The sequence below is a fragment of the Vibrio sp. R11-SG3-ISO9 genome, assembly GCF_059834255.1.
This window is the reverse complement of the sequence record NZ_JCBDGU010000039.1, coordinates 1-57,671: the sequence shown is the minus strand read 5'-3', so window position 1 is coordinate 57,671 and position 57,671 is coordinate 1. Positions and strand designations below refer to the sequence as shown.

The window sequence follows — 57,671 nt, the reverse complement described above, 5'->3', positions numbered from 1 at the left end:
AGATGCTATAACCGCGATTGTCATGGTGGTGATCAAAACACCCAATGACCAGTAAGTCGGAATCGCATATTCGCTTTCCACCAGCAGCATCTTGATACCAATAAATACCATGATGAACGCCAGTGCTGGTTTGAGGTAGATGAACTTATCCATCATGCCTTGTAGTACAAAGTACAGCGAGCGAAGACCTAACAACGCAAATACGTTAGCCGCCAAAACCAAAAACGGTTCTTGTGTCACAGCGAAGATTGCAGGGATTGAATCCAGTGCGAACATCACATCCATGACAGCAATCGCACCAATAACTAGCATCATCGGAGTGATCATCCACTTAACGCCTTGTTTCACAATCAATGATGCGCCATGAAACTCTTCGGTCACAGGCATCACTTTACGTAACAGCTTTTCAGGTAGCGTATTCACGCTCTCCTCTTCGCCTTTATCAAGCGCCAATTTCACACCAGTTGCGATAAGGAATGCTGCAAACACATACAGTACCCAATGGTATTGTGCTAGTAACTGAGCGCCCAATGCGATCATAACCGCGCGTAACACAAGTGCACCAATCACACCCCATAGCAACGCTCTAGGACGTAAATGCTCAGGTACTTGGTACTGACCAAAGATCATCGCGAAAACAAACAGATTATCTACGCTGAGCGATTTCTCTAACAGATAGCCGGTAATAAACGAGACCGTTGCTTTCTCCGCCGTGTAGTCGCTATGAGGCGCATAGAATTCCCAAAACAGATAGATTGAGCCTGCAAACAGGAATGCGAGCAAAAACCAAAAGATGCTCCACACAGTCGCTTTCTTAATGGTGACATTACCACCACGAGTCTGATAAATATCGACAGAAACTAATACTAACGTCAGTATGAAGAAGCCCACGTAAGTCATCACATCTGGTGACGTTGACAACGCGTCTTGCTGAGTTGATAAAAGAGATTGAGTTGAGTTCATTATTCCTCCGGGCGGAAGAACTGTTCAAAGACCTTCCGCAAACAAAACAGATCAAGGTCCAAAATGGCACTTGATTGTGATTGCGTTGGTCTCGTTGAAGTGAAATATGGGATTTCACCTTTACGCACCGGATAGACACTTGGCCTAACGAGATGACGATACGTAAACTTGCGCTAACTACTCCCCAAACGCGTGGATAATATTCCCGAATTTGTGTTTCGTCTATATAAATTTGCACTAAAAAAACAAAAAGAGGCAAAAAGCCCCTTTTGTTTGTTGTCGTTGTTAACTGCAGGTGTCAGCCATAGATCGTACTAATCTCTAACGTTCTTTCCTACAGTCCTGCAATAGGTACGAAGTAAACCAGCGCCGACCAAACCGACACCCAACCTACTACGGCTACCGCATCCAACCAATCTTTCTTCCACATGTTTCGTCTCCTGCCAAATAGAGCAACTGCGAAACATCTAGCAAAAAAGATACCAAAAAAGTATTAATGCACTTTTTTATAACAAACCAAACAGTTCTGAGCGTTACGAGTGTTTAACGCCTCTGGGTTTGCTTTTAAAAACTCAATAAAACAGTCCGCCATGGATAGCGTAGTCACCGTCCCTTCTCCCTGCATATTAAGCACTGCGTCATAGCCTTCTTTGCCTTTCATGGTATAGGCAGATGACGAGCCACGATACATCTGTTGACGCTCAACAGGTTGCCAATCACCATTACGAAAGATATCTAGATGATGAATTCGATGCCCTATCGGTGCTTCTGCGTGGTAACAAAATCTTAGATTATGGGTATAAGGAAAACTGCCTGAACCTGTGCCAACGACGCCATTATCAAGCGCATTATTAATTGCACCTTCCAACATAGCGGCAATGGTTTCACCATTAATTTGATAAGTGCCTATCGGTACGGCAAACGGTAGTAACTTTCCGGCAATATCTGCGACTGATACATCACCAGCGTTTAGAGAATTACGCACACCACCAGCATTGTGAATTGCAAAGTCTACATCCAAACCACGTTGATTCATTGCATAGTGGAAGGATTGAGCGACAAGCGGCGCTAGCTCACTTGGCCCTTTTGCATCAGGCACCCGGACATGACGTAGCTTATCCGTTGCTGTCGCGATAATTTGCTGTTGTAGCTGGCGTACTCGCGGAAGGTACTTGTCGGTTAAGATAAACTGAATATCTTGGTCTTTTTTACATACAGAGATATGAGGATGATTGTTCAAGTACTCACAAGCGAGGTCGTGAGCCCCCCCCTGACCTACTTCACTGAGTTTTGCATCGATAAACAGACGGCGGCCAAGAAGCAGTTCATTTCGACCATTGAAGCACACTACTTTTCCAGACTCATCAAATTCAATCTCACAATGGCCTAAAGACATAGAGTGGAAGCCAGCTTGAACGACGTAGGTATCATTGATTTTTACGCCATACTCGTCATCTTTAATCAATCCAATATCAGAAAAGTCACCCTGTAACCTGTGGCTATGCCCTCCAACAATAAGTCCAATACCATCTACCTGACTCGCCATTTCCAAATCACCCTCATAACCTAAGTGACTGAGTAAAATGATCTTATTGATACCTTCTTGCTGAATTTGCTCGATGGTGGCTCTAGCCGTAGCTATGGCGTTCTCAAACGGTGTGTCGATATCTGGGTTCGCAATCAACCCCATTTGGTCGATGCTAAGGCCGAAGATAGCGACTGGCTCGCCATCAAACTCTTTTACGATGTAGCTCGCGCTACGCGTATCAGGAAGGAATGCTTTGACTTGGCTATTGTCAGCTAACGTATGAGTTTTCTTGATATCCTCATTCGATAAATTCCAGTTACCCGCCAACAAAGGAAATTGAATGCGTTTAGCAAACTCGGCAACAGGTTCATTGCCCATATCGAGTTCGTGATTTCCTAGTGTCATTGCATCGATGTTGAGTGCATTCAACAAGTCCGCATTAGCTTTTCCCTTAAACAAAGAAAAGTACAACGTCCCTTGGAAGCAGTCCCCAGCGTGGAGAAACAGCGTATCTTTGCCCTGTCGAGTGGCATCTTCTTTTAGCTGCTTGAATCGAGTTGCGATGCGAGCAAAACCACCAGCGCTTACATAAGGCTCTATGATTTGCTCATTCACTTTTAGTGATAGTTGTAATGACGTTGGTTCAAAGTATGAGTGGGTGTCATTAATATGCGCCAATACCAGTTTCGCTGGCTTATTCTTTTTTGTCATATGTTCTCTCTCTTCTTCCCTTCATACTAGGTCGGGAATCATGACAGAATCGTGAATTTTATGAAACAGCACTGCAAAAAAATACGCGTGATAGATCAATAATCACATTCGGTTCGTTTAAACTTTAGACTCTGTTTTGTGACAACAGAATACACCTAGCACAAAAAGATCGATTATGATTATAGATATCTGTTTGCTTTCAAAGCATTAGCAGATCTTTTGTTAGGAGCAAGCCTATGCAATTAGAACGAATCGAGATTTCTGGATTCAGAGGTATCAAACGGATGTCACTGGCATTCGATGAGCTCACAACGTTAATCGGTGAAAATACATGGGGTAAATCTTCACTGCTTGATGCTTTGTCTGTTGTACTCCCCGCCGATGGCGTGCCTTATCAATTCGAAATGACAGACTTTCATGTAGACTATTCCGTCTCGCACCCGCAATCGCAACACCTGCAGATTGTGCTATCCCTAAAAGCAAATGATAAATCAGAGTTGAATGCTGGGCGTTATCGCAAACTCAAGCCAATATGGGTTCAAGATGAACATGGTACTTATCGAATCTATTATCGAATCAGCGCAACGCTAGAGCAGTATGAAACCACGACTCACTATGCGTTTCTCGATTTAGACGGTAATCCACTTAAACTGCACCATTCAGAGAAGCTGGCTCAAGAACTCATGACACTCCACCCTGTTATTCGCCTTCGAGATGCTCGTCATTTTGATCGTCCGTTTAATGGCAATGGAAATGGTAACGGCCATCAGACTCGGATTGAAAAGCGTATCGATAATACCTGTCGTCGACTCATGGCGATACCAGGCCATGTTAATAAGGGCGAAATGCGCAGCAGTTTAGATTCGATGCAGAGCCTAATTGAGCACTATTTCTCTTTTAAAAGCGTTTCACGTAAAAACCCTCGCAAACAACGCGATGGACTCATGTATTCAACGGGAATCAACGACAAGAGCATTCATGAACTCGTTGAAGAGACCAACAATAAACAGACACGTTTGCTGTTTATGGGCTTACTTAATGCTTATCTTCATGCCAAGGGGCCAAATGACTTAAGACGCTGTGCGCGGCCACTTTTGATCTTAGAGGATCCTGAGGGTCGTTTGCATCCAACGCACCTCGCTAGAGCATGGAGCTTGTTGCAAAAACTACCGATGCAGAAAATCCTGACGACTAACAGTGGTGAGTTATTAGCAGCGGTGCCTTTGCACTCAATTCGTCGTCTAGTGCGTCAGTCAGACAAAACCATCGCTAATCAATTAAACATCTCTCACTTTAGTAAAGACGAACTGCGCCGCATTGGTTTCCATATTCGTTTTCATCGCTCGGGTGCCTTGTTCGCTCGCTGTTGGTTGTTAGTGGAAGGAGAGACGGAAGTCTGGTTGTTTAATGAGTTAGCGAATCAATGCGGCTATAACTTAGCGGCAGAAGGTGTGCAGATTATTGAATTCGCCCAATCTGGGTTAAAAGCGCTGATTAAGGTAGCTAAAGAGTTTGGTATAGATTGGCATGTCGTGACGGATGGCGATGCGGCTGGTAAGAAATACGCTGCGACTGTACTCGCGAAACTTGATAATGACCAACCTCGGCACCGACTCACAGAGTTACCAGAGAAGGACATCGAACACTACCTTTATATGAATGGCTTTGAGAGCTTCTTTAGAGATATGGTTAAGATCCCTTACGATCACCCTATTCCGCCAAAGAAAGTCGTGGCTCGAGTGTTGAAGAAACACGCTAAGCCTGATCTGGCGCTTGCTATTGTCTCACACTGTGAAAATCGAGGTCTTGAGTGCATTCCTCTACTGCTTCGCTGGACACTTAAACGAGTCATTACCATGGCCAACGGCAACACATAGCTCTTACAATTTAACTCTTCTTCCGTCTCAAAAAGAAAAAAGGCACACCAAGTGGTGTGCCTGTATAAAAAGTCTATACAAATTAATTGGGGGTTATCTTTCACAGGGACATATCCAATCCGACAACACCACTGAAACCTACAATTACTTTTTCAATAACTTACGCTTCAACGCGGTTGGCGTGCTGTTCTGCCTTTGGAGAAGATTGAGATGATTTTTCGTGAAGCCATACGCCACTCGTCTTCATCAAGTAACCAAACACACCACCTAGCAGTAGTGAAGGCACGACTAGTTGCCAATCACCGGCAGCGGCAAACGTTGCACAAGAACCGATAAAGGTCCCTGGAATGTAAGCTAACCAGGTCTGTTTTGCTTGAATACACATGAAGAAAGCGACAATAGCAGTGATTACGTAGCCTAGGATCTCTAAACCAGCAAAAGTAGAGCCATGAATGATAACCATTGCCCAGAATACGCCTGTCATGTTAGTGAGTAAGCTGCTCAGCAGCCCTTTCACACCATCGGTAGGTGATGCGAAATAACTGGTGCACCCTAAAAAGCCAGCCCATGAGAGCAAACCAAAAGAGATAGCAATCCAGCCCCAAAGACCTGACAAAATACCTGTTGTTAACGAAATCGCGACTAATGTACTCATACTATTTCTGAACTCACAGCGCCCGTTTAGCACTAAAATGTTCAGCCTCACTAGAAATCAAGTAAGCATAGTATGGTAACTAACAAAGAAAACGGACGATCTAGGTCACAATTACAATGTATGAAAGTGACGCTTTATCAGTAGATAGAGACCGATATCGCTTATTCAACAGATATCGGTATTAAGAAAAGAGCAGAAAAGTGGTTATAGAACGGAAGGACGACTCTTCATCATGCGTTTTCCTTCACGCTTAATGCACTCAGCTAACGGGTTTTCGGCCATATCTGCACGCCAGATAAATGAGAGCGTTCTCTCCATTTCTAATTCAGGCACATTCAAAGTAACTAACTGACCCGATTCGATAAAGCGCTCAACATCAAGATATGGTAAACAAGTTAGGTAAGGTCCATTTGCCACCAAACTTCTCAACACAGGTACGTGCTCGTACTCTCGCCAAACGTCTAAATCGGCAATTAAATGATGAATAGAGCTATCAAAAACTTTGCGAGTACCTGATCCATGTTCTCGAAGTACCCATTTCGCTTGCTCAAGTTGAGCCAAACTCACTCTTTCACGCTTGGCAAATGGGTGATGTGCCGAGGCAACAACGGTGAGGTGGTCTGTACACCACACTTCTTGGTGAATTCGGTTGTCATCACAGCGCCCTTCAATGACACCTAAGTCATATTGATAATCAAGAACGCCTTCAATAACCGACTGAGTACTTTGCACGCCAAGTGATATGCGCATCTCTGGAAAGTCGTTATCAATAATACTGATGAGGTCTGGAACCAAGTGTTCCGCAGGGGTTTGGCTAGCGCCAAGACGTAGTTCACCACTAAGAAGATGCTGTTCGTAGAAACCCATTTCTATCTGTTGTGCATCTTGAAGAAGGCGTTTTGCTTTAGGTCTCAACCACATACCCCAATGGGTTAACGCCATCTGCTTCCCCTGCCGTTCAAACAAGGGCCTGCCTAACATCTTTTCAAGTTGAGCGAGTGACATACTGGTAGCCGACTGAGTCAGTGCAAGCTTATCCGCCGCTTGGCTTACACTTCCGGAATCTGCAACGGCGTCAAAGACGGCAAGCTGCTTCAATGAATAACGCAAATTTCTTCCTTAATTTCTTGTAATTATCTGTATTCCGACGCTCTTTTTTTATAAAGCCTTTGAGCAATCGGTTTCATTGTACCCTGTCATTTTTCTATATCAATATTTCTGATGTGGTTTTTAAATATTATCAATTTTACCTGTACCCCCAGCACTCGTAATCTGAATGGGCAGCAACGATTTAGTGGCTGCGATATTCAACATTCACTTAGGTATTAACACTAGGAATCACTTATGACGGATTGTTCAAGGAGGGGGTATGGCGACCAGCACTTCTGATAATCACCAACTGTTTTCGCCAACAGAAATGATGGCTGAAGCGGAGAAATTTGCACTCAGTAAAGCGAATAAAACCAGCAGCATGACGATGAGTCTTGCGATTATGGCTGGCGCATTCATCGGACTCGCTTTCCTATTCTATATCACAGTTACCACCGGCAGTGCCGACGCCGGTTGGGGTTTGAGCCGCTTAGCTGGCGGTCTTGCCTTCAGTATGGGACTTATCTTAATCGTCATCTGTGGCGGTGAACTGTTTACCAGCTCGGTGTTATCTAGCATCTCCTGGGCAAACAAGCAGATCACCTTTGGCAAGATGCTGTCGATTTGGGGAAAAGTGTATGTAGGTAACTTTATTGGTGCGATGTTCCTACTTGCTCTGGTAAGTGCCGCAGGGCTTTATCAACTCGACGGCGGCCAATGGGGACTGAACGCGCTCAATATCGCGCAACACAAACTCCACCACAGTCCGATTCAAGCATTTGCATTAGGTGTGCTTTGTAACCTACTGGTTTGTTTAGCGATTTGGCTAACCTTTAGCTCTGCCAATGCCATGACAAAAGCAATGATGACGGTACTACCTGTTGCCATGTTCGTTAGCACAGGCTTTGAGCACTGCGTGGCAAACATGTTTATGGTGCCACTGGGTATTGTGATTCAAAACTTCGCACCAGAAAGCTTTTGGACACAAATAGGCATGACATCTACTCAGTATGCCGACCTCAATGTCATGCAATTCGTCACTGCAAACTTACTACCAGTGACACTCGGCAACATCGTTGGTGGCTCTGTTCTCGTAGGCTTAGCGAATTGGAGCATCTACCGCAGACCGCAGCTTAAAGCGGCAAAAATAACAGCAATAACACAAGCAACTCAAATTACGTCAGTTAAGGAAACTACTATGAACACGAACACAATCATCAAAACAATCATGAACACGAACCCGACGACTCTATCTGTTGAAATGCCAACTGCTGTTGCTATCGACACTCTGCTAGACGCACAACAAGTAAGCGCGCCAGTGTGTGATTTAGAAGGTCGCTTAGTGGGTGTATTCTCAATTCATGACGTAATGGTCGACCTTTGGTGCCAAGACTACATCCCAACCGCTGGTCAGAAGGTTGTCGATTTAATGAGCCGCGATGTAGTAGCGATTGACGCCAATGACAAGCTTGTGGACGTCGCGGAATTCCTTTGCATCGACAAAGAGCAGCTATACCCAACATCTAGCATGGGCATTGCAACTCGCTTTACCACACTTTCTTTAGAAGAACGTGCGAAGGCGATGAAAGTGAGCCAACCACACATGCTTCCAGTTCTTGAAAACGGCACGATGGTGGGTGTTCTAACTCGCGCTGAAGTGATGCAAGCGCTTCGCCCTATATACGGTGACCGCCTAAACGTAGTAAAAGAGACAGAACTAGAAACGGCATAACCTCTGATAAACAAAACACGTGATAACAGCGTGTGGCTAGAAAAGATGTCTCGATTGAAGTGATACAGTTTGGATAACTCTATTCAATACGCAAGATAACACCAATCAAAAAGACTCATGGCTTAATAACGAAAAAGGCGCTAAGCATCTGCTTTGCGCCTTTCTGTATGTATGAGACAGAGGTTAGTCTATTCGACTTACTTCTTGATGCCTTCTACGTGAAGTTCCATGTCAACGTAGCTAGAAGCGCCCATGACTTTAATATCGAAGTCAGCAAGCTCTAGACGAGTTGTACCGATGAAACCTGCACGCTCACCACCCCATGGGTCTTGACCAGCACCGATGAACTCAGCATCGATCGTGATTGGTTTAGTCACACCGTGCAGAGTTAGCTCACCCATTACAGCCAGTTTACCATCACCGTTATCAACCACTTTTGTGCTGTTGAATGTCGCTTCAGAGAATTTACCTGCATCGATAAAGTCACCGCTACGGATGTGCTTGTCACGCTCAGCGTGGTTTGAGTCAAGGCTTGTAGTATCAACCACAACGTTCACTTTAGACGCTTCTACGTTGCTTTCATCAAATGAGAAGTCACCAGAAAATGTGTTGAAACGTCCTTTAATAAAGCTGTAACCAAGGTGGCTCACTTTGAAGTTAACAGACGCGTGTGCGCCTTTTGTATCAATCACGTAATCAGCAGCGTTCGCAGCGAAAGGCATTGCCATAGCAAAGGCTAGTCCTGTAGCGATAATTGATTTTTTCATTTTGATGCTCCTATCATTTTTCGTAGCGTATCGTCTTTGTCGATAATGTGGTGTTTAATCGCAGCCAGTGCGTGAACTGATGCCAATACAATCAGTACCCAAGCTGCATAGTAGTGTACGGTTCCTGCCAAGTCGGATTGGTTAGCAAATAACTCTCCCATACTTGGAACAGTGAACCAGTTGAAAACATCTATGCCACGACCATCTGATGTTGAGATCAAGTAGCCAGACACAAATAGAGCCAACAGATTTAGATACATGAAGCCGTGTGCAGCCTTCGCCGCCACCACTTCATAACTTTTACCTTCAACACTTGGTGACACTGTCACTGTTTTCCAGATCAATCTGAATAGGGTCACAGCAGCCAAAATAATACCGATTGAACGATGCCAATCAGGCGCCGTTTTATACCACTCGCTGTAGTAAGAGAGGTCAACCATCCACAGGCCAACACCGAATAATCCAAAAATTGTCAGTGCTGAAACCCAGTGCAACAGTCTAGCTATTGGATTGTAGTTCTTTACATTATTACTCATGTTTCATTCCAAAAGGTTGCAGTTGGTATAGTATGAAGAGCGTACATTACTCTGTGTTGTTGAAACATATTATTTACCTAGCTTTACATAAATGACATAACTAAAACTCAAACAACATGTTCGAATAATTTGAACAAGATGATTTTACTTATAACTCAACGACCTGCTCTATCTCGTAAAGTTCATCGCTAATGTCGAGCATCTTACGCTCCATCACCTTTTGCGCGTCCTCGATTCCCTTGTTGTAATAGACAGCACCAAATTTTTTGCTGATAAAATCAACAAGAAAGTCCGCGTCAAATTGGCCTATCTCGACATCGAGCTCATCTTGCAAGTAGCGTTGCAGTACTTCGGTCATTTCAGTCTTTTGTTTTCTGTCTAACTCTATGGTCATCACTTCCTCGTAAGTCTTTCTAAATATTGTTATTTATAAATGTTAAACGCCATTAGCACGCTTACAACATAAAAATCGACACACAGCTTAATTTTGATAAAGCGATCAAGAACTGAGCCATTGTTGTTGGCAAATTACACAGTCATTACCTTACTATTCAGTTATCAACATTGTAGCCATGTATAAGGACATTCATTGTTATTAGATCTCGTGATACAGAGCATCAACCTCTTCCAAGAGGATTGCCTGAAGTTGTGCGAACATCACTACCCTACCGTTCACAATCAAGGAATCAGTGAGCACCATATTGGTAAGGCATTTGCACGACGAATGCAGCACACACTACTTAGTTTTGATCACGAGAGTATGATTCACCCACTCGATATGCTGCCACTTAATGAAACGGCACGACATTTTCGTATATCGTCTGAAATTGGTACGGTATGGGTCATCAGTCACCATATGGTGAGTGCTGGTAAAACTTGTCGTAAGAAACTTCTGGTCGATGTTCATCATTGGCTCGGCGAATACGGTTACGCAATCCAACCCAATGACCTACTCATCATTGTTTCTGACCATTGGATAAGTCGCAGCAAGCACAGTCGCGAACTGTTGCATTGGTGGATGGGTGAATTGCCGGACGAAATTACTGAGTACAGCCAACAAGGCATAACCTTACAAGAAAGTGATTCACAGTTCGCTTCAGATTTGAATATCAACTTTGGCATAACCCCTTGCTTCATCAAATTTGGGCATCCATTAAAACGTTCAAACAATCAACAATTAGTACGCAAGTACATTCAGCTGTACGCGGTTATGCAATGGGTTTAGTTGTAACTTCAGAATTAAATACTCATCTAAGCTCATAAAGCAAAGAAATACACCAGTCACTATAAAAACTATTAGTTTGTTCGTTTATATCTAGTAAATATATCGTTGATTTATTTCAATTTTATTTTCTCGGAATAACTAACACTTTAGTATGGGCTATTTCATTCTATTTCTAAAAGTTTGATATTGAGTCAGAGATCAACAGGGAAATGGTATTTTGATTGGTATCACGATATGCGATCGAAATATATTAAACCTAACTCAAGCATTGCGATGCATAACACATTAACTGACTAACATTTACTCAGCAAATCACACAGATGCAATTCATAATTCAACCGAATAAATATAATTCTCCGCAATTTATAATGTTAAATTGTTTTTATTTATATATGGATCGCGTTAATGCTTCTTTTATTAATTGACAATTTATCCACGCATGTCAATATTGTGACACAAGGAATTATTTATCCCTTTAATGGATTATCTTTAATTAAGTATGATTTTATCTGACCGTAGTGAATTCGTTAAATGCATCTCTGTTGATGATCGGATGCAGTTTATTGCTAATTACCAAAACCTTACTTTAAGAAGTGTTTATCAGCCCATTTTCAACGCAAAAATGGAGCAAATCGGTGTTGAAGCATTAGTTCGAATTACTGATCAAGACGAGCAAACTATCAGACCAGATCACTACTTACACTCTGATGAAACATCCATTGACGACAAAATCAATGTAGAGCGCTTGAGCCGCGTCATTCACGTTCGTAACTTTGCGCAGTCCACGTCTCGTCACCTTCAGCTTTTCCTTAATGTACTACCCAATGTTGGTGAGTTGTTTGCTAACTCCAATGTCAGTGATAGTCTGCTGGCCAAACGCTTAGTTGAACTTAACCTGTCGCCCGAACAGATTGTAATGGAGCTAGTTGAACTGACCGCAGACAGCGAGGAGAGGCTCAAAGAAGCAGCAGGTTCTCTTGCAGAGAATGGTTTCAAGGTTGCCGTTGACGACTACGGCACTCAAGCCTCAAATGAAGGAAGAGTCCGTCACATTACCCCGCATATTATTAAGGTTGACCGTTCATTGATGCTGGAGTTTGAACAAGGTAATGCAAAGCCTATTCATGATGTTCTAGCGCTAGCTAAATCAATCAATGCGCAGACCGTAATCGAAGGTATTGAGACTCAACAACAGCTAGAGCTAATGCAAACAGTAGGATTTGATATGTATCAGGGCTACTTTTTAGCTATGCCGACACCAATTGAGTTGGATGTTCAAATCGCAATCTAAGTTCAACCCCATACCTTCTTTATCTCACTACCCACTTATCTAATCTAACAAGATCAAAAAAGCCCAACCTATTTCAGGCTGGGCTAGGCTAAAACGAATCGTTTATATCAATCCTTAATATCCCGCAGTGGACGGTTTGATTCTGAATAAGATGGCAAACATCACAGGTACGACAATCAAAGTCAGTACCGTGGCAAAGCCTAAGCCCGCCATGATGGTGATCGCCATCGAGCCAAAGAATGCATCAAAGACTAGTGGAATCATGCCTAAAATAGTGGTCAATGCCGCCATAGATACTGGACGTACACGGCTGATGGCACTGTCTACTACCGCTAGGTATGGGTCTTTTCCTGTCTCTAATTCACTGTTGATTTGGTCTAGTAGAACAATCCCGTTCTTCAAGATCATGCCGCTCAAGCTGAGTAAGCCCAAGAATGCTGTGAAGCTAAATGGCATGTTGGTACTCAACAGACCAATTGATACACCGATGATCGACAGTGGCACTGTAAACCAGATAACCAAAGGCTTACGTACCGAGTTAAACAGCAGCATAGTGATAATGAACATCAATAGGTAACCCATTGGCAGTGAACCAAAGAGCGACTCTTGCGCATCCTTAGAGGATTCGTATTCACCGCCCCACTCGATGCTGTAACCTGAAGGAAGTGGTAGTGCTTCAATTTTCGGTTGTACTCGTGCAAATAAGCTTGCCGGTGTTTCATCGCCTAATACGTCATGGTCAGCCAACACTGTTAACGTACGCTTACGGTTCTTACGTTGAATCAGAGGCTCCGACCATTGCAGTTCTACACCATCAATCACTTGTTCAACTGGGATGTAAGTCTGTAGTGACGGGCTCCAGATCTTCACGTTGTTTAGTGACTCAAAATCAAAACGCTCTTCTTCAGGTAAACGTGCAACGATAGGCAGCATGTGTGTACCATCACGCAGCAATCCGATGTTGTATCCACCAAATGCCATTTGCAATGTATGAGACAAGTCTGCCTTTGAGATGCCTAAGCGACGCGCCTTAGATTCATTAAATAGAGGCACCAACTCTTTGGTACGCTCGCGCCAGTCGTGGCGTACGTTGCGAGCACCTGGATCTGCAAGCAGGATGTTTTCTACGTCAGTCGCAATAGTGCGCAGTACATCAGGGTCTGGGCCAATAATACGCGCCTCGATTTTAGACGCAGGTGATGGACCAAACTCAATCAACTTGAACTGGAACGTTGGCTGTTCAAACTCAATCGCCAGCTTTTCGTCAAGCTTTTCAAGCGTCGCGAACATGGTGTCACGATCAGTCGTTCTTACTTGCAGTTGAGCGTAGGCTTCATAGCTCTTTTCTGGTTGGTAAGTCAGAGCAAAACGCTGCATGCCTTGACCCGCCGTTGTAGTCACGAACTCAACATTGTCCAACTTACGAATGTAGCTCTCTACTTTCTCTGTTTGCTTAATGGTTTCGCGGATATCTGTGCCTTCTGGCATCCACATATCAACGTAGAACATTGGTGTATTCGACGCAGGGAAGAACTGCTGCTTCACCATGCCGAAGCCAACAATCGATACAGCCAATAGGCCGACCATGCTCGCAACGGTTAACCAACGGAATCTCAGTGCAAACTTTAGCATCGCGCCAAATACGACAAACAAGATACCTTTGTATGGGTCTTCGTCTGTACCTGTTTTGTCTTCTTCCTTGAGCATTAAATCGGCTAGGAACGGTGTCAGTGTTAGAGCGGTGATCCAGCTTAGGAAAAGTGAGAAACACAATACCCAGAACAACGAACCCATGAATTCACCGGTTGCATCTTTCGATAGACCGATAGGAGCAAACGCTGTAATTGCAATAATGGTGGCGCCTAACAGAGGCCATTGCGTTTGAGTCACAATGTCTTTCGCGGCTTGTAGCTTACTTTTACCCTTCTTAAGTCCAACCAAGATACCTTCAACCACAACAATGGCATTATCCACCAGCATACCTAGCGCGATAATCAAAGCACCCAATGAGATTCGGTGCAGCTCTACCTCGTTGTAGTCCATCAAAATAAAGGTACCAAACACCGTCAGCAGAAGTACTAGGCCGATAATTAAGCCGCTACGTAAGCCCATCGCAAAAAGTAGAACAACGATTACAATAGCTACCGCTTCTACCAAACTGATGATGAAATCTGAAACGGACTTATCAACTTCTTGCGCTTGGTTGTAGAAATAGTTCAGCTCAATGCCCGCTGGTTTGATCGACTCAAGACGTTCAAGTTCTGCATCTAGCGCTTGACCAATCTCAACCACGTTTACGCCAGAAGAGAACGCAATACCGATGTTGATGGCAGGCTTGCCGTTATACGTCAGCACATTACCTGGTTTTTCCGCGATACCTCGTGTTACCGTCGATACATCTTTCAGACGAATCAGGTTACCCGTGTCACGACCATGGATGATCAGATTTTCTAGCTCTTCAACTGTGCTTAGCGTTCCGTTTGGTTTAATTGCAAGGCTTTGGCCATTGAGCATTACCTCGCCAGAAGAAACCACACTGTTCTGTTGAGCAAGCAGAGAAGTCACTGTCGTCATGTCCAAGTTAAGTGCAGCTAAACGCTCCAAAGACATCTCAACAAAAAGTTGCTCCTGCTGATCACCAGCAATGCTGACTTTACCAACACCGTCGACAAGCTCTAACTCACGAGTTAGGTAATCTGCGTACTGTTTTAGCTCAACATAGTCGTAGCCATCACCAGTCAGCATTAGCATTACGCCAAATACATCACCGAAGTCATCAATAATCTGAACAGACTGTACGCCACTTGGAAGTGTTGGCTGTAGATCGTTGATCTTACGACGCATTTCATCCCAAATCTGAGGTAGTTCATCAGGACCGTAGTCCATCTTCATGCTAACCATGATCTGCGACATACCGTCTGACGAGGTAGACGTAATCTTATCGATATAAGGGAGTTGTCGAATCTCTTTCTCTAGCGGATAGGTCAATTCCTCCTCTACTTCCATAGAGCTTGCGCCCGGATAGGTAGAGATGATCATTGCATCTTTAATCGTAAATGCTGGGTCTTCTAAACGTGAAAGGTTGCTAAAAGAGCTCACACCACCGATAGCTAAAATAACCAGAAACAGCCAGCTAATAACTTTGTTTTTTATTGAATATTCTGCGATGTTCATTCTGCTTTTCCTGACAATTTCATTCCATCACGTAACTTGCGTAAGTTAGAGTTGATCAATTGGTCACCCTGCTCTACACCATGTGCGATAAGCGCACCTTGACCGCTGATCTTTTCTACCTCAACTAGGTTTTTATAGGCTTGGCCATCTTCGAGTTTCCATACATAAAACTCATTGGCTTCCGAGCCTGCTTGTAGGGTGGTCATAGGCAGTTGATAACCTTGCACATCGCTCAAACCCGCTTTAGCCATATCAACGTTCACCGTAACGCTAGTACCTGGCATGACTGGAGTTTCAAGCTGTGGCATCGACATCCAAAACTCGTAAGTTCTCGATTGCGGGTGTAATTCACTCGTGTGCTCTAAATAAGTCAGAGGGTAAGAGCCTTCAATGCCACCAAAAGTCGCGTTCGGACGGTAACTGCTAGAGCGCATGTCTGGGCTAATCGCAGCCAAAATTGAGTCTGAAACTTGAATGCGCACATACACCTTATCGTTTTGATATAGGTTCAGCAGTGTTTCACCCGGAGTGGTATTTTCAAATTGCTTTTTATCGACTGTAGAGACAGTACCGGTGAACGGTGCGTGCAGTTCGGTGTACCCCAGCGCTTGTTTAGCCGATGCCAAATTGGCAGACGCAAGCTTAAAGTTCGCTGTCAGCTGATCAAATTCAGACTTTGAAAGCATTTTGCTGGCAAACATCTCTTTACCACGCTCTAGCTGCTTGTTAGCAAGATCATATTGAGACTGTGCATCTACTACATCTTGACGGTAAGTGTCGCCATCAATTGTCGCTAATAGCTGACCTTTTTTAACCACGTCGCCCGCTTCTACGAGCACTTGGTCAATCTCACCGGCAATGCGAAATGCCAATGGTGTCAATTCTGCAGCCATCACTTGGCCGTTGAAATTACGGAATTGCTCTTTAAGAGGTGCTTTCACTTCAAAAGTCGATACCGTTAGTGTTGGCTGCTCTCTGTGTGCGGTTTCGTTATTACATGCAGCAAGTACCAGCGTTGAAGCAACAACGACCGCTAATTTATTGAATTTCATTAAATGCCGCCCTCACGCGTCCACGCTTTTACTTGCTGTCCATCAACCAATGCATCTACGCCCGCTTCGACAATTAAGTCGCCGCCCATGAGGCCACCGATAACGCGACCATTTTCATTCAGCGCAACGGTCACTTTTGAGATCATTTGGGATACAGGGTCGTAACGCCACAGTTCGCCTTGGGTTTCTTCTTTACTTACCCATGCTGAATCGACGATACCGATACCTTTTTCATCGGTGGATTTTTGAACTTCAACTTGTGCCGTCATACCAGAGAGTAAATTCAACTCAGCTGGCTTTTGAATTGATACAACCGCTTGGTAGCTGTTTGTATCTTCGTCTGGTTGCGTCGAAATCTCTTTGAAGCGTGTTGGAATGCGAATCCCGCGATGGCTGTCCATCACAACCCACATGTTGGATTGAACAAAATCGTTAATGCTACGATCTTCCAGTTTGGCAACTGGAACCGAGAAAGTAACGTCCATAGCACCGTGGTTCAAAATATTGAGAACTGGCTGTTTCTCGCCGATGACTTGGTGTTGTTTGCCAAAAACCATAGACACAACACCATCAAAAGGCGCCACTAGCTTTGTATAACCTAGGTTGGTTTTCGCTTGCTCAAGTTCCACGCCAGCAGCTGTGTAGTTATTCACTGCTTGGTCGTAGTAATCGGCACTCACCAACTTCTTAGCATAAAGCTCTGAAGCTTGTTGGTACTGACTATTTGCAAGATCGTACTTTGCCTGCGCTGCATCGAGTGCGATTCGGAAATCTGTCGAGTCTAAAACAACCAGTGTCTCGCCCTTTTTGACATCTTGCCCCATGCGAACTGCGAAGTTGTCGATCTGACCACCCACTTGAAAAGAAAGTGCTGCGCGGTCGGTTGCATCTACTTTAGCGATGTAGCTATCAAGCTCGATATTGGTCTGTTTCGGGATCTCCAATAACTTCACTGGCTTGATAACCAGTTCATTTTCTTCTGATTGTACTTTGTTACATCCGGTCAAGGAGCTCGCTAGGAGGATGACTGCTACAACAGCTCCTAGCGTCTTTACCGGTTTGGCTCTGAAAGATGATTTGGAATGCATTAAGCGGCTCCATTTAATTATTATGATTTACTACACAGGTGTGCAGTATATTTAAATTAACGGAATTAACAAGCTTTACTTTCCACCTGTGCAGTATTTTTTATTTCGACAAAAACAGTGTAGAATTAGAACATCATCCTAATTTGCGAAATGACAATGACAGAAAAAATGACGATGACTGAAAAGAAGCAAGGCCGTAGAAGTGCCAAAGATGCTGAAGAAACACGTTTTCAGATCATGACCATTGCGGCGGAGTTGTTCTGCGACCAAGGCTACGAACGCGTTTCGTTGCGTAATATCAGTGATAAGGCGGGCGTTTCTCACAGCTTGATCCGCCATCACTTTGGGAGCAAAGAGAAGATTTGGCACGCGATCAGCGATTGCTTGCATGCGTATTTTCAAGCTTACATCGCTAAGATCATGCAAGAGCTGCCAAAAGACGTAACGCCAAAGGTCACCCTATATCTGTTTTCGATGCGACTGTTCACCAATATGATCCACTCTCGAAGACCGATGCAGTTGATTTCAGACTCAGTACGACAAGAAGACAACCTGGTTGACTATTTCATTGATAACGTCGGTGACATCGAGCAAGAGATCAACATGCTTGCAGATGAATACAATGCTGCTTACCCAGAGCACCCTATCAACATTTATGAAATTAAATGGCAGATGATCATCTATGCCAACGCCGCCGTGTGTCTAACTCCATTTATGGAAAGTACATGGAATGAAGGTGATATGGTTGCTACCCCTGACGAAGCATTGATGAACCATTGGCAGATGTTTAACAAACAGATGATCAACACCTACAAGGTTGACGAAGAATGGGTTCTAAATCCGAACACGCTTGAAGAGCTGATTTACGACGTACCGTGTGTGTGGAAATGCAACCCTGAGCACCACGAGTAGCAATAAATCAAGTAGTTAGGTTTATAGATACTCACGTTTTATAGATACATAGCAACGTAAGTCGACCTTCAATCGAAAGATACAGAAAAGGCGCTATGGATAGTATCCACAGCGCCTTTTGTATTTCTAAGCCATGACGCGAGCCTTAACGGCGCGCTTTACCGCGGTTTTGGTGAATCTTGAGCTTCGCTTTCATCTTGCGTTTTTCAGATGAACGGCTCTTACCACGACGACCTGTACGCTCTGCCTCAACCTCTTCAATCAAGCTAGGTTCAAAGCCCTGTAGCCACTCTTGTGGTAGGCGCTTATCAAGCAAACGCTCAATCGCTTCAAGCAAGTACTCTTCGTCTCTGCTCATTAAAGAAATAGCCAGGCCTGTATTGCCAGCTCGACCTGTACGCCCTATGCGGTGAACATAATCTTCGGCCTTGTAAGGCATATCGTAGTTTACAACTTGTTCCAGTTGTTGGATGTCAATACCACGTGCCGCAACATCGGTTGCAATCAAAGCTCGGACCTTACCTGACTTAAAGTCATCCAGTGCCTTTTGGCGAGCACCTTGGCTTTTATCACCATTGATTGAAGCTGCTTTGATTCCGTCTAACTTCAACTCTTTAACTAACGCATCAGTACCTTGCTTAGTCTTAGTGAAGACTAAGACCTGTTGCCAGTTTTTAGAGCCGATCAAGTAAGCCAATAGTTCACTTTTGCGCTTCTTATCTACTGGGTAAACCATCTGTTTTACGGTTTCAGCCGTGCTATTGGTTGGTGTTACTTGAATCTCACTTGGAGACTCCATCATACGATGCGCAATAGATTTGATTTTGTTGTCAAAAGTCGCAGAGAAGAACAGTGTTTGACGAACATCATTCATGCGTTTCAATATGCGCTTGATGTCTGGCATAAAGCCCATATCAAGCATGCGGTCTGCTTCATCAAGCACAAGTACTTCGGTTTGGCTTAACATGATGTTCTTAGTGAACATGTGGTCAATCAAACGCCCCGGCGTTGCGATCAGAATATCCGCGCCCGCTTTTAGATTGTCGGTTTGAACTTTCATACTAGTGCCGCCATAAGCAACCACAATTTTAAGTCCAGTGCCTTCAGCATAACTAGTAATGTTGTCGAAGACTTGCTGTGCGAGTTCGCGCGTCGGCACTAATACCAAAGCTCTCACCAGTTTAGGGTTTGGAATCACATTGTCTTGGCTAGCCAACAAACGTTGAATGATTGGTAAACCAAACGCCGCGGTTTTACCCGTACCTGTTTGAGCACCAGCCAGTACGTCTTTACCTTCTAATACGAGTGGGATCGCCTGCTCTTGCACGCTTGTCGGGGTTGTGAAATTTAGCGTCTGTAATGTAGACAGCAACTGCTCCGAAAGCCCCAATTGTTCAAAAGTTTGGTTTGTATCAGACATAAAATGATGCTCAAAGTGGAAATAGGCGCGGATTGTAGCAAACCCCAATGGAACTGTTTACCTTTGTCATTGATTTTTCTTTGCTGACATTTCAATTTGCTGTTGCCGATGCTGCCAAGAGCGCTCAAGTACGTCTGGGTAGAGCTCACAAAAGTGACACTGCAACTTATCATAGTTAGCGGCTAGGTCATCAAAGCACTCTTTTAGTACTCCAAGTCTTGGCCTTCGTAAAGACATTCTCTCTAATACCATAGCAATTGAATCCATCGATTCGTAGCTTTCTAACCAGCGTTGCTGGGACATTTTCTGATGGACCAAAAGAAAATTCTCGGGCCAATGCTCCTCTGAATCTTGGCTTATCTTACTATGTGAATTCTTACAGAATTGTTTAAGTGAAGAGTTAGAATATGTTGACCAGTTTGTGGCTAAACAGTGATCCCAAAAAACATCAAGCGCAATTGGAGCAAAGCGTTGAGTCTCTTTTCTGAACAGTGTTTTTGCTTGCTTGGAGATCACATGAGAATCGGTATAGCTATCGACAAACCGATGCAGTCGAATACCATCAGCTAAGGGTTGAGAATAGTGTTTTGAGGGATCCCCTTTCACAAAGTCACCGAGCAGGTTACCTGCTAAGTCACTACGACAGTGATTTGCGATATGAAGATGGGCAAGAAAGTTCATTGAACCTCATTAAAGTAGAGCCAATTGGAGACATAGTAAACGCACTCCATAATCTTAGCTAACTTTAATGAGGACGTAGGTTAGTTTGACGAGCTAAACATCTCTTCGGCTAATTGCTGAACTGCCTGTTCGTAATCAGAAAGGTCGATGCCAATTTCCATCGCATCTAACAGCTCGAGACTTTCGTCATTAAAATATTGGTCACTCATATTGTGCCCTTCTATTCCTTATCATAGGCTTTCGCCCTTACAACTAAGTGTCTCCATATTGTGCGTTAAATATGACAGATTTATGAAGACACTCCGTGTTTCCCAACAATTTTTAATGCGCTCTTTTTGAGCAGCACACCTCTGTTCTAAATCGGCATTCGCGCTATAGGATCCATATCTCCGAAGTTGGGTCGCGCGCCCACACTATTACTGGTCACGTCCCACCGACTCAATCTTTTCTTCACCAAACTATGAATCAGATCATAGATAAACGATTGCTTTGTACTTTAAGTCGATTAGAAAAACCCAAGTGTATATATTATTTTACAGTGGATATAAAAAATTACATTTAACCTTGCATTCATTATAAAACTCCCACAAAATGCAGCCAATCCAATATTATTACTGGCTATGGGCGACTAACTCAGTACATAAGCCAAGTAAAAATCACATAACGTAAAGAATTATATACAATGACTAAATCAAAGGTTTTCGGTAGTACTTTGATCATCGCAGGCACCACTATTGGTGCAGGCATGCTCGCCCTTCCTCTAGCTTCTGCTGGTATCGGATTTTCAACCTCACTTGTTTTAATGCTCGGCCTGTGGGCACTAATGGCATTCACGGCTCTTCTTATGGTTGAACTACACCAGTTTGCGGACTCAGATGCGACGCTTCACACCTTGGCGCATAACATTCTTGGTAATAAAGGGAAATGGATTGCAAGCTTTGCAGTGATGTTCCTGTTCTATGCATTGTGCGCCGCGTACATTGCTGGCGGTGGCGCTCAGTTTAACCAACGTGTGATGCAGTTAACTGGACTAGAGATCAGTAGTCAATTGACTACACTGCTGTTCACTATCATCGTTGCGACGGTTGTAACGATTGGTACTCACAGTGTAGATAAGGTTAATCGCGTCCTATTTGGCTTGAAGTTAGTTGCTATGGTGTTAGTACTTAGCTTTCTTGCGCCAAACGTAACCTCTCAATACTTACTGAGCATGCCGCTACAGCAAGGTCTGATTGTTGCAGCAATTCCTGTTGTATTCACATCATTCGGCTTTCACGGCAGCATCCCTTCTATCGTTCGCTACCTAGATGGTGACGTACGCTCACTGCGTAAGGTCATGATTGTGGGTTCGGCACTGCCTCTTATTATTTACGTGTTTTGGCAGAGTGTAACGCTAGGTGTTGTTAGCCAAGAGCAACTTCTGAATGATTCAAGCTTGGGTGCGCTGTTGGTATCACTTTCTCAAAAAGTACAGCAATCCAATTTAAGCATGATCGTTGGTGTCTTTGCTGACTTAGCACTTTTAACATCTTTCATTGGCGTAAGCTTAGGTCTGTTTGAGTTTATGGGAGACTCTCTAAACGACAAACTGGGCCAAGGTAAACGTATCAAAACGGCGTTAGTAACTTTTGTTCCACCACTGGGTTTTGCGCTTTTCTACCCTCAAGGCTTCATTATGGCGCTAGGATACGCAGCAATTGCCCTAGCAGTGCTTGCAATCCTTTTACCTACAGTAATGGTCTACAAAGTGCGCTTTAATCAACAACCATCAACTCAAGACTCAAGCGCCACGGCTTACCAAGTAGCAGGCGGCAAGTTGGCACTAATCACTGCAGGTACAGTGGGTATGATCATCATCGCGATTCAAATTATGATTTCAGGTGGTTTGTTGCCTTCACTCGGCTAAATTGATTAATTTATCAAAAGTGATTGATCTGGGTCGCAATTATAGAAATTGATTATCATTTAATTTCATAAACAGTCGACCCAGATCACATATTTATTGCGTGCGGTTATTTAAAGTCCTCGTTAAAGGAATTATCGTGGAGTTATCATGAAAGAAGTACAGTTTCGAACGATAGACAAACTGTTTATTAAAATGTCGATCAACGACAAGATGTGGGTTATTTTCCTCATCTTCTTAGTTGCCCTTGGCAGTCTATCAACGAACACCTACCTCAATCAGCTCAGTCAAATTGAACAAAATGCAAAGACTTCAGCTGAACAACAACTCAAGGGTATGTTGTCTGTTTCTGACTCCCCAGAGTCAACACTGTTAAGCCGTTCTTCAAGAGCGACTTCAACAGACACATCAATCAACAGTAACGGCTCTGTAACGGCTACCCAACAGGGTAAAGACGGCCAATACTACTCTCTTACTCTACCTGCAACCGATGTTGCCGATCAGAAGCAAAGCGCACTGAATACCTTCTTACTCAGTTTTTTATGGTGTGTTCCTTTTGGCATTTTCTGCTACTGGGTGGCAACCTTTATTGGTGGCGCACTTTGGGTACTTTACTCAACGACAGAAAAGATTGGTGATGGCGACTTGAGCTCTCGTCTTGGTTTCCACCCAGGTCGTGATGAATTCGGTACAATCGGTTGTGCACTAGACCGCTCTATGGACACCTTGAGCGAGCTTGTGAATAACGTCAATGAAAGTGCAGCGACGCTAAGTGAAACCTCTTCTTCGTTCGAAGCAGAAGCAAAGCGCAGTGAAACTCAAATTAGCAGCCAACACGCTTCTCTTGATTCTGTTGCAACGGCAATGGATGAGATGACTGCTTCCGCAAACGAAGTGTCAAACATCGCAGCACGTTCAACCGAGCAAACAGAAAATGACGCTCAAGCAATTAACCAAAGCCACGGTAAAGTTCAGCAAGCTATCGCAGAGATCACTACCCTGTCATCATTGATTGAGCAGGCTTCATCTTCTGTAACGAGCCTTAACGTTAATACAAGCCAAATCAATGAGGTGATCACCACTATCAATGCCATTTCAGAGCAAACTAACCTACTCGCTCTGAACGCAGCTATTGAAGCCGCACGTGCAGGTGAACAAGGCCGTGGTTTTGCAGTTGTTGCCGATGAAGTTCGTACACTTGCGAGCCGCACTCAGTCAGCAACGGTAGAAATCCAAGCGATGATTGAGCGTCTACAACAAGAGAGCCAGAATATTGCGAAGATCACTGAGCAAACTGTTGACCAAGCACAAACAAGTAGCCAGTTGATTTCTAATATCGGTGACGATGTAAACTCAATCTCAGATTCGGCTCGTGCCCTAATGGATATGAGCGCACAAATCGCCTCTTCTGCCGATGAGCAAAGCAACGTAGCAAACAGCATTGCGGCTGAATTGAATGACATCCGTAGCCAATCAGATGTCATCAAGGAAGTTGCTCAAAACACCTCTAATGGCGTTTCGAATCTAACTCGTGCTTCTATTTCACTATCTAAAACTTTAGCGAAATACCGCACTTAGGGCTTGGCTTTGATTCGCAGCTAAAAAACCAAAGAAGGACTCCTCGGAGTCCTTCTTTTTGTTTACCATCTCGTTAAGCTGAAGCAAGCTTCTCTTCTTGTTCTGCCGGTTCTCTAAAGAACAAACTGTACAGCACTGGCACAACTCCAAGTGTTAATACCGTCCCGACGATCATACCGAAGATCATCACAATCGACATTGAGTACCAGAATTCACCGCCCGAGAGTGCTAGAGGCACTAGCCCAAGAATCGTGGTTAGTGTTGTCATCACAATTGGTCTCAGACGCGTCATACATGCTGATATGATTGCACTTCGTACTCCCTCACCCAATTTACGGTTCTGTTCAATACAGTCGATGAGTACGATGCCATTATTGATGATAATACCTGCCAAGCTGAAGATACCGAGCATCGCTGGGAACGTGAAATACGCCCCTGTAATTAACAAACCAGAGACTGCTCCAATCAAAGAGAGTGGGATCGTGAGCAAGATGATCAATGGTCTACGAATCGAATTAAACTGAAGTAGCAGCAGTAGAATCATCACAGCGAAGCATTGAGGAAGATAACCAAACAACGCGCCATTTGCTTTGCTCGCACCTTTAAGCTCGCCTCCCAATGCGATTCTATAGCCCGGAGGTAACTCAATTCTGTCGAGCGTCGGTTTCATCAGCTTGTTGAGTTCGCTGGCTTGTAGGCTCTCATGCTTAACACTGATAGTGACCGTGCGTTCTAGATCAAAGCGACGAATCACCGCTGGCTCGCTGATAGCAACAATTGAAGCAAACTGTACCAAAGGCAGTGCTTGGCCATTAGTTGATGACACTATTTGCGTCGTGAACAACTTTTCAAGCGTCTTTTCAGCTTCCGCCGCACCAACAATTACTGGGATCACATCTTCGTCATTTCTAAAACTGGTCACCTCTTTTCCACGAAGATAACTGTCAAGACTGGTTGCTATATCTCGGCTGCTCACGCCAGCGCGAATAGCTTGAGCCTGGTCTATGTCTAAGATTAGCTTTGGAACATTGTTCTCCCAATCGTTAGCAACACCGACGGCACCTGGTATTTGGCGCAGCGCTAGTTCAATCTTCTTAGCAACGCTCTGTATCACATCGATATCTTTACCAACGACTTGATACTCAACCAATCCGAGTTCACTGCCACCCAGCCACATACGCTTAGCCTGTCCACTCGCTTCAGGAAGCTGCTCCATGATGAATTGATTCGTTTTCTGCACCATATCCAGCGCTGCAGTGTAGTCTGTAGTATTCACCACCATAAATATGCGGTTTGGTGCCCGATCAACCGGAGATAAGGCAAGGAAGAAACGTGGACCACCATCGCCAACATAACGCACCATATTCACAACATCTGGGTTCTGCTTCTTATCAAGCAGCCACTCTTCTAAACGTTTCGATACTCTATCTGACTCTTCCACCTTGGTACCTGCAGGTAAGTCAACAAACACCAGATACTGATTCCGCTCAGAGCCCGGCATGAATTGGACTGTGACGTAACGAAAGCTATAAATCGAGACCGCAAATATCGCGATCACCACGGCCAGAGTACTCAGGCGAAAGTTGAGAATAGCATTAACAAATCGACGATAAGCCAATTGAAACTTGGATAGCTCTGGCTCTTTATCCTCTTCTTCACAATCTTGATTCTTTGGCTTGATAAACCAAACACACAAAGCTGGAGTTGCAAACAAACACAAGAACCATGAAGACAATAATGCGATGGTGATTACTTGCGACAGGGAACGCAGGTACTCTCCAGTCACATCTTGCGCCAGTAGCAACGGCATAAACGCCAAAATCGTCGTTAATGAAGAAGTTAGAAGTGGTACCGCCATCGCTTTTGAAGCTGAAATGGCTGCGTCTACACGCGCTACACCATAAGATACTTTACTCTGGATGAACTCAGCCATCACAATGCCGTTATCCACCAGCAAACCAAGAGAGATAATGATGGCGGCAATCGACATTCTTTGTAGTTCAACACCCCATATCGACATACCGATAACCGTAAGCAGGATGGTTAATGGGACAATGCTGCCGATAATCAGACCCATTCTTAGGCCTAAAAACGCCATCACCACAGCCAATACTACTGCGACAGTTTGCATTAAGTTCGTGGTCGCAGAACTGACTGCCGCGTTAACTTTGTCGGGCTGGAAAGTCGCTAAATCTAAAGTCATACCAACAGGTAAATCTTTCTCTACCTGAGCGATAAACTCTTTTACTTTTATGCCAAATGCATCACTTTGACTGCCTGAAGCCATTGCAGCTGCGATGATAACCGCTTTTTTCCCGTTGAAATATACTGGCGTATTAAATGGGTCTTCATAACCAACTTCAACGTCTGCTAAGTCTCGTAAATAGACGGTATTTCCAGATTCTCGTTCATTGAGATCCAGCTCTAAGATCTCTTCTACCGAATTAAAATTACCTGTTGGCTCTATCTCAACCTGCATGGTGTCGGTTTCGATCACACCACCAGGAAGTACCACATTACGCGCTTGTAGTGCCGATACGATCTGCCTGAACTGGAACTTTTCATTAGTTAACGCACCGTGTTTGGCATTAACCCAAATTCGCTCTTCATTGACCCCATAAAGCTCTACTTGAGAAACAGTTTGAACACTGCTTAATCTATCTTGGATCGCCTCTGCTGTTTTTCGCAGCTCGTGATGATCGAAGCCATCACCAGACAACGCGATGGTCGCAGAGTAAACCTGCCCGAACTCATCATTGACCATGGGGCCAATTGTGCCGTCTGGTAAGCTTCCCTTCATATTGTCCATGCGATTTCGGAGCGTGTCCCATATCGGTTGGAGGTTGAAGTATTTGTCATGCACCGTCACTGTGATCTGAGCAACGCCTGTTCGCGACCAAGACTTTATCTCGCTCACTTCTGGAATCTGCTTAATTTCACGCTCTAAAGGCTTTGTTATGAACTTCTCGATGCGGTCTGGCGACATACCTGGAAACTGCGCCACTACCACAGCGCTGCGAATCAAAATTTCAGGGTCTTCTTTACTTGGCGCATTTTTAAATGTGCTGATACCGAGCACAAATAACATCACTAAAAAGACTTGAGTAAACCGATTATGCTTAAGCGCGAGTTCAGTAATTTTGTACATACTGCTCTCTCCTTACAGGCCTTGCCAAAGGGTCACTTGCTGCCCTTCATATAGATAGGGGATCCCTGCTGTAACAATCTTTTCACCCTCTGATAAGTTATTGAGCACAACTACCTGAGCATTGATATTACGTTTGGTTTTGACGTATCGCTTCTCAAGAGTGTTTGTTACCGGATCAACAACGTAGATAGCGGCATCGTCGCCGTTTAGGTCTGGACTGCGATCGTTAAAATCAAACGCTTCTAAAGGCAGTAACACCACGTTTTGGCTCTCGCTCCCAATTGATAACTCCACATCCGCCGACATCCCATTTCTTAATGCCGCGTTAGTATCATTAAGTTGAAGCGTTACCGAATATGCATTTCCACGCTCAACGACAGCACCAATTTCAGAGACGATTCCAACAAGCTGTGCGTCATTTAGTGCCGAAATATTTACGTGCGCCGTATCACCGTAAGTGACTTCTTTGATCAAAGATTCTGGAACCAAGAAATCCACTTCATAAGCAAAGTCATTCACTAACTCCATGAGCTGCTGACCTGCGCTGATCTTGGTAAACTCATCCACCTTGACTTGGCTAATTTGGCCAGAAAATGGGGCGTAAAGCTTTGCTCGTTTAAGGTTAAGTTCCGCATTCGATAAATCGGTCTGTGCAAGGTTCTCTTGCTGCTGTTTGGCATCGAGGTCAGCACGAATAGCGATCAGCTCAGATTCAGAGACAAAGCCTTTAAGGTTAAGTTTTGCAGATCGCTCGTACTTATCTTCCGCTTGCAGTTTAGCTACACGAGTTGCACCTAACGAAGCTTGAGCTTTACGCACAGCCAAGAGCAGGTCGCTTGTCTCTAACTGGGCCAGAACTTGTCCTTTTTCAACACGCTGCCCTTTCGAAACTAAAAGCTGACTAACCGTTCCATTGACTTTGAAACTCAATGGTGAAGTTTGAGCACTGCGTACAATACCGCTCAGTTGACGAGTTTGAGTATGAGATTGAAATACAGCGGTAGTGAATTTCACGCTGCGAATAGACGGACTTTGTTTTTCAGTCGTGTCAGAATTTTGAGGGCCACATCCTGTCAACAGAAGGGCAATAAAGAAAATGATAACTTTCACATTAGAATCCAGTTTATGGTACTGCATTCCAGTATAGCAAACTGTATAGTGGTTATCTAATGTAATATCAGTAGCATGAGCTCAGTCGCAATTGAACAAAACTTAAATAAGAAACCTGTTTAAAAATTGGGCTTGGAGGTACTCTAATAGAGCGAAGTTATCGCTTTTGACTTGCTGCAGGTGACCATAATGAATAAAACAGACGCACCAACCGACGACATCACATGCCCGCTTTGCCAACATGATGAATATCTGCTTTCAAACTGTGGAGAGAAATTTACTTGTGCTGCTTGTGGGTTCCATACTAAACAATTTACAAAAATAGTCCGGCTCCAACCCAATACTACCCCACCAAGGCACCAGAGTACGGTGTATCAATTGAGTAATGCTTGCCACTAAGCCAAGCAGATATCTCTTCAAGACTATAGATATCAATAGCGCCTGACTCTTCGGAGTCAGCTTTTGGTGTTCTGACTAGGGTACTAGGTAGATTAGGCCTTAAACGGAAAGATTGAATACCAGCACGTACCCCAGCTTCAATACCTTTAATCGTATCGTCGACGTAGATACACTCATTAGGTAAGAATCCCATGTTCATTGCGGTGTACATGATCAAATCAGGCTCTGGTTTCCAACTGTTGGCATCGAACGCCGAAAAGATTTTACCTTTAAAGTCGTCAAGCATCCCCGTCATAGCCAAAGAGGATTCAACTCGCTCTTTTGGCGCATTTGAAGCAATACAGAACTCAACCCCTTGGCTCTTAAGAAACTGTATCAACTCAATAGCACCGTTCATTGGCTTTAAGAAACGCTGAAAAAGCGCTTCAAGCTCTGTGCGATATAGAGGCTCTAATGTGTCGATAGAGATTGAGAGCCCTAGGCGTTGCTGTGTATCCATTAAGATATCAGCCAGCTTGCCACCCTGAAAATGTGCGTAACAATCTTCAAGTGATAAAGAGACATTGAACTGCTCGAAAACGTTAACCAACGCTTGGCAACACAGTTTCTCGCTGTCTATCAATGTTCCATCACAATCAAATATCACACATTTTGTTTGCTCTAATCTCATCGTTGCACCACTTACCTAAAGTTCGACTTTCATCCTATAGGCATATAGTTTTATCAGGCATGACTGATGTAGCATTTTGTTCAAAACCACTTAATTAACTTCGCGAAATATGCGACAGATCACCTTAATAACCCTATTTATAAATTACTTACAGGAATTATCACCCTAAGCTTGTTAAAACTGAGTCTTATTGGATTAGTTTGTCGATAATTTAAACACCATGACATGACATTAATGTGAAGCAAAGCCAATGGTGTATCAGTGAATTAGTACAAACATTTATCTATTATGAGGCTGTGACAGAGGATAGTTGAGATTTGCCAGATAAGTAGTAGAGCTCTAATGCGTGCTAGCTAAAGTGGGAGCGCCGCCCCCACTCTTTCTATCAGCTTTCCACCCAAAGTTTCGTATTTGAAGTGATAGAGCGACCTAGTAAAGACACCAGTTGTTGAGCAAAGCCGATTGTGTCCTGCCCTGCTTGGTTAACGATATCCGAAATTAGTACGTCATCGCCCTCTACAGTAACAATTGCACTTGCTACAACATCAGGGCCAGAGGTTCCAATATAAAGTTGGTGCTCATCAGACAAGATAATTTGACTCAAGAACTCAAGGATATGAGTTTTATCGAATTCACTTTCATAGACACTGGCTTGATTGAGCGAAAACAGGACGGTGAGCTTATGAAAATCGACTTTATGAATTTCTTCGATATCGGAGGGAGCTTGATTTGAAGGAAGCAGTTGATAGCTTTTCTTGACTAGGTTGGCTTGATAAACATCTCGACCAAGCAAACTCTCTTTTGCAGGATAAGCGACATCAACTTGGCTTGCTAACCACACATTCTTTTTTAGCGCAATTTCAGGTATTTCATTATTCATTCTTTTACTACCTACTTTTAGTATCCCCAAATATCACAATTATTTGGAAGGCACACGGTCGCCTTAGGCGCCGAGCTACAAGCAGAGAGCATACAGAGCATCGTAACTACCAACAAGTACTTTAAATGCTTCATAAATTAAGGTTCTCCCAATACTGCCTTTTCGAATAGAGCGAAAAGCTCTACACTCGTATTCAAGCTTTCAATACTCCTTATAGTAATTAGAACTCTATAAATTAAAAGGACTTCTTATGAAAAAAGCCCTAATCGCATTAGGTATTATGACCATGTTGGCTGGTTGTTCAGATAACGAAGTGGGTGACGTATCACTTGGCTTCTTCACTTTGAAAGATATTAAGATCTCTCATCTCGACGATGAAAAGATCCCAGGCGTCACCTGCCACATCGCTTCTATCGAGGCTGACTTCTCTCTCGCAGACCCAAGTGACAGTTCGATCTCTTGTCGTCAAACCGGTGACATTACGCCCGAGATGATTGCAAAAATCGATAAGAGCGCCTCAGGTGAGGTGGTCTTCAAGCAATCAAAGAGCATTTTCTTTAAAACAATGAAGGTAAGACGCATCTACGACGCCGAAAACCAAACCTTGCTGTACCTCTCTTACACAACCAAAGAGACCGAAGGTAGTTTCAAGCATAGCCTTTCGACTGTTCCACTATGGGGTACTAAAGCTTATATTGACCCAGCAACACTGACTGAGCAGCAAAAATAAGCCATTGGTTTAGTTTTGTTCACTCACCTGTACATACAATGTGCAGGTGAGTTCAAATGTAATAAAAATGAAAGAAATTACAAAAATCTGTGATATCATGCGGCAAAATTTTCTCACTGTAATTTTCTTATGAAATTTCCTGGACAGCGCAAATCTAAGCACTACTTCCCTACACACGCCCGTGATCCACTCATCAACCAGATGAAGGAAACACCAAAACTGTTTCGCCCAATTATTGTTGGTGTTGGTCAGACAATTGTAGATATTGAAGCTCGTGTTTCAGATGAGTTCCTGGCTAAATACGATCTGAGTAAAGGTCACTCTCTAGTTCTAGAAGAGAGCAAAGCTGATGCCCTATACGAAGAGCTCGTAGAAAGCGGCCTAATCACGCACCAATATCCAGGTGATACCATTGGTAACACTCTGCACAACTATTCTGTGTTAGCAGACAGCAAATCAGTACTTTTAGGTGTTATGTCGCGTAATATCGAAGTTGGCTCATTTGCGTACCGTTACCTATGCCGTACCTCTTCACGTATGAACCTCAACCACCTACAAACTGTAGAAGGCTCTATCGGTCGTTGTTACACCCTTATTTCCGATGATGGCGAGCGTACATTTGCGATCAACGAAGGTGAAATGAACAACCTACGTCCTGATAGCATTCCTGAAGATGTATTTGAAAAGGCTTCTGCACTGGTTGTTTCTTCATACCTAATGCGTGGTAAACCAGAAGATCCAATGCCAAAAGCAGTCGCTCGCGCTATCGAGATTGCTAAAGAAAACAATGTGCCAGTAGTACTAACGCTAGGCACTAAATGGGTAATCGAAGGCAACGCTAAATGGTGGCAAGATTACATTAAAGAGAATATCTCTATCGTTGCTATGAATGAAGAGGAAGGCCAAGCATTAACTGGCGAGAAAGATCCTCTGCTTGCTGCTGGAAAGGCACTGGAGTGGGTAGACTTAGTTCTATGTACCGCAGGTCCTGTCGGCCTATACATGGCTGGTTACACGGACGAAACAGCAAAACGTGAAACTGAACTGCCGCTTCTTCCGGGTAACATCCCAGAATTTAACAAGTACGAATTCAGTCGTGCAATGCGTAAAGATGACTGTAATAACCCTGTTAAGGTGTACTCTCACATTGGGCCTTACCTTGGTGGTCCACTAGAGATTAAGAACACCAATGGCGCGGGTGACGCAGCACTGTCTGCACTACTTCATGATATGGCAGCAAACAGTCACCACCACATGAATGTGCCAAACTCATCTAAACACGATCAGCCTTACATGACTTACTCATCATTGTCACAGATCTGTAAGTACGCAAACCGTGTAAGCTACGAAGTTCTAACGCAGCACTCTCCTCGTCTTGGTCGTGCTCTTCCTGAACGTGAAGACAGCCTTGAAGAAGCATACTGGGATCGTTAATCATAAGAACTGACGTTTTCTAACAAGGGTTGCATTATGCAACCCTTTTTATTTCAAGCTAATCAATTGCACAAAATTATGTAAATTTCCGTGATGACTTGGCATCGCGAGATTTGATCTCGCGCAATGACCTGATAAATCTGTTATCTTCCAGCACATAATTCGTGTGGTTAGCCTTTACATGGTCGATTTATACAGTATTATCGCCACGCAAACGTTTTCGTACCACCTTATCGGTTTCAACATAAGGATTTAATATGCTGTCTGATATTGAAATTTGCCGCTCTGCTTCACTTAAAAACATCAGTGATATTGCTCTCGGTGCAGGCTTAACCACTGACGAATTCCAACCTCTCGGATTACATAAAGCAAAAGTCTCTCTAGAAAGTCTAAAGCGTCTCGGAGATAAACCAAAAGGTAAACTGGTCCTTGTTACAGCGATTACACCAACGCCACTCGGTGAAGGGAAAACCGTGACGACAATCGGTTTGAGCCAAGGCTTAGCAGCAATCAATCAGTCAGCAATGGCTTGTATTCGTCAACCTTCAATGGGTCCTGTATTTGGTGTCAAAGGCGGTGCTGCCGGCGGTGGTTATTCTCAGGTAGCCCCAATGGAACAATTGAACCTACACCTAACTGGAGATATTCACTCTGTCACCGCGGCCCATAACCTTGCATCGGCAGCGATCGACGCTCGTTTGTATCATGAACAGCGAGAAGGAGCGGAGGCCTTTGAGCAACGCTCTGGTTTGAAAGCGCTCAATATTGACCCTAAGCGCATTGTTTGGCGACGAGTTCTCGATCATAACGATCGAGCACTACGTATGATTACCGTAGGTCGTAACGAAGAAGGTAAAACCATTAATGGCTTTGAACGTGAAGACGGCTTCGATATTTCAGCAGCTTCGGAGCTTATGGCAATTCTCGCGCTCGCTGAGGACTTACAAGACCTACGTAAACGTATCGGACGCATTGTATTAGCTTACAATCAAAACGGTGAGCCGCTGACGGCTGAAGACTTCCAAGTCGCTGGAGCGATGACTGTAACCATGAAGGATGCTATAGAACCAACATTGATGCAGACGTTAGAAGGCGTCCCTATCCTGATTCACGCAGGCCCTTTTGCCAACATTGCTCACGGAAACTCGTCGATCATTGCAGACAATATCGCACTGAGACTTACCGATTACGTCGTGACTGAAGGCGGTTTTGGCTCTGATATGGGTTTCGAGAAGGCGTGCAATATCAAAGCTCCTGCAGCCAAACAGTCACCCGACTGCGCAGTGGTTGTAGCAACGCTTAGAGGCTTAAAAGCTAATTCGGGTCTATACGACTTAAGGCCAGGCACTCCTCTCCCAGACTCGATCTTCCATGACGACACACATGCTCTTATCGCGGGCTTTGAAAACCTTAAATGGCATATCAATAACGTTAAGAAATATGGCGTGCCTGTTGTGGTTGCCATTAACCGATTCCCACAAGACTCAACACAAGAGCTTGAGCAACTTACCTCATTAATTGGTGAATACGACGACACTGTTTCGGTCGCAGTCAGTGAAGCCTTTGGTAAAGGTGGAGAAGGAGCAGTTGACTTAGCCAAGGCTGTCGTCGCCGCTTGTAAAACTCCGGTACAATTCAAGCCTCTCTACACGACAGAACATTCACTCGAAGAGAAATTAATGGCTGTGGCAGAAGTTGGCTATGGTGCATCAAGTTTAACTTTGTCTGACAAAGCTAAATCGCAACTGGCAGAGTTTAAAAAACATGGTTTTGACCACCTTTCGGTATGCCTAGCTAAAACGCCATTGTCTATTTCAACGGAAGCACACGTAAAAGGCGCTCCAACTCAGTTTGATGTTCCTGTGAGAGAACTCAAGCTGTGCGCAGGGGCAGGATTTGTCTATGCACTATGTGGGAATGTCATGACCATGCCTGGACTCCCAGACAAGCCTGCGTTTATGTCACTAGACATTAATGAAGATGGTGAAATTACTGGTTTAAGTTAGCATTTATAGATGCTTTGAACAGCAAATCGCAGGTTATCGTCACAGTGAATGTAAGACAAGCTGCGATTTGCATACAAAAGCAACAAATTGCACACACACCTCTCAACTGGGAGATTTACCTAGTCAGTTCTGGGTAAAGATCACATTAATAACCCCACTAAATCTATAGTATTGCGCTGATTCTTTGGGGATTGTAATGAAAGTAAGCATAAAAAAACTCGCAGGCCAATTTCTCTGTACTGTCCTAGCCCTAGGAATAGTTCCCGCGCTATACATAAACTCCGAATTTGACCGTATAAAAGCGCAATACGACACGAATATAAAACAGGCCAGCCAAAATCAAATCGAATACAGTTTTCACGAACTGGGTTTAATCATACGTGAAGTTTCCAACACCATTCCAACCATTGCTGAATCAACGACACTCAAACGAGCCATACAATCACCTTCAAACGACAACATCCACGCTCTACAAGATTTGTGGCTGATGCTGGCCAATGGTCAAAAGTACTACTCGCAACTTCGTTACCTAGATCTTAAGGGTGATGAAAGAATACGTATCAATTATCAAGATGGTGAGGCGCGAGTTGTCCCTGATAGTCAACTGCAAAACAAGGCGTCCCGTGACTACTTCGCCACATTACAACAACTTAAAGTTGGCGAGATTGCCTCCTTTGGTATCGACCTAGAGTATGAAAACGGTGAGCCAGTGACTCCCCTGCTTCCTGCCCTACGTATCATGACACCCGTCGCAGCAGATGACAGCATCGTTGGCTACTTCATTGTTAACCTGAACATGGTCGAGATTTACGACCGACTTCATTACACCTTTGGCTCATCACTGGCACAACCGATCCTGATTAATGGCTCAGGTCATATATTGATGTCTCCGGAACCAGACCAAGCCTTTGGTCACCTCATCGATGCCCGTGCCGATAATACCTACGCAGTGACTCATCCAGAGCTATGGAACGAAATTCTACAGCAGCGCAGTGGCAGCTACTTTGATGGTACAGATTGGTATTTTTACGCGGATATCAGCCCTAATATTGAACAACTGGAAGGTCCTGTTCATATGGTGTTGCACGTTGATAACCAACAACTTAGTGCGCAATACCAGCAAGAATACACAGCAATCATTATTCAGATTGTGACTCTCTCTATACTCATCTCAATCGTATCTGGTGTTTTCGTCGCATGGAATGTTAACCACAAGAAGAACAGCATCGAGAGTCAACTCGCCAAGGCGGCGATGAACGGAATGTCGGCCTTGGTTATCACGGATCGTAACAATCGTATTGTTAAAGTTAATCGTGAGTTCACCCGCGCGAGTGGCTATACGCTTGAAGAGGTTAAAGGCAAGCAACCTTCGATATTCGCTTCTGGTAAAAACAACCAAGAGTTCTACATGCGCATGTGGGCGATCATCAATGAGCGTGGCATGTGGGAAGGCGAAGTGATAAACCGTCGTAAAGACGGCTCCCTGATTACAGAAATCCTAAGAATTCAAACGATCAAAGATTCAAACAACGTGATTCAGTTCTATGTTGCATCGTTCGTTGATATCAGTAAGCGCAAAGAGCTTGAAAACAAACTGCGTAACTTAAGTGAGAAAGACGCGCTTGCTGGCTGTTGGAATCGTCGTAAGTTTGATGAAGAGCTACGTGATGAGTGTAACCGTGTCGCTCGTTACCCTGAGTTTGAACAGTCTTGCCTAGCAATTGTCGACATCGACCACTTCAAACGCATCAATGATCAGTTTGGACACGACTATGGCGACAAGGTGATTCAGGTGGTGGCTGGTGTGTTGCAAAGAGAGTGTCGTGAGACCGACTTTGTTGCGCGTATTGGTGGAGAAGAGTTTGGCATTGTCCTACCCCATACCAAACCAAACGAAGCCTACTGTGTGCTTAATCGCCTGAGAGTTGCAATATCGCTCGAGCTGGATGATCAAGTCACAGTCAGTGGCGGCGTAACCAACGTAACACATGACTCCAAACTCAGCTACAAATGTGCAGACTTAGCCCTCTATGAAGCAAAAGCAAACGGAAGAAACAACATCTGCTTGTTCTTGGATAGTGAAATGGAGCAAATCGCTTAACACATACATGACTAGATATAATTATGGCTCTTACTTTTACTCTCCGCTTTAGAGAGTAGAAGTAAGAGCCATTTTCGTTTATGAATACCGCTTAGTTCATCCCACCATAGCCGTATTAATCCGGCCTTGGACAAAACATCAACTGCTTACCTTCAACTACCATGATGCAATCCATATTCGCTGCATGAGCAGCCTGTTTTCCCAAATCTGTATCTTCAAACACAACGCACTGCTCCGGTGATAGCCCCATCCCTTTGCACGCATCCAAAAACGTATCAGGGTTTGGTTTATGACGCTCCACATCAGTCGCTGTAACCAAGCTATCTAACTTTGGCAAAATATCGGTTTTAGCAAGTAAGGTTTCTGCACTTTTACGTTGACTACCCGTACCTACCGCAAGTCGTTTTCCTCCATAATGCTCTAACAGTAAATCATGGGTACAAGAGATCACATCACCTTTATTTTCAATATTGGCAAAGGCATCCATCTTGAACGCTGATACTGCTTTCGGATCCAAGCTCAAACCATATTTTGCGTTTACTTCACCCGCTATTTTGTAGCTCGGCATGCCACCTAGGCTATGTAGCCAAGATGCTTCAAATTCAAAACCAAAGTGATTGGCTGTCTGCTGCCATGCTTGGATATGCGCTGGCATGGTATCAATGAGAGTACCGTCCATATCGAAAATTAAGCCGTCATACTTGGTTAGATCAATCGTCATCGCTTTGTCACTCTAAAATAAAACTACTGATACCATAACCAATTACGAGTATCATGAGCCAACATTTTTTATGTTTATCAATGGTTATGTTACAAATATCGAATAACGTCTCTATTCAATCTTGGGAGATTCAACTTACCGCTATTCGCGCCCAAGGTGCAGGCGGGCAAAATGTGAACAAGGTGTCTAGCGCAATCCACCTTCGCTTTGATGTCAAGCACTCTACCCTGCCTGACTTTTACAAAGAGAGGCTACTGGCTTTGAAAGACAGCCGTGTTACCTCTGAGGGTGTCATCATCATTAAAGCCCAACAGTTTAGAACACAGGAGCAGAACAAAGAGGATGCCCTCAATAGGCTTAAAGCTTTGATCCTTGATGCAACAAAGGTAACAAAGACAAGACGTGCAACCAAACCAACTAAAGCTTCTCAGAAAAGACGTTTAGAAAAGAAAAAACAGCGCAGTAATACCAAGCAACTACGTGGTCGAGTGAGTTAACCAACATTTAACTCATTTGTACCCGGCTTAGCTCTCAAGTTTACCCCCTCTAGTCAAAGATAAGATCAACTTGATCAACAGCTTTCTTTGCTCATCAGTTAACAGCCGAGAAACAGCAGCCACATCATCAACCGTTGTTTGAGCAGCTTCTAACGTATCCATTACCACATCTAAATCTGATATCGCGAGTGAACGCGTCAGAGAGCGATATTGCGACATTTTAATGTCGGCTTCGCCCCTTTCAATACGCTGATATGTTTTCAAACTCATCCCAGCCATCGACGCGAGTTTCTCTTGTGAAAGGTTGGCTCGTTTTCTTCGTTCAATAATTGCCAACACAATAGGTTCATTTGACATATTCTCGGCCCTCAAAAGACACTTATGTCCTATTTTCAGCAAAAAGCAGACCAAATTGGGCGTAAACTATTTACATAAACGCTCAGTAGCATATGATGCACCGCCTAAAAAACGTTATATTTCAAATAACTTGTGTTAGTTTATAAATTTAGCGCAATTAATAACCAAACTTAAACCACTCTTGGGAAGAGCAAATAAATTGCAAAATGCAAATACTAGCGATGCAAAAAACGACATTGCCAATCGCTTCAAAATTATATTTCCCTGTATTAAACAGTTGCTAGACACACGAAACCCAGTCGCCGAAATCACCACAGTTCAATTTAGGCTACTGACTTATAAGGAGTTATTACTTCACAGCCACAGCTTAACCAAAGCAGAAGTGGACAAAGGCTTTAATTCATTGACACCAGAAGAGAAAAAGATCGCTCAGTTAGGTGTGTTACACATAAACCAAGCGATCTTAGAGATTGATGAGTTGTTAGCAGGGTTAACGACGCGAACCTTGTAAGACCCGAGTAGAGCGAGTTCTTCTTAAGCCCAATGCAAGAAGGACTCCAAGCCAAAGAGTGGACAGTGCCCCTCCGTCTTCACTTGAACTAGTAACAGACTGAATGTTTCCGTGCTGATTTAAATAAGCGGTGCGCTGTGAATCGCTTGATGTTGCTTTTGGCGTTTCAGTTCCGTTCAATACACTATTGATCCATAAGCGATAGTCGTAAATCTCCGTGAATACTGAAGTCGCTCCAGCATTAGGATCACCACACTGACTTGGACCAAAGCTGGTTATCCCAACTTGAACATAATCCGATCCATCTTTCCAATAAACTGGCCCACCAGAATCACCTTGGCAAGTACCGCCACGCAATCTCGTTATAGAACTGAAATCACCATTAAAGCAGATTTGGTTGTCGGTTAGCGCGCTACCATTCGTAAACACATTTCGACACACAGAGTTTGTAATCAAATTAAGGTCAACTCTCTGAAGCCTTGTTGTGGCATCAAAGCCTGAGACCGTGTCACCATGCCCCACTGCAACAAACTCCGGAGTGCCAAACTGGTTGCGATATACTTCACTGCTCGGACGCTTAACAATGTCATTGACCGTATCGATATTCATCGCACTGGCCAGTTTGAGAATAGCAACATCATTCTCTAACAAGCTGGACAAACTGTTATTGTAATCATTACGATAGTACACCTCAGTGACACGGTAACGTTGAATATTCCCAAATGGGTAGTCGTTAACGTTTTCAAGTTGCGGAACCACTGTCGTGAACAACTGAGCAACATCACTTCCGTAGATACAGTGCGCAGCCGTCATTACATGGTTCGCGTCCAAAATAGTCGCACCACAATATGGGTTACTCGAATAGAAATTATCGTATTCTAGGCTGTCGATAAAAAGACTGGCTATGGATGGGAAATCTGACGTTGAGGCGTTGGTGCCGTTGACGATATAAGGTGAGATCTCTGCGCTTGCATCAGACGCGATGCCTGTTCCTGTGGTATCTGCACACACTGCAAAACTTCCAATCAAAGGAAGTGCTCCAGCCCACATCCACTTCTTCGATAGTGTGCTCTTCATTACCGCTCTCCTACACCTTCAGGATACTTTTATTGACTAATCTTCAGTATAGCGGCTCAAATTATAAAATATTAACTAATCTATTGATCAAATGTGACTCATACCCAAGATGATCAATAAGTTATAGAAAAAGCAAAACCCCTTACCATCCGCCATATGAATAGCAGTTGATAAGGGGAATGCGAAAAACAATCGGTTAAAAAATATTAACGATTAGCCACGGTAGTAACGTTGAGGTACAAACGGCATTTTCTCTACTGTCATTGCCAGCTTCTTACCACGCACTTCCGCAAAGACTTCTGTACCAATTGCAGCAAGATCTGTACGTACATAGGCCATTGAAACAGGCTTACCTGCATTAGGGCCAGCAGTACCACTTGTTACCACACCGATTTTGTTGCCTTCGGCATCAAACAGCTCTGCGCCTTCACGCACTGGTGCTTTAGTTTGCCCAACAAGACCAACACGCTTACGTTGAACGTCTTTGGTTGCGATTTGGTCTAGAATGATGTCTGCACCTGGGAAACCACCAGCACGTTCACCGTCAGTGCGACGAACTTTCTGGATTCCCCACAGTAGGCTTGCTTCTACCGGTGTCGTTGTTGTGTCTAAATCATGACCATATAGACATAGACCACACTCTAGGCGGAGTGAGTCACGAGCACCAAGACCAATCCACTCTACTTCAGCTTCTGCAGTTAGCTTACGAGCAAGTGCATCAGCGTGGTCGTTTGGTACAGAGATTTCGTAACCGTCTTCACCCGTGTAACCACTGCGGCTTACAATGCACTCAACACCGTCGATGTCTACTTTTTGCACGTCCATAAATAGCATCTCAGCTACGCTTGGTTGGAAGCGAGCAAGAACTTCTGAAGCCTTAGGACCTTGCAATGCAAGCAGAGCACGATCGTCGATCACTTCAAGCTCTACATCGCTTGGAAGGTGTGCTGTCAGGTGGTCGATATCCTGTGTTTTACAAGCAGCATTTACCACAACAAATAGGTGGTCGCCTAGGTTAGCTACCATCAAGTCATCCATGATACCGCCCTGCTCATTAGTAAAGAACGCATAACGTTGCTTACCAGAAGGTAGGTCGATGATGTCTACTGGAACTAGAGTTTCTAGAGCCGCTGCTGCATTTTCACCGTGAAGACGCAATTGGCCCATGTGAGAAACATCAAACAGACCTGCTGCATCACGTGTGTGTAAGTGCTCTTTCTTAACGCCTAGTGGGTATTGAACTGGCATATCGTAGCCAGCGAAAGGAACCATCTTTGCACCAACTTCTACGTGCAGTGCATGCAGAGGTGTTTTTAACAGGTCTTGAGTTGCTTGTTCTTGAGTCATTTTATTCTCCATGAAGCGTTGCAGGTATCCAACATCGACGCTGCCGCTTATATCTCTTTGTAGAGTTGCTCTCTATCTAGTAGTAAAGATGAGAACAGTAAGAAAGTAGGAGGTGGCGGTATGGCCTCTATCTGTTGTCTTTCTATATAAGAAGAGTGCTCTATATAGAAAACCTAAAAAGATAGCGAAATGGACAAATTAGGTCACCTTCCAAGAATTCACTTCAGTAAACATCAATCAACATGAGTAAACCGTGTTCACTATAGTAAACAAGCCTGAATCAGTTTTACACCCTTAACAAGATCAAAACAGTCCAAAATGTGACATTTAACAATTTTAAAACAAATATTGCGGACACAAAAAAGCGTGATATTGATGCTTTTACCATCTATATCACGCTAATTAAAAGACGTTCACCACAAAAGCAAACGTTTGCTTTCACTATAAGAAATTTAAAAACTTTACATTTATTTTGCAGTCACCCACAGAATCAGAGCATCTTCTGTACTGGTAGAGATCAGCATATGGCCCATATTCGCATCATAGTACATGCTGTCTCCTTCACTCATTGGGATAGGTTCATAGAACTCTGAATAAAACATGATGTCGCCTGAGATCACCATCAGAAACTCTTCCCCATCATGGCGTACCCAATCGTTATACTCTTCAAACGCTCTTGCTCTTACTCGGCTCTTAAATGGCATCATCTTTTTGTTAGATAATTCCGTAGCCAGAAGCTCATGTTCATAGGTTGGAGTTGGATGCGGTTTACCTTGCCCAGCCTTGGTTAAATCACGACGACCAGTAGCAACTTTTTTTCTAGGTGGTTCAAAGAGTTGCGGCATGTCTATCTGCAAACCCATCGCTAGCTTTTGCATTGCTTGGAAGGTAGGAGATATCTGCTCGTTTTCAATTTTACTGAGCGTAGAACGCGCAAGGCCTGTTCTTTGGCTCGCTTCTTCTAGTGTGATACCCAATTTGCTACGGATATCTTTAATGCGCTGCCCTAATCTTAGCGGCTCAATATTTTGGTCTGGCGTCTCTTTCGCCAGTGTCAAAGATGGGTACTCATCATAGATGTCTTCTGACATAGGTCCCTCGTTTTATTTCTGCATCCTGTCTATGGAATTCATTGTTGCACGAAGCGCTTTGTTGATTAAAGACCACGCAAGAAAATAAAGCGTGCTCCCAGTAGCAAAACAAGAAAATCTGTTTCCTATTGGAAATTTTTATTGAAAATTGGATTTAACGGCGTTATGTTATCGACTTGTTAGATGAAGAGATGCTACTTCAGCTTGCAATAAATGATAGATTTAACATTTAAAGCAGCTGTTTTTACCCCACTTTTAGGGGAACCAATTTCGCACTGCATTGACCCTACGTTTGGTCGGTTGCACTCAATATCAAAGGCTTTAGCACCATATTGACGCAAACGATTACAATGCAGAAACCAACGCAAGACCTAATGGACACATAAAAACAATATCCATTAGTTAATTGAAAGGTCTCGACAATGAACAACGCATACCAAAACCATAGCTTAGACAGTTTTTTCTCTACTAACCTATCGGCAACTGACGACGCAGTATTCGCTGGAATCCAAGCTGAAAACGCACGTCAAAATGAACAAATCGAGCTAATTGCTTCTGAGAACATCGTTTCTAAGGCAGTTATGCAAGCACAAGGCACTTGCCTAACCAACAAATACGCTGAAGGTTACCCTGGTCGTCGTTACTACGGCGGTTGTGAACACGTAGATACAGTCGAAGCGATCGCGATTGAGCGCGCTAAGAAACTGTTTAACTGTGAATACGCTAACGTTCAACCTCACTCTGGCGCACAAGCTAACGGCGCTGTAAAACTGGCTCTTCTACAGCCAGGTGACACTATCCTAGGCATGTCTCTTGATGCAGGCGGCCACCTAACTCACGGCGCACGCCCTGCTCTTTCTGGTAAATGGTTCAACGCGGTTCAATACGGTGTAAGCCGTGACACGCTAGAAATCGATTACGATGCAGTACGCGAGCTTGCTTTGGAACACAAACCAAAAATGATTATCGCTGGTGGTAGTGCAATTCCACGTACTATCGACTTCGCTAAATTCCGTGAAATCGCGGACGAAGTTGGCGCACTGCTAATGGTCGATATGGCACACATCGCTGGCCTTATCGCGACAGGTGCTCACCCTAGCCCACTTCCTCACGCTCACGTTGTAACAACAACGACGCATAAAACACTGCGTGGCCCACGTGGCGGAATGATTCTGACTAACCACGAAGACATCAACAAGAAGATTAACTCTGCGGTATTCCCAGGTCTCCAAGGTGGTCCACTAATGCACGTTATTGCTGCTAAAGCAGTCGCATTTGGTGAGGCTCTAGGTCCAGAATTCAATACTTATATCGAATCAGTGATCAATAACGCAAAAGTTCTTGCTGAAGTGTTGCAAACTCGCGGTTGTGACATTGTGACAGGCGGAACAGACACACACCTAATGCTGGTTGACCTTCGTCCTAAGGGCTTGAAAGGTAACGTAACTGAAGAAGCATTAGAGCGTGCAGGGATCACATGTAACAAAAACGGTATCCCATTCGATACAGAGAAGCCTATGATTACTTCTGGTATTCGTTTAGGAACACCAGCTGGAACCAGTCGTGGTTTTGGCGCTGAAGAATTCAAACTCATCGGTGAGTGGATCGGCGATGTACTAGACGGCCTTGTTGAAAGCCCTGAAGGTAACGCTGAAGTTGAGCAACGCGTTCGCAAGCAAGTTAAAGAACTGTGCAAGCGCTTCCCGCTTTACCGTTAATAGAACACTTTTTATTTTTTAAATTAACACCTCATAAATTTTTGGAGAACAAGCAATGGACAATACACTTAAGTTTGCAGACAGCCACGAGTGGGTTAAAGACAACGGTGACGGTACTGTAACTATCGGTATTTCTGAGCACGCTCAAGAGATGCTAGGTGACGTTGTATTCGTTGACCTACCAGAAACAGAAGACGAAGTGGAAGCAGGTGAAAGCTTCTCTCTTGTAGAGTCTGTAAAAGCAGCATCTGACATCTACGCTCCTATCACTGGTGAAATCGTTGAAATCAACGAAGAACTAGAAGATAGCCCAGAGCTAATCAACGAAGAACCTTATGAAGGTGGTTGGATTGTTAAAGTGAAGATGGCTGACGCGTCTGAGCTAGACAACCTAAAAGATGCAGAAGAATACCTAAACTCAATCGACGAAGATTAATTAGGTAGCCCGTATACGATGAAGCTGCTCTTTGGAGCAGCTTAATTTTAGGGGCTTGCTCACGGTCCCTATATAGAGAAAGTAGAACGATATCATGACTGAATTACTTCAAAGCCAATTACTTAAAGATTTGGGTACTCAAAACGAGTTCGTTGCACGCCACAACGGTCCAAATAAAGCAGACCAGCAAAAAATGCTGGACGCGATCAACTCATCTAGCCTTGATGCACTGATCGACGAAACGGTTCCTGCGCAAATTCGCCTAGAGAAGCCAATGACGCTTGCTGCGCCACTTAGCGAAATGGATATGCTGAGCTCGCTTAAAGAGATCGCTAACCTAAACCAAGTTAAGCGTACTTTCATCGGCCAAGGCTACTACAACACGTTCACTCCAAACGTTATCCTACGTAACGTTTTAGAAAACCCAGGCTGGTACACGGCTTACACGCCTTACCAACCAGAAATTTCTCAAGGTCGTCTTGAAGCACTGCTTAATTACCAACAAATGGTAATGGACCTAACCAGCATGGAAATCGCGAACGCATCACTTCTTGATGAAGCGACGGCAGCTGGCGAAGCCATGACTCTGTGTAAGCGTGCAGGTAAGAGCAAGAGCAAAGTGTTCTTCGTTGCTGACGATGTTCACCCACAAACACTAGAAGTTGTAAAAACTCGTGCCGAGTACATTGGCTTCGAAGTTATGGTTGGTGCACTTGAAACACTTCCTGAACAAGACGTATTTGGTGCTCTTGTACAGTACCCAGGTACAACTGGTGAAGTTCGCGACCTAACAGACATCATCGCAAAAGCACAAGCAAACAAAACGCTTGTGACTGTTGCAACAGACCTACTTGCTTCTGCTCTACTTAAGCCAGCTGGCGAAATGGGCGCAGACGTAGTGATCGGTAGCGCACAACGCTTCGGTGTTCCTATGGGTTACGGCGGTCCACACGCTGCATTCATGGCAACACGTGACAAGCACAAGCGTACTATGCCGGGTCGTGTAATCGGTGTTTCTATCGATACAAACGGCAACCAAGCGCTACGTATGGCAATGCAAACTCGTGAGCAACACATCCGCCGCGAGAAAGCGACGTCAAACATCTGTACTGCTCAAGCGCTTCTAGCGAACATGGCGTCTTTCTACGCGGTTTACCACGGTGCAGAAGGCCTACGTACTATTGCTCGTCGTACACACCACATGACAGCGATTCTAGCTGCAGGTCTAACTAAGTCAGGTTACGAGCTAACAAACAACAGCTTCTTCGATACCATCACAATTAACTCTGAAGAGAAAACTGAAGCACTGTACGCACGTGCTCAAGCGGCAGACATCAACCTGCGTCTACTTCCAGGGAAAATCGGTATCAGCCTAGATGAAACAACTACGATCGATGATATCAGTGCACTATTCGCTATCTTCGACGTGAAAGAAGACATCAACGCACTTTCAACTGACATTGCTTCAAACGAGTTTGCGGCAATCCCAGAAAACTGTCGTCGTGAATCTGAGTACCTAACGCACCCAGTATTCAACACGCACCACAGCGAAACGCAGATGATGCGTTACCTAAAACAGCTAGAGAACAAAGACTTCTCACTCACGCACGGCATGATCCCACTGGGCAGCTGTACGATGAAGCTGAACGCTGCGGCAGAGATGATCCCAGTAACATGGCCTGAGTTTGGCTCTATCCACCCATTCGCACCTCTAGAGCAAGCGGCTGGTTACACAGCACTAGCGAAAGATCTTAAAGAAAAGCTATGTGAGATCACTGGTTACGACGATTTCTCTCTACAGCCTAACTCTGGTGCATCTGGTGAATACGCGGGTCTAATCGCGATTCAACGTTACCATGCAAGCCGTGGCGAAGGTCACCGTAACGTTTGTCTGATCCCTAGCTCTGCGCACGGTACTAACCCTGCAACGGCATCTATGGTTTCTATGAAGGTAGTGGTTGTTAAGTGTGATGAAGATGGCAACATCGACATGACTGACCTAGCAGCTAAGATCGAGAAACACAAAGACAACCTATCAAGCATCATGATCACTTACCCTTCTACACACGGTGTATACGAAGAGCAAGTGAAGGAAGTGTGTGAACAAGTACACGCTGCGGGCGGTCAAGTTTACCTAGACGGCGCGAACATGAACGCTCAAGTTGGTCTAACGTCTCCAGGCTTCATTGGCTCTGACGTATCTCACTTGAACCTACACAAAACATTCTGTATTCCACATGGTGGTGGCGGTCCAGGTATGGGTCCAATCGGTGTTAAATCTCACCTAGCACCTTTCCTACCAGGCCACATCGAAAATGGTGTACAAGGTTCTGACTACGCGGTATCAGCAGCGGATCTAGGTAGTGCTTCTATCCTACCTATCTCTTGGGCTTACATCGCAATGATGGGTGAACCAGGTCTGACTGAAGCGACTAAAGTTGCAATCTTGAACGCGAACTACGTGATGGAAAAACTACGTCCTCACTACCCTGTTCTTTACCGTGGTACTAACGGCCGCGTAGCGCACGAATGTATTATCGATATTCGTCCATTAAAAGAAGAGACAGGCATCAGCGAAGAAGATATTGCCAAGCGTCTAATGGACTACGGTTTCCACGCGCCTACCATGTCATTCCCAGTTGCAGGCACGCTAATGGTTGAGCCAACTGAGTCAGAGGACTTGGAAGAACTAGACCGTTTCTGTGAAGCAATGATCGCTATCCGCAACGAAATGGCTGCAGTTAAGAATGGTGAATGGCCGCTAGATAACAACCCACTAGTTAATGCACCGCATACACAAGTGGATCTATCAAGCGACACATGGGACCGTCCATACTCTCGTGAACTTGGTTGCTTCCCATCTCAAGCCTCTAAGAACGCGAAGTACTGGCCTACTGTGAACCGTGTAGACAACGTATACGGCGACCGTAACCTAATCTGTTCTTGCCCAAGCATCGAGAACTACGAAGACTAATTTCGTATACTCTAGATAATAAAAAAGCGAGCCATTTGGTTCGCTTTTTTGTTTCCGCGTCATATCCACTCTGTAAGAGCCTATAACGGCATCAAATGAAGAATGTATAGAGAATTGTTCAGATACAAAAAAACCAGCACTTGGCTGGTTTTATGTAATTTGAAAGCGCCTCCCGGAGTCAAACCGAGATCCACGGATTTGCAATTGGTTGTATAGCAAACAATTAAGTTCAACCATCATTTTGAGAACCAAGAGCGTCATTTAGACAAACCACACTCTTAGTTTTGAGCTTAGGCAGGCTTAAGCTGCAGATTTGCCATAGTTTTCTTGCAAAAATAGAAGCGTTGGCTCCGGAACTATTTGTGCAATGCCGTCGAAATCCCCTACTTCTAATAGCTTACGAACTTTCGAAGCACTGATAACATCACCATTCGTTGCAATACGATCGATAATATCAACCTCAATACCGTACTCTGGAAGTAGCTCTTGCATTTTTTCATTGTACTGTTTGGTGATCATACACTTAGGCTCATCACCCAAGAAAATCTTAGTAATGTTTAGCGTTTTAGCTATGTACTCACAGAAGAACCATGCTTCCATTGAAGCGTCTGCTTTGGCTTCTGTGGTGTCTTTATCGAAGTAATCTGGATAAGTTAACTCTGTACAGATAAACTTACCTCCTCGAAGCACCGTGACATTCTCTAGGTGCTTTGTGCTTTCTGCGACTAAATGAAGACGATCTTCGAACTTAAAGAACGATTTGTCTTCTTCAATGACAAAAATAAATAACTTATCAACACTACGAGAAGCATGTTCCAGCAAGTGGAGGTGACCTTTAGTAATAGGGTTACAGTTTACAGCTACGCTACCCACTTTTAGCTCTGCATTAGGAACATGACTTTCCAGCAAAGATAAATAGCTTTTCATCTCGCACGATTCAAGAGCTTCTGCAGTTTTCTTATATAAGAAATACTTCAGGTTATCTAATACTTGATACATTTCTTGAGAAGGTTGAATATTAGAAATCGCGAAGGAACTATTATTAAATCGCTCGAGCAAGAATCTATTGACAATATATTTTGATAATATTTTATTTCCTTGAGGTGAGAAATGGCAATGATGTTTTGCTAGATCAACAAAAAAGTCCACCCCTCTGTCAAAGCTATTAAGATCTAGCTTATATATATCTTCATCATCAAACCTATTGAACTCATCATAGTCAAAAAATATAACCACATCACCACTTTCAATATTGGTTTGAATCATATTATTAATAGCCAACAACAAATTCATACCATGAACACCATAGTTCTCGACTTTTATATCGCCATAGTGATGATTTAGTTCCTTCTGTATTAAACTTACAATGGTATCCTCGTCACTAGTCCCAACTGAGTACGTAGTTGAAGTGCCGAAACACAACACCTTATTCTTGTAATTATCGGGTTGACCCACAGTTTCTCTCAAACCATTTTTAACTGATACGTAAGAGTTTTGCATGTCACCCAACAAAACTTTGGTTGCTTTTATAACGGGAGGTCGATAGTCAAACAATTCATCAAAACGAACGTTATCGTAGTTCTTATATACACTCTTTATATAACCAGGAGGATTATTTTCCTTGCTCCACTTAGGGCGTTCTTTATTATAAAGGTCTATATTAGATAATAGTTCCTTTTCCGTTTCAGAAAGATTTTTTAATTCTTTTCCTTTACCGGAAAGCGAAATAAGCAGAGGTGTAGCGCCCTTGCTTTTAACATAATCCTTAATAAATTTTATCTTGTCAAAATCGTATACACTATCATCAATACATCCTAAGATAGGAATAATATCTTCAGATTGTTTATTTGATGCATTTAGTTTTAGGTTGTCACTACTCTCGAAGTCATTAGTTAGTATATATAAATTTTTTAATACATAATAATATTCAGGGTTTTCACCTAACTCATAGACTTTTTTCGCATGAAATATTGCACGTTTATAATCGCCAAGTCTACAATATAATCTAGTCAGCTTAATATCACTTGTAATTTTACAGTCGCTATTACTTAATAGGTTTTTAGCAATATATTTAGCGATTCTCAGCCTAATTGACAAGTTATCAACTTTCATTTCACTACCTAACATACATCATACAAATATTTGGGATGGCTATGATTAGCCAAAAGTTGAAAAGTAGCACATATTAGACCAGTGGTTTGTAATGAAATGTAATCTTTTGTATTGCCATAACTTACTGATATTGCAGTTAATAACTGCATAAAACTTTTCACAAACCGTTACTTTTTTTCACATTGCGCATAAAGGCTATACAAACACTTCTTTTAATCATTGAGACGTTGGTATTGTGTTCAAATTCAACCAATTTATAAAAAACATGTAGCACATTAGAAAATTTCTGATATATTCACCGCCCCAATGATAATAATTATCATTAAGGTTAGTAAGGAGTATCAGGGAATGACCGTAGCGAGCAACAACACCTCACACAGCGTGGATCAAATGTACCAAGAGCATCACAGCTGGTTATCGGTGTTTATTAAACGACGCTTAGGATGCCCTGACACTACGGCTGATCTGGTTCAAGATACTTATCTACGCTTGTTAACCAGAGGTAAGCTGCCTGAATACAAAGATTCAAGAAAGTACCTGACTCATATCGCTAAAGGGTTGGTGATTGATCTTTATCGAAAACGTCGTGTGGAAAGTGCCTATTTAGAGCTCATTGAACAAGAACCTTCTCTCGTTGCCAGTTCTCCGGAAGACCACACCATAGTGGTTGAAGCACTTGTTGAGATCGATACCCTACTCCACAAACTTCCAATCAAAGCTCGCCAAGCACTGCTCATGAGACAGCTCGAAGGCAAAAGCTACAAAGAGATCGCCTTCGAACTTGAAGTTTCAGTATCGTCTGTGGAAAAGTATGTTGCTAAGGGCCTTCAAGGTTGCATGCTAGCCATGCTTAGCGAGGGGTAAAATGCAACAATTACCACCTGAGACCATAGAGCAAGCATCGGTTTGGATGGCACGCCTTTGGGCTGATGATGCCACGCAACAAGATCACGACTCGTTCGAATGTTGGAGGCTTGCCCACCCAAATAACGCCTTGGCGTGGCAAAAATTAGAACTGCTACAAAGTAAGTTTTGTGCCATTCCTCAAGGAAAAATCAGCAAGCATGTCTTAACGCGTAAGCCACCGAGAGTCAGTCGTCGCGAATTCTTGTCCATAAGCGCACTTTCGTTCGTCGCACTAGGTTCAGGCATGGCGATTTACAGACCAACACCAACAGGTACCGAATACTCAACGGCAACGGGCGAAATTCGTTCGATGACGCTGCTCGATGGTACACAATTAGCGCTAAACACCGATTCCAAATTATTTGTCGATTTTGATAATCATCAGCGTGATATTCATATTGAACGCGGCGAAGTCATGATCACCAATACACATCATCGTAGCCCATTAACAGTCTCGACTTCGCGGGGTTTAGTGCTCCCTATCGGAACCCAATTCAGTATCCGAGAGCATGACGACACTACTCAGGTTTCTGTTTACGAAGGTGAAGTCGAAATTCAACCTATGCTTGGGATGGGGAAACCGCATCTTTTCGCTGGGCAAACTGCCCATTTCGATCGGCGCACAGTATCACAGCCAAACCAGACCCAAGATTCCGACATGCTTTGGTTGGAACATAAAATCATGGCGGAAGCGACACAGCTCAAAACCTTCATCAACGAATTAGGGCGTTATCGACGCGGCATCATCAACGTCGATGCCAGTGCCGCAGCACTCAAACTTACTGGTGTGTTCTCAACCAAAGATATTGATAAAACCTTACACAATATCAGCCAGATACTGCCAGTAAGAATCCACTACCGAACCCCTCTTTGGGTCACCATCACAGCAAAATAAAATTTTATTACGGATTTCTGATTCTTGTTCGGTGTATCTGACAGTCAGTTAGAAATCCCGATAAGGAAATTACGGTGCCAAATGCCAAGCAGCGCTCGCTACTCTCCAAAATTACCACGATAAAACTCGGTGTCGTTATATTGAGTTTTCCTTTTGCTTCTCACGCTGCAGAAGACCATCAATATAATATTCCAGCAGGCACCCTAGACAGTGCTCTCAACCACTTTGCCGTTGAATCGGGTATCGAGTTTTATCTAGATTCGTCACTCTCTTCAGAGCTCTACAGCCAAGGTTTAGTCGGCCAGTACAACAATGAACAGGCGCTGTCTTTGCTATTGACTAATACCGGTCTGCAAGCACAAAAGCAGTCTGATGGTGTTTATTACCTCGTACCGACTACAGACTCGATGACACTCGATGCTATACAAGTTCGCACCCATTTTGATGATGCCTATCAAAGAGACGCAGACGGTGAAATGGATGTGTACGACAAAGACGTCGCTACCGCTTATCTAGGGAAAGAAGAAATCGAACGCTTCAAAGGGACCAGTGCGGCGGATCTATTCACCGGTGTCGCCAACACACACAGTGGCGAAGCACGAAATGGCGGTGGCAGTATCGACCCGAACGTACGTGGTGTACAAGGCTTTGGTCGTGTACCTGTTGTTATCGATGGTACTGAACAAGGTATCTCAGTGTATAACGGCTATCGTGGGTCATCGAACAGAAACTACATTGACCCCAACCTCATCGGCAGTATGACCGTCTATCAAGGTGCTCAATTAAACTCAGAGATCAATACCTCAACAGGTGGTGCCGTAAAAGTGACCACCTTGCAACCGCAAGATATCGTTGAAGAAGGTGAACAATTTGGTATTGAGTTAGTTGCCGAAAGCAGCAGTAACTCCATCGAGCCAAACAAAGCGCGACTGCATACCGGAAAACGTTGGCAAGACGTCCCTGCTTATGCCGAGCTAGGTGGTGTTCCACTGTACGACGATCCAGAACTTCGTTTCCAAACCAGAGACAACAAAACAGATAATCCCTTCAATGGAGAAGACGTCGCCTACCGCCTCGCACTCGCTGGAATCGAACCAAAATTTGACTGGTTAGCCGCATACGCATACCGAAATCGAGGCAACTACTACTCAGGTACCAGCAAAGCTGACTTCTACTCGAAACCATTTGATAATAACTCCAGTGACCAAGTCGCGGGGCGAAATCCACTTTTAAGACCTGAACACATGGCATTGGTCCACTACCCTGGCCACGAAGTACCCAACACATCGGCTGAAATGGAATCAGCACTGTTAAAAGGTACAATCAATTTCAGTGATTACTACAAACTGCACGCCAGTATCCGATACACGGAAAGTACTCATGGTGAAATATTGGCGAGTCGTTCAGACTACCGAAATTCTGATGGACTCGCTCAGTGGCCGCTTGCGAACGCAAAAATGCAAGCTTACACCCTGAAATTTAGAGCTAACCCTGAACACGATTTGCTAAATCTAAGCACCAACTTATGGCTGACAAAAACAGATTCACGCAGCAATACTGGTTATGGCTTCCCCAACTTCGTGAACTACAAAAGCGATACGCCTGACATCATCATAAACACATCCGTCGTTAACCGTGATGAGCAAAGGTACGGGTTCGATTTCAATAACAAGATGCTCTTGACAGACTCTATTGATATGACATTGTCCGGCAGTTACATGATGCACGAATTGAACCCTAAAGAGGGACTAGCCAACCTTGTCGATTTCTATGGTGGTGCAGTCCGTGCCGGTGAAAGAGAAGAATACAACGGCGCAGTAAAGATTGAATGGCGCCCACATGAATCCATCGTGTTAGATTCTGGTGTCCGTTACATCTCTTACAATGCGACAGATTACTACATCGAACATCAAGTAAACTCTGGCGACATTAGCCCTCTTAAAGAGTACAAGAAAGACGGCTACCAACTAACGTATCAAACTCTAGAAACCTATGCGCCGGAAGAGATCGCACAAAATGTAGCAAATGCAGAGCATGAGGTAAGAGTCACTTTCACGCAACAAAACCTCAATACTGAGATAGATAGATTGCAAAACTTGATCGTTATGTTCCCTGATCAAGCCAGTGAGTACCAAAGTCAGCTAGACGAACGACAAGCTGAACTCGCTAATTTCGATGCCATATTGCAACAAAAGCTACAAACACAAACCGAAGCGGCGCAAAATCAAACCACTTTCATAGAGCACCATGCATCCAATTGGTTAACCAATAGCGACAACGAGCTCGATCTGGCGAACAATGCTTGTCGTATTGCCATGCAACAAGAAAACTACATCGAAGGCAGTTGTAAAGCCAAGTCACTTGAAACTTCCGAAGAATACAACACCCAGTACAAAACTAGCGGTAGTGGGTGGATGCCTTCTGTCACAGCCACATGGTTAATCAGCGATAACAGCCGAATTTACACCCGTTATGCTGAGACTTTACGTTTCCCAAGCTTATTTGAAAGTACCAGTGGATTCAGTAGCAACCCCGTCGCAAGTGCTCCACTACAACCTGAGCGTGCCAAACTGTACGAGACGGCCTACATTCACTACTTCGATAATGCGAGCTTTAAACTGACCTATTTTGATCAAACCATCGACGATGTGATGGATAGAGACCGTGACAGTTATAACTTCACTAACCTAGATAGCCAACGAACCAGCGGTATTGAGATCAATGGGCAGTTTGATAACAGCGATTATTTTGCTGATGCCTCAATTGCTTACAACTTCCGAAACGAGGTTTGTGACAAAAACTCAGCCGCCCAAGGTTATATAAAGGATGTAATTTTAGGCAATACCCCATCTGAAGAAACCTGTGTTCGTGGTGGATTTTCAGAAGGAAGCTTCCTTGCTGCCCATGCTGCACCTGAATATACAGGCAGTATTTTACTAGGTACTCGTTTCTTTGATACCGACTTAGAAACAGGCGTACGTACCAACTACGTTTCAGCGAGTCATGAAGATGAGATCATAAAAAGAACTGAGGTGATTACTTATGATGCCTATGTCAAATATGCCTTCACAAAGAAACTGACTGCTGAACTGATTGGTAACAATTTGTCTGATGTTTATTACTTAGATACAGGTTCGGTATCAGGTATGCCCGCTCCAGGCCGAACATTAACCTTCAAACTAAGTGGTAAGTTTTAATAAAAAGACCACTGATATTGCCTTTCAGACTCGTTTGGAATCAAACGTATCAATCAAAACCATAATAAAACGCCTTTCGGGGCGTTTTTCTTTACGGGTTTCTCATCTTGATTCGGTATACCCAATGAAATTGACATTTGCATGGCTGATTTCAAACAGCTTTGCCACTCATGATTAGGAAAAAATACATGACTTCAAAACTAAAATGGACCTTACTTGCTGCCGCTATGCCAGCGCTTATCGCATGCGGTAGTGGGAGCAGCGACAGCAGTTCAGACTCTTCAAACAACGCAACTGTAGCAAAATCTTATGCCAAACTAGGCAAGCGTGTGCGCTTAGATGCAACCCAAGGTTTAGATACCTACAACGAAAACATGACTTTCGAATGGAAGCTCACAAGCAAGCCTGATGGCAGTAACGCTGCACTTAACGCAAGCAAAGCCATTTCACCTTATTTCACTCCAGATGTTGTTGGTGATTACACATTTGAACTAGAAAGTGCAGTATCTGGCACTTCAAGTACCACAAAGCAAACCATTGAAGTCACTGACGCATCACAAAACGTGGCGCCAATCATCGATATTGCGACACCACCAAGTGTTGCTCTAACCAAATCTATCGAAATTCCGTCTAACGCCGTCGACCTTGATGGCGATGTTTTAACTTATCAATGGGCACTTTTATCAACACCAGATAGTGCGACAATGAAACTCACGGGCAGCACAACATCAACAGCAGTGCTACTGTCGAACACAGCCGGTGACTACAAACTGAAATTAACAGTAAGCGACGGCTCCGAGAGCGTTAGCCAAGAAGTGATTGTGTCTTATTCAGCAGAAAACGTTGCTCCTGTCGCTAATGCAGGTGGCGCAAAGTCTTTAGAGATTAGAGAAACAGCAACCTTAGATGGCAGCGGCAGCTACGACGGCAATGAAGATGCGATTACGTACACGTGGAAACTACTTTCTAAACCGGAAAATAGTACCGCTGAACTGTCAGACTCGACAGTCGCGAAACCTGATTTCACACCCGACCAAGTGGGTGATTACCTCTTCTCGCTGACTGTAAATGACGGTGAATTCACCAGTGAAGCCGATATAGTTCGCTTGAGCGCGAGTGACGCAGGCAGCAGCGAAATCATCTTTACCTTTGGAGATGAAAAAACAGTACATGCCCTACCTTATGCGACTCCACCTATTGCCCTAGATAAAACCATCACTGGTGATGCACCCGAATATGTTGAAGTTGGTACATTCACACTAGAAGCAGTTGGTAAAGACTACACCATTAGTGAAATTACAGAGATGGATCAAAGAGGTGGTAATTATGCACCTAAAATGACAGGGATAGAACTAAACCAAGTCCTACATGCAGGGGATGTGGCTTACGTGAAAATGTGGGCAAAACCGACGACAGGCACGCGAACCAACGTCGTATACGGTTTCTTTATTGATCGCGACTTTTCGAAATACATGGGCGTTGCTTACGACTTAAGTGCTGAGGCGAACTAAGCTCACTGTCTTCCAAGCTAAAGACTCTAGATTCCAAACTCGAATCATTAGTCTCCAAACTAAACCTACCAAAAGCGCGAACATTCGCGCTTTTTTTATTTTTGGATTACGGTTTTCTCTTTCTTAAACGGTATAGCAAGGAAAGGCAAAAACGATGACTTAACATTCTAATCTCGACGGTGTATTGCAATGCATGGCTATACTTACAAGTTTCCAATAATTCTCTCTTTCGCTTTCATTACGGCGTGTAATGGAAGCGCTTCTGATTCATCGCCGACAAGCGATCCGAATAATCAAACTCCGATCGCTATCGCTGGCATCAATCAACAAGTTAAAGTTAATCAAGTCGTCCACTTAGACGGCACGCGCAGTGTTGATTATGACAACGACCTCATCTCTTATTCATGGTCATTCTCAGAAAAACCCGCAGGAAGCGAAGCACAACTTTCCAGCTCGGACGCCATCAAACCGACTTTCGTTGCGGATCAAATCGGTACGTATTATCTCTCGTTGGTGGTCAACGATGGCCAAGTCAACAGCCGCCCAAATCAAGTGAAAATAGTGGCTAAATCCAACCAAGACAACTCGCCACCGGTGGTCTCACTTACCCCGACGTACAGCGCATCCTTGTCTCAATCCGTTAAGCTGTTTGACACATCCACGGATGCTGACGGCGATGAGCTTTACCGTCAATGGAAAATTATCAACCAGCCAGACGGGAGTCAGCCTAGTCTTAGTAAATATGAGGGAAAATACCCCAACTTAACCGCTGATGTGGCAGGTGACTATTTGGTAGAATTAACCGTCACCGATGGTTTCTTATCAACTAAAGCGACCACAACCGTCACCTTTAATGAAAACCATCAAAACCGACCTCCAATTGCTAATAATACCCAAGCCATGTTGGCCATTGAAGGTATGACGGTTTCTTTCACTGCCAGTGAAAGTTATGACCCGGACGGCGACCCCCTCACCTTCAATTGGTATTTTGTGTCAAAACCGCAAGGAAGCAATGCAACTATTGCGAACCCTGGTGCTGAAACCACAAGCTTTGTTGCCGATGTGAGCGGGCAATTTGCTGTCAGTGTCGAAGTAAGTGATGGCGAGTTCACCGATTTACCTGGCAGCCCTACATACGTTCGCGTTGCTTCGTTAAATGGCCCACACGCAAAAGTCTTTCTGAGAGATGAAACCGCCCCGTTACTTCTGCCATTCAAAGAAGATAAGAGCATAGATCTAACCAATGATACTGGAGAAGTGCCTGAGTACTACACTCTAGGGTCCTATACGTTTGAAGCCGTCGAAAAAGACATCACTCTTACCGTGACGTCTGCATCCGAGCTTAAAGACATCGTACAACCGGTCATAAGAACCCCTTTTGGTGAAATCGCCGAATCTGATGTTTATGTGATTCCAGCAGGTACCCGTGAAACCCTGACTTTGCTTTCTCCTCCAACACATGGCCAAACCACTCGAGTTCTGTTCGGTTTTGCTTGGAGTTTAAATGGGCCAAATGACTTTACGCTGATAGAGCGTGTTGGCGGTTACTACGATTTCACGAGCCGATAAAATTTTATTAAAAGATTCGATTCTCTATTACGGTTTTTTCATTCTTAAACGGTATAGCAAGGAAAGGCAAAAAACGATGACTTAACATTCTA

Annotated in this window: 45 protein-coding genes (1 of these 45 running past the window's edge); 22 read left to right on the top strand and 23 right to left on the bottom strand. The window is 43.9% G+C overall.

Going from position 1 to position 57,671, the window contains the following annotated elements; all coding sequences use genetic code 11:
- Both AC6R05_RS12610 and AC6R05_RS12605 read right to left on the bottom strand, forming a co-directional pair.
- A protein-coding gene (locus tag AC6R05_RS12610) for a TerC/Alx family metal homeostasis membrane protein (protein WP_500647556.1) crosses the window boundary here: on the bottom strand, positions 1-963 show its 5' portion. Its footprint begins 39 nt before the window's first position; the window shows 963 of its 1,002 coding nt (coding positions 1-963); its start codon is at positions 961-963; its stop codon lies off the left edge, out of view.
- A gap of 493 nt (positions 964-1,456) precedes the next feature.
- Entirely contained in the window at positions 1,457-3,202 is a 1,746-nt protein-coding gene (locus AC6R05_RS12605; protein WP_500647555.1) for a bifunctional metallophosphatase/5'-nucleotidase, read from the bottom strand.
- Between the two features lie 236 nt (positions 3,203-3,438).
- Between AC6R05_RS12605 and AC6R05_RS12600 the strand changes: the two genes are divergently transcribed.
- Complete coding sequence (locus tag AC6R05_RS12600; protein ID WP_032552581.1) at positions 3,439-5,079, top strand: ATP-dependent endonuclease; 1,641 nt, start codon at positions 3,439-3,441, stop codon at positions 5,077-5,079.
- Between the two features lie 160 nt (positions 5,080-5,239).
- Here AC6R05_RS12600 and AC6R05_RS12595 read toward each other — a convergent pair whose 3' ends face one another.
- Together AC6R05_RS12595 and AC6R05_RS12590 are read right to left on the bottom strand one after the other, a co-directional pair.
- Positions 5,240-5,734, bottom strand: coding sequence for a DUF1097 domain-containing protein (locus AC6R05_RS12595; RefSeq protein ID WP_032552582.1), 495 nt, complete (start codon positions 5,732-5,734; stop codon positions 5,240-5,242).
- A 204-nt stretch (positions 5,735-5,938) separates the two neighbouring features.
- Positions 5,939-6,844 (bottom strand): LysR substrate-binding domain-containing protein, encoded by a 906-nt coding sequence (locus tag AC6R05_RS12590; RefSeq protein WP_150869618.1) that lies wholly within the window; start codon positions 6,842-6,844, stop codon positions 5,939-5,941.
- A 259-nt stretch (positions 6,845-7,103) separates the two neighbouring features.
- On the opposite strand from AC6R05_RS12590, the gene focA reads away from it, so the two are divergent.
- A complete protein-coding gene (gene focA / locus AC6R05_RS12585; protein ID WP_500647554.1) occupies positions 7,104-8,555 on the top strand; it encodes a formate transporter FocA in 1,452 nt (483 codons plus the stop codon).
- Between the two features lie 197 nt (positions 8,556-8,752).
- On the opposite strand, the gene AC6R05_RS12580 is transcribed toward focA, so the two are convergent.
- From AC6R05_RS12580 to AC6R05_RS12570, 3 genes are all read right to left on the bottom strand, one after another.
- Positions 8,753-9,322 (bottom strand): YceI family protein, encoded by a 570-nt coding sequence (locus tag AC6R05_RS12580; protein WP_500647553.1) that lies wholly within the window; start codon positions 9,320-9,322, stop codon positions 8,753-8,755.
- On the bottom strand, positions 9,319-9,858 hold the full coding sequence (locus AC6R05_RS12575) for a cytochrome b (RefSeq protein ID WP_152470617.1): 540 nt from the start codon (positions 9,856-9,858) through the stop codon (positions 9,319-9,321). The genes AC6R05_RS12580 and AC6R05_RS12575 overlap by 4 nt, the downstream gene beginning before the upstream one ends.
- Before the next feature lie 148 nt (positions 9,859-10,006).
- Positions 10,007-10,252, bottom strand: coding sequence for a DUF2164 domain-containing protein (locus AC6R05_RS12570; RefSeq protein ID WP_285464677.1), 246 nt, complete (start codon positions 10,250-10,252; stop codon positions 10,007-10,009).
- Between the two features lie 195 nt (positions 10,253-10,447).
- Between AC6R05_RS12570 and AC6R05_RS12565 the strand changes: the two genes are divergently transcribed.
- Together AC6R05_RS12565 and AC6R05_RS12560 are read left to right on the top strand one after the other, a co-directional pair.
- Positions 10,448-11,083: a hypothetical protein gene (locus AC6R05_RS12565; protein ID WP_032552588.1), complete on the top strand. Its 636-nt coding sequence runs from the start codon at positions 10,448-10,450 to the stop codon at positions 11,081-11,083.
- 553 nt (positions 11,084-11,636) lie between these two features.
- Complete coding sequence (locus AC6R05_RS12560) at positions 11,637-12,374, top strand: EAL domain-containing protein (protein WP_084181917.1); 738 nt, start codon at positions 11,637-11,639, stop codon at positions 12,372-12,374.
- Between the two features lie 114 nt (positions 12,375-12,488).
- On the opposite strand, the gene AC6R05_RS12555 is transcribed toward AC6R05_RS12560, so the two are convergent.
- Genes AC6R05_RS12555 through AC6R05_RS12545 form a run of 3 tightly spaced genes read right to left on the bottom strand, consistent with a single transcriptional unit; the run spans position 12,489 to position 17,688 of the window.
- Positions 12,489-15,548: an efflux RND transporter permease subunit gene (locus AC6R05_RS12555; RefSeq protein ID WP_500647552.1), complete on the bottom strand. Its 3,060-nt coding sequence runs from the start codon at positions 15,546-15,548 to the stop codon at positions 12,489-12,491.
- On the bottom strand, positions 15,545-16,600 hold the full coding sequence (locus AC6R05_RS12550) for an efflux RND transporter periplasmic adaptor subunit (protein ID WP_500647551.1): 1,056 nt from the start codon (positions 16,598-16,600) through the stop codon (positions 15,545-15,547). The genes AC6R05_RS12555 and AC6R05_RS12550 overlap by 4 nt, the downstream gene beginning before the upstream one ends.
- Positions 16,600-17,688 carry an efflux RND transporter periplasmic adaptor subunit gene (locus AC6R05_RS12545; RefSeq protein ID WP_500647550.1) on the bottom strand — a complete coding sequence of 363 codons (1,089 nt, stop codon included), beginning with the start codon at positions 17,686-17,688 and terminating at the stop codon, positions 16,600-16,602. Before AC6R05_RS12545 ends, AC6R05_RS12550 begins: the two co-directional genes overlap by 1 nt.
- Positions 17,689-17,856: 168 nt before the next feature.
- Between AC6R05_RS12545 and AC6R05_RS12540 the strand changes: the two genes are divergently transcribed.
- Positions 17,857-18,600, top strand: coding sequence for a TetR/AcrR family transcriptional regulator (locus AC6R05_RS12540; protein WP_032552940.1), 744 nt, complete (start codon positions 17,857-17,859; stop codon positions 18,598-18,600).
- A gap of 145 nt (positions 18,601-18,745) precedes the next feature.
- Here AC6R05_RS12540 and AC6R05_RS12535 read toward each other — a convergent pair whose 3' ends face one another.
- From AC6R05_RS12535 to AC6R05_RS12525, 3 genes are all read right to left on the bottom strand, one after another.
- Positions 18,746-20,020, bottom strand: coding sequence for a DEAD/DEAH box helicase (locus AC6R05_RS12535; RefSeq protein ID WP_500647549.1), 1,275 nt, complete (start codon positions 20,018-20,020; stop codon positions 18,746-18,748).
- Positions 20,021-20,086: 66 nt separating this feature from the next.
- Complete coding sequence (locus AC6R05_RS12530; protein ID WP_500647548.1) at positions 20,087-20,701, bottom strand: acyl carrier protein phosphodiesterase; 615 nt, start codon at positions 20,699-20,701, stop codon at positions 20,087-20,089.
- Positions 20,702-20,781: 80 nt separating this feature from the next.
- Positions 20,782-20,910 (bottom strand): hypothetical protein, encoded by a 129-nt coding sequence (locus AC6R05_RS12525; RefSeq protein ID WP_255231879.1) that lies wholly within the window; start codon positions 20,908-20,910, stop codon positions 20,782-20,784.
- Positions 20,911-21,383: 473 nt separating this feature from the next.
- Between AC6R05_RS12525 and AC6R05_RS12520 the strand changes: the two genes are divergently transcribed.
- Entirely contained in the window at positions 21,384-22,607 is a 1,224-nt protein-coding gene (locus AC6R05_RS12520; protein ID WP_500647547.1) for an aromatic amino acid transport family protein, read from the top strand.
- 147 nt (positions 22,608-22,754) lie between these two features.
- The gene (locus AC6R05_RS12515) at positions 22,755-24,182 is read left to right on the top strand and encodes a methyl-accepting chemotaxis protein (RefSeq protein WP_500647546.1); all 1,428 of its coding nucleotides are present in this window, start codon (positions 22,755-22,757) and stop codon (positions 24,180-24,182) included.
- A gap of 73 nt (positions 24,183-24,255) precedes the next feature.
- Here AC6R05_RS12515 and AC6R05_RS12510 read toward each other — a convergent pair whose 3' ends face one another.
- Together AC6R05_RS12510 and AC6R05_RS12505 are read right to left on the bottom strand one after the other, a co-directional pair.
- Positions 24,256-27,330, bottom strand: a complete 3,075-nt coding sequence (locus AC6R05_RS12510; RefSeq protein WP_500647545.1) for an efflux RND transporter permease subunit — start codon at positions 27,328-27,330, stop codon at positions 24,256-24,258.
- A gap of 12 nt (positions 27,331-27,342) precedes the next feature.
- Positions 27,343-28,440, bottom strand: coding sequence for an efflux RND transporter periplasmic adaptor subunit (locus AC6R05_RS12505; protein ID WP_500647544.1), 1,098 nt, complete (start codon positions 28,438-28,440; stop codon positions 27,343-27,345).
- A 189-nt stretch (positions 28,441-28,629) separates the two neighbouring features.
- Between AC6R05_RS12505 and AC6R05_RS12500 the strand changes: the two genes are divergently transcribed.
- Positions 28,630-28,839, top strand: a complete 210-nt coding sequence (locus AC6R05_RS12500) for a hypothetical protein (RefSeq protein ID WP_500647543.1) — start codon at positions 28,630-28,632, stop codon at positions 28,837-28,839.
- Here AC6R05_RS12500 and AC6R05_RS12495 read toward each other — a convergent pair.
- The gene (locus AC6R05_RS12495; RefSeq protein ID WP_150896488.1) at positions 28,784-29,509 is read right to left on the bottom strand and encodes an HAD-IA family hydrolase; all 726 of its coding nucleotides are present in this window, start codon (positions 29,507-29,509) and stop codon (positions 28,784-28,786) included. The genes AC6R05_RS12500 and AC6R05_RS12495 overlap by 56 nt on opposite strands.
- Before the next feature lie 385 nt (positions 29,510-29,894).
- Positions 29,895-30,389 carry a hypothetical protein gene (locus AC6R05_RS12490; RefSeq protein WP_500647542.1) on the bottom strand — a complete coding sequence of 165 codons (495 nt, stop codon included), beginning with the start codon at positions 30,387-30,389 and terminating at the stop codon, positions 29,895-29,897.
- 250 nt (positions 30,390-30,639) lie between these two features.
- On the opposite strand from AC6R05_RS12490, the gene AC6R05_RS12485 reads away from it, so the two are divergent.
- From AC6R05_RS12485 to AC6R05_RS12470, 4 genes are all read left to right on the top strand, one after another.
- Positions 30,640-31,119, top strand: a complete 480-nt coding sequence (locus tag AC6R05_RS12485; protein ID WP_500647541.1) for a CreA family protein — start codon at positions 30,640-30,642, stop codon at positions 31,117-31,119.
- Positions 31,120-31,248: 129 nt separating this feature from the next.
- Positions 31,249-32,553 (top strand): inosine/guanosine kinase, encoded by a 1,305-nt coding sequence (locus AC6R05_RS12480; protein ID WP_500647540.1) that lies wholly within the window; start codon positions 31,249-31,251, stop codon positions 32,551-32,553.
- Between the two features lie 257 nt (positions 32,554-32,810).
- On the top strand, positions 32,811-34,559 hold the full coding sequence (locus AC6R05_RS12475; protein ID WP_500647539.1) for a formate--tetrahydrofolate ligase: 1,749 nt from the start codon (positions 32,811-32,813) through the stop codon (positions 34,557-34,559).
- Positions 34,560-34,755: 196 nt separating this feature from the next.
- Complete coding sequence (locus AC6R05_RS12470; protein ID WP_500647538.1) at positions 34,756-36,660, top strand: GGDEF domain-containing protein; 1,905 nt, start codon at positions 34,756-34,758, stop codon at positions 36,658-36,660.
- Positions 36,661-36,775: 115 nt separating this feature from the next.
- On the opposite strand, the gene AC6R05_RS12465 is transcribed toward AC6R05_RS12470, so the two are convergent.
- On the bottom strand, positions 36,776-37,381 hold the full coding sequence (locus AC6R05_RS12465; protein ID WP_500647537.1) for a beta-phosphoglucomutase family hydrolase: 606 nt from the start codon (positions 37,379-37,381) through the stop codon (positions 36,776-36,778).
- An 86-nt stretch (positions 37,382-37,467) separates the two neighbouring features.
- Here AC6R05_RS12465 and arfB point away from each other — a divergent pair, with 86 nt between their 5' ends.
- Positions 37,468-37,878, top strand: coding sequence for an alternative ribosome rescue aminoacyl-tRNA hydrolase ArfB (gene arfB / locus AC6R05_RS12460; protein ID WP_150869726.1), 411 nt, complete (start codon positions 37,468-37,470; stop codon positions 37,876-37,878).
- A gap of 27 nt (positions 37,879-37,905) precedes the next feature.
- On the opposite strand, the gene AC6R05_RS12455 is transcribed toward arfB, so the two are convergent.
- Positions 37,906-38,235 (bottom strand): helix-turn-helix transcriptional regulator, encoded by a 330-nt coding sequence (locus AC6R05_RS12455; RefSeq protein ID WP_152470634.1) that lies wholly within the window; start codon positions 38,233-38,235, stop codon positions 37,906-37,908.
- Positions 38,236-38,512: 277 nt separating this feature from the next.
- Here AC6R05_RS12455 and AC6R05_RS12450 point away from each other — a divergent pair, with 277 nt between their 5' ends.
- Complete coding sequence (locus AC6R05_RS12450; RefSeq protein WP_500647536.1) at positions 38,513-38,746, top strand: hypothetical protein; 234 nt, start codon at positions 38,513-38,515, stop codon at positions 38,744-38,746.
- On the opposite strand, the gene AC6R05_RS12445 is transcribed toward AC6R05_RS12450, so the two are convergent.
- The 3 genes from AC6R05_RS12445 to AC6R05_RS12435 all read right to left on the bottom strand — a co-directional run bounded on the left by AC6R05_RS12445 (position 38,726) and on the right by AC6R05_RS12435 (position 42,261).
- A complete protein-coding gene (locus AC6R05_RS12445; RefSeq protein ID WP_500647535.1) occupies positions 38,726-39,823 on the bottom strand; it encodes a S1 family peptidase in 1,098 nt (365 codons plus the stop codon). The two genes, AC6R05_RS12450 and AC6R05_RS12445, sit on opposite strands and share 21 nt — an antisense overlap.
- 213 nt (positions 39,824-40,036) lie before the next feature.
- Entirely contained in the window at positions 40,037-41,170 is a 1,134-nt protein-coding gene (gene gcvT / locus AC6R05_RS12440) for a glycine cleavage system aminomethyltransferase GcvT (protein ID WP_500647534.1), read from the bottom strand.
- Positions 41,171-41,637: 467 nt separating this feature from the next.
- The gene (locus tag AC6R05_RS12435) at positions 41,638-42,261 is read right to left on the bottom strand and encodes a helix-turn-helix domain-containing protein (RefSeq protein ID WP_032552608.1); all 624 of its coding nucleotides are present in this window, start codon (positions 42,259-42,261) and stop codon (positions 41,638-41,640) included.
- A gap of 422 nt (positions 42,262-42,683) precedes the next feature.
- Here AC6R05_RS12435 and AC6R05_RS12430 point away from each other — a divergent pair, with 422 nt between their 5' ends.
- The 3 genes from AC6R05_RS12430 (at position 42,684) to gcvP (ending at position 47,389) form a co-directional block, all read left to right on the top strand.
- Complete coding sequence (locus AC6R05_RS12430; RefSeq protein ID WP_500647533.1) at positions 42,684-43,979, top strand: serine hydroxymethyltransferase; 1,296 nt, start codon at positions 42,684-42,686, stop codon at positions 43,977-43,979.
- 55 nt (positions 43,980-44,034) lie between these two features.
- Complete coding sequence (gene gcvH / locus AC6R05_RS12425) at positions 44,035-44,415, top strand: glycine cleavage system protein GcvH (protein ID WP_032552610.1); 381 nt, start codon at positions 44,035-44,037, stop codon at positions 44,413-44,415.
- A gap of 94 nt (positions 44,416-44,509) precedes the next feature.
- A complete protein-coding gene (gene gcvP / locus AC6R05_RS12420) occupies positions 44,510-47,389 on the top strand; it encodes an aminomethyl-transferring glycine dehydrogenase (RefSeq protein ID WP_500647532.1) in 2,880 nt (959 codons plus the stop codon).
- A 300-nt stretch (positions 47,390-47,689) separates the two neighbouring features.
- Here the strand turns inward: gcvP and AC6R05_RS12415 are convergent, their stop codons facing one another.
- Positions 47,690-49,501 (bottom strand): nucleotidyl transferase family protein, encoded by a 1,812-nt coding sequence (locus AC6R05_RS12415; protein ID WP_500647531.1) that lies wholly within the window; start codon positions 49,499-49,501, stop codon positions 47,690-47,692.
- A 348-nt stretch (positions 49,502-49,849) separates the two neighbouring features.
- Here AC6R05_RS12415 and AC6R05_RS12410 point away from each other — a divergent pair, with 348 nt between their 5' ends.
- From AC6R05_RS12410 to AC6R05_RS12390, 5 genes are all read left to right on the top strand, one after another.
- Positions 49,850-50,365 carry a sigma-70 family RNA polymerase sigma factor gene (locus AC6R05_RS12410; RefSeq protein ID WP_150896500.1) on the top strand — a complete coding sequence of 172 codons (516 nt, stop codon included), beginning with the start codon at positions 49,850-49,852 and terminating at the stop codon, positions 50,363-50,365.
- Between the two features lies 1 nt (position 50,366).
- Positions 50,367-51,302: a FecR domain-containing protein gene (locus AC6R05_RS12405; RefSeq protein WP_500647530.1), complete on the top strand. Its 936-nt coding sequence runs from the start codon at positions 50,367-50,369 to the stop codon at positions 51,300-51,302.
- Positions 51,303-51,376: 74 nt separating this feature from the next.
- The gene (locus AC6R05_RS12400) at positions 51,377-54,499 is read left to right on the top strand and encodes a TonB-dependent receptor (RefSeq protein WP_500647529.1); all 3,123 of its coding nucleotides are present in this window, start codon (positions 51,377-51,379) and stop codon (positions 54,497-54,499) included.
- 188 nt (positions 54,500-54,687) lie between these two features.
- Positions 54,688-56,010, top strand: a complete 1,323-nt coding sequence (locus tag AC6R05_RS12395) for a PKD domain-containing protein (RefSeq protein ID WP_500647528.1) — start codon at positions 54,688-54,690, stop codon at positions 56,008-56,010.
- Positions 56,011-56,199: 189 nt separating this feature from the next.
- Positions 56,200-57,579, top strand: a complete 1,380-nt coding sequence (locus tag AC6R05_RS12390; RefSeq protein ID WP_500647527.1) for a PKD domain-containing protein — start codon at positions 56,200-56,202, stop codon at positions 57,577-57,579.
- Positions 57,580-57,671 lie beyond the last annotated feature (92 nt).

Coding starts and splice junctions, on each gene's coding strand:
- AC6R05_RS12485 (WP_500647541.1), top strand. CDS start 30,640: ATGAAAAAAGCCCTAATCGCATTAGGTATTATGACCATGTTGGCTGGT.
- AC6R05_RS12575 (WP_152470617.1), bottom strand. CDS start 9,858: ATGAGTAATAATGTAAAGAACTACAATCCAATAGCTAGACTGTTGCAC.
- focA (WP_500647554.1), top strand. CDS start 7,104: ATGGCGACCAGCACTTCTGATAATCACCAACTGTTTTCGCCAACAGAA.
- gcvH (WP_032552610.1), top strand. CDS start 44,035: ATGGACAATACACTTAAGTTTGCAGACAGCCACGAGTGGGTTAAAGAC.
- AC6R05_RS12410 (WP_150896500.1), top strand. CDS start 49,850: ATGACCGTAGCGAGCAACAACACCTCACACAGCGTGGATCAAATGTAC.
- AC6R05_RS12555 (WP_500647552.1), bottom strand. CDS start 15,548: ATGAACATCGCAGAATATTCAATAAAAAACAAAGTTATTAGCTGGCTG.
- AC6R05_RS12580 (WP_500647553.1), bottom strand. CDS start 9,322: ATGAAAAAATCAATTATCGCTACAGGACTAGCCTTTGCTATGGCAATG.
- AC6R05_RS12435 (WP_032552608.1), bottom strand. CDS start 42,261: ATGTCAGAAGACATCTATGATGAGTACCCATCTTTGACACTGGCGAAA.
- AC6R05_RS12475 (WP_500647539.1), top strand. CDS start 32,811: ATGCTGTCTGATATTGAAATTTGCCGCTCTGCTTCACTTAAAAACATC.
- AC6R05_RS12600 (WP_032552581.1), top strand. CDS start 3,439: ATGCAATTAGAACGAATCGAGATTTCTGGATTCAGAGGTATCAAACGG.
- AC6R05_RS12560 (WP_084181917.1), top strand. CDS start 11,637: ATGCAGTTTATTGCTAATTACCAAAACCTTACTTTAAGAAGTGTTTAT.
- AC6R05_RS12445 (WP_500647535.1), bottom strand. CDS start 39,823: ATGAAGAGCACACTATCGAAGAAGTGGATGTGGGCTGGAGCACTTCCT.
- AC6R05_RS12510 (WP_500647545.1), bottom strand. CDS start 27,330: ATGTACAAAATTACTGAACTCGCGCTTAAGCATAATCGGTTTACTCAA.
- AC6R05_RS12390 (WP_500647527.1), top strand. CDS start 56,200: ATGCATGGCTATACTTACAAGTTTCCAATAATTCTCTCTTTCGCTTTC.
- AC6R05_RS12465 (WP_500647537.1), bottom strand. CDS start 37,381: ATGACGATTGATCTAACCAAGTATGACGGCTTAATTTTCGATATGGAC.
- AC6R05_RS12605 (WP_500647555.1), bottom strand. CDS start 3,202: ATGACAAAAAAGAATAAGCCAGCGAAACTGGTATTGGCGCATATTAAT.
- AC6R05_RS12430 (WP_500647533.1), top strand. CDS start 42,684: ATGAACAACGCATACCAAAACCATAGCTTAGACAGTTTTTTCTCTACT.
- AC6R05_RS12545 (WP_500647550.1), bottom strand. CDS start 17,688: ATGCATTCCAAATCATCTTTCAGAGCCAAACCGGTAAAGACGCTAGGA.
- AC6R05_RS12550 (WP_500647551.1), bottom strand. CDS start 16,600: ATGAAATTCAATAAATTAGCGGTCGTTGTTGCTTCAACGCTGGTACTT.
- AC6R05_RS12455 (WP_152470634.1), bottom strand. CDS start 38,235: ATGTCAAATGAACCTATTGTGTTGGCAATTATTGAACGAAGAAAACGA.
- AC6R05_RS12525 (WP_255231879.1), bottom strand. CDS start 20,910: ATGAGTGACCAATATTTTAATGACGAAAGTCTCGAGCTGTTAGATGCG.
- AC6R05_RS12480 (WP_500647540.1), top strand. CDS start 31,249: ATGAAATTTCCTGGACAGCGCAAATCTAAGCACTACTTCCCTACACAC.
- AC6R05_RS12515 (WP_500647546.1), top strand. CDS start 22,755: ATGAAAGAAGTACAGTTTCGAACGATAGACAAACTGTTTATTAAAATG.
- arfB (WP_150869726.1), top strand. CDS start 37,468: ATGTTACAAATATCGAATAACGTCTCTATTCAATCTTGGGAGATTCAA.
- AC6R05_RS12535 (WP_500647549.1), bottom strand. CDS start 20,020: ATGTCTGATACAAACCAAACTTTTGAACAATTGGGGCTTTCGGAGCAG.
- AC6R05_RS12520 (WP_500647547.1), top strand. CDS start 21,384: ATGACTAAATCAAAGGTTTTCGGTAGTACTTTGATCATCGCAGGCACC.
- AC6R05_RS12470 (WP_500647538.1), top strand. CDS start 34,756: ATGAAAGTAAGCATAAAAAAACTCGCAGGCCAATTTCTCTGTACTGTC.
- AC6R05_RS12395 (WP_500647528.1), top strand. CDS start 54,688: ATGACTTCAAAACTAAAATGGACCTTACTTGCTGCCGCTATGCCAGCG.
- AC6R05_RS12570 (WP_285464677.1), bottom strand. CDS start 10,252: ATGACCATAGAGTTAGACAGAAAACAAAAGACTGAAATGACCGAAGTA.
- AC6R05_RS12495 (WP_150896488.1), bottom strand. CDS start 29,509: ATGAGATTAGAGCAAACAAAATGTGTGATATTTGATTGTGATGGAACA.
- AC6R05_RS12415 (WP_500647531.1), bottom strand. CDS start 49,501: ATGAAAGTTGATAACTTGTCAATTAGGCTGAGAATCGCTAAATATATT.
- AC6R05_RS12595 (WP_032552582.1), bottom strand. CDS start 5,734: ATGAGTACATTAGTCGCGATTTCGTTAACAACAGGTATTTTGTCAGGT.
- gcvT (WP_500647534.1), bottom strand. CDS start 41,170: ATGACTCAAGAACAAGCAACTCAAGACCTGTTAAAAACACCTCTGCAT.
- AC6R05_RS12540 (WP_032552940.1), top strand. CDS start 17,857: ATGACGATGACTGAAAAGAAGCAAGGCCGTAGAAGTGCCAAAGATGCT.
- AC6R05_RS12405 (WP_500647530.1), top strand. CDS start 50,367: ATGCAACAATTACCACCTGAGACCATAGAGCAAGCATCGGTTTGGATG.
- AC6R05_RS12500 (WP_500647543.1), top strand. CDS start 28,630: ATGAATAAAACAGACGCACCAACCGACGACATCACATGCCCGCTTTGC.
- AC6R05_RS12530 (WP_500647548.1), bottom strand. CDS start 20,701: ATGAACTTTCTTGCCCATCTTCATATCGCAAATCACTGTCGTAGTGAC.
- gcvP (WP_500647532.1), top strand. CDS start 44,510: ATGACTGAATTACTTCAAAGCCAATTACTTAAAGATTTGGGTACTCAA.
- AC6R05_RS12490 (WP_500647542.1), bottom strand. CDS start 30,389: ATGAATAATGAAATACCTGAAATTGCGCTAAAAAAGAATGTGTGGTTA.